Annotated in this window: 37 protein-coding genes and 1 other annotated feature; of the genes, 26 read left to right on the top strand and 11 right to left on the bottom strand. The window is 36.7% G+C overall.

Annotation, left to right across the window (positions count from 1 at the left end; genetic code table 11):
• The first annotated feature begins 1,934 nt into the window (after window positions 1–1,934).
• From ACFFIX_RS24710 to ACFFIX_RS24650, 13 genes are all read left to right on the top strand, one after another.
• Complete coding sequence (locus tag ACFFIX_RS24710; RefSeq protein WP_378938844.1) at window positions 1,935–2,981, top strand: bifunctional transcriptional activator/DNA repair enzyme AdaA; 1,047 nt, start codon at window positions 1,935–1,937, stop codon at window positions 2,979–2,981.
• Between the two features lie 238 nt (window positions 2,982–3,219).
• Window positions 3,220–4,044 (top strand): GNAT family N-acetyltransferase, encoded by an 825-nt coding sequence (locus tag ACFFIX_RS24705; protein WP_378938842.1) that lies wholly within the window; start codon window positions 3,220–3,222, stop codon window positions 4,042–4,044.
• Window positions 4,045–4,234: 190 nt separating this feature from the next.
• Window positions 4,235–5,602: a sigma-54 interaction domain-containing protein gene (locus ACFFIX_RS24700; protein WP_378938840.1), complete on the top strand. Its 1,368-nt coding sequence runs from the start codon at window positions 4,235–4,237 to the stop codon at window positions 5,600–5,602.
• Window positions 5,603–5,816: 214 nt separating this feature from the next.
• The gene (locus tag ACFFIX_RS24695) at window positions 5,817–6,518 is read left to right on the top strand and encodes a CoA transferase subunit A (RefSeq protein ID WP_378938838.1); all 702 of its coding nucleotides are present in this window, start codon (window positions 5,817–5,819) and stop codon (window positions 6,516–6,518) included.
• Window positions 6,515–7,168: a 3-oxoacid CoA-transferase subunit B gene (locus ACFFIX_RS24690; RefSeq protein ID WP_378938836.1), complete on the top strand. Its 654-nt coding sequence runs from the start codon at window positions 6,515–6,517 to the stop codon at window positions 7,166–7,168. The genes ACFFIX_RS24695 and ACFFIX_RS24690 overlap by 4 nt, the downstream gene beginning before the upstream one ends.
• Before the next feature lie 43 nt (window positions 7,169–7,211).
• On the top strand, window positions 7,212–8,531 hold the full coding sequence (locus ACFFIX_RS24685) for a GntP family permease (RefSeq protein ID WP_378938834.1): 1,320 nt from the start codon (window positions 7,212–7,214) through the stop codon (window positions 8,529–8,531).
• A 15-nt stretch (window positions 8,532–8,546) separates the two neighbouring features.
• On the top strand, window positions 8,547–9,323 hold the full coding sequence (locus ACFFIX_RS24680; protein ID WP_378938832.1) for a 3-hydroxybutyrate dehydrogenase: 777 nt from the start codon (window positions 8,547–8,549) through the stop codon (window positions 9,321–9,323).
• Between the two features lie 306 nt (window positions 9,324–9,629).
• Window positions 9,630–9,953 carry a DUF4257 domain-containing protein gene (locus tag ACFFIX_RS24675; RefSeq protein WP_378938830.1) on the top strand — a complete coding sequence of 108 codons (324 nt, stop codon included), beginning with the start codon at window positions 9,630–9,632 and terminating at the stop codon, window positions 9,951–9,953.
• 207 nt (window positions 9,954–10,160) lie between these two features.
• Window positions 10,161–10,387, top strand: a binding site (T-box leader).
• Window positions 10,388–10,511: 124 nt separating this feature from the next.
• Window positions 10,512–12,926, top strand: coding sequence for a leucine--tRNA ligase (leuS, locus tag ACFFIX_RS24670; protein WP_378938827.1), 2,415 nt, complete (start codon window positions 10,512–10,514; stop codon window positions 12,924–12,926).
• 103 nt (window positions 12,927–13,029) lie between these two features.
• Window positions 13,030–13,344, top strand: a complete 315-nt coding sequence (locus tag ACFFIX_RS24665) for a rhodanese-like domain-containing protein (RefSeq protein ID WP_378938825.1) — start codon at window positions 13,030–13,032, stop codon at window positions 13,342–13,344.
• 705 nt (window positions 13,345–14,049) lie between these two features.
• Complete coding sequence (locus ACFFIX_RS24660) at window positions 14,050–15,180, top strand: MFS transporter (protein ID WP_378938823.1); 1,131 nt, start codon at window positions 14,050–14,052, stop codon at window positions 15,178–15,180.
• Window positions 15,181–15,789: 609 nt separating this feature from the next.
• The gene (locus ACFFIX_RS24655) at window positions 15,790–16,026 is read left to right on the top strand and encodes a DUF2553 family protein (RefSeq protein WP_378938821.1); all 237 of its coding nucleotides are present in this window, start codon (window positions 15,790–15,792) and stop codon (window positions 16,024–16,026) included.
• 1 nt (window position 16,027) lies between these two features.
• Entirely contained in the window at window positions 16,028–16,210 is a 183-nt protein-coding gene (locus ACFFIX_RS24650; RefSeq protein WP_378938819.1) for a sporulation protein Cse60, read from the top strand.
• 175 nt (window positions 16,211–16,385) lie between these two features.
• On the opposite strand, the gene ACFFIX_RS24645 is transcribed toward ACFFIX_RS24650, so the two are convergent.
• Window positions 16,386–17,657, bottom strand: a complete 1,272-nt coding sequence (locus ACFFIX_RS24645) for a BaiN/RdsA family NAD(P)/FAD-dependent oxidoreductase (RefSeq protein WP_378938817.1) — start codon at window positions 17,655–17,657, stop codon at window positions 16,386–16,388.
• 195 nt (window positions 17,658–17,852) lie between these two features.
• Between ACFFIX_RS24645 and ACFFIX_RS24640 the strand changes: the two genes are divergently transcribed.
• A complete protein-coding gene (locus ACFFIX_RS24640; RefSeq protein ID WP_378938815.1) occupies window positions 17,853–19,484 on the top strand; it encodes a putative polysaccharide biosynthesis protein in 1,632 nt (543 codons plus the stop codon).
• Between the two features lie 44 nt (window positions 19,485–19,528).
• Window positions 19,529–20,263 (top strand): pseudouridine synthase, encoded by a 735-nt coding sequence (locus ACFFIX_RS24635; protein WP_378938813.1) that lies wholly within the window; start codon window positions 19,529–19,531, stop codon window positions 20,261–20,263.
• 81 nt (window positions 20,264–20,344) lie between these two features.
• On the opposite strand, the gene ACFFIX_RS24630 is transcribed toward ACFFIX_RS24635, so the two are convergent.
• Window positions 20,345–20,566: a DeoR family transcriptional regulator gene (locus ACFFIX_RS24630; RefSeq protein WP_378938811.1), complete on the bottom strand. Its 222-nt coding sequence runs from the start codon at window positions 20,564–20,566 to the stop codon at window positions 20,345–20,347.
• 792 nt (window positions 20,567–21,358) lie between these two features.
• Between ACFFIX_RS24630 and ACFFIX_RS24625 the strand changes: the two genes are divergently transcribed.
• The 3 genes from ACFFIX_RS24625 to ACFFIX_RS24615 all read left to right on the top strand — a co-directional run bounded on the left by ACFFIX_RS24625 (window position 21,359) and on the right by ACFFIX_RS24615 (window position 25,278).
• Window positions 21,359–21,556 (top strand): IDEAL domain-containing protein, encoded by a 198-nt coding sequence (locus ACFFIX_RS24625; protein ID WP_378938809.1) that lies wholly within the window; start codon window positions 21,359–21,361, stop codon window positions 21,554–21,556.
• Window positions 21,557–22,140: 584 nt separating this feature from the next.
• Window positions 22,141–23,100: a nucleoside hydrolase gene (locus tag ACFFIX_RS24620; RefSeq protein ID WP_378938807.1), complete on the top strand. Its 960-nt coding sequence runs from the start codon at window positions 22,141–22,143 to the stop codon at window positions 23,098–23,100.
• Between the two features lie 1,740 nt (window positions 23,101–24,840).
• Window positions 24,841–25,278, top strand: coding sequence for an SRPBCC family protein (locus ACFFIX_RS24615; protein WP_378938805.1), 438 nt, complete (start codon window positions 24,841–24,843; stop codon window positions 25,276–25,278).
• 114 nt (window positions 25,279–25,392) lie between these two features.
• On the opposite strand, the gene ACFFIX_RS24610 is transcribed toward ACFFIX_RS24615, so the two are convergent.
• From ACFFIX_RS24610 to ACFFIX_RS24595, 4 genes are all read right to left on the bottom strand, one after another.
• Window positions 25,393–25,665 (bottom strand): DUF3986 family protein, encoded by a 273-nt coding sequence (locus tag ACFFIX_RS24610; RefSeq protein ID WP_378938803.1) that lies wholly within the window; start codon window positions 25,663–25,665, stop codon window positions 25,393–25,395.
• A 217-nt stretch (window positions 25,666–25,882) separates the two neighbouring features.
• A complete protein-coding gene (locus tag ACFFIX_RS24605; protein WP_378938801.1) occupies window positions 25,883–26,014 on the bottom strand; it encodes a hypothetical protein in 132 nt (43 codons plus the stop codon).
• Window positions 26,015–26,156: 142 nt separating this feature from the next.
• On the bottom strand, window positions 26,157–27,155 hold the full coding sequence (locus ACFFIX_RS24600) for an inorganic phosphate transporter (RefSeq protein WP_378938799.1): 999 nt from the start codon (window positions 27,153–27,155) through the stop codon (window positions 26,157–26,159).
• A 12-nt stretch (window positions 27,156–27,167) separates the two neighbouring features.
• The gene (locus ACFFIX_RS24595; protein WP_378938797.1) at window positions 27,168–27,785 is read right to left on the bottom strand and encodes a DUF47 domain-containing protein; all 618 of its coding nucleotides are present in this window, start codon (window positions 27,783–27,785) and stop codon (window positions 27,168–27,170) included.
• A gap of 796 nt (window positions 27,786–28,581) precedes the next feature.
• Here ACFFIX_RS24595 and ACFFIX_RS24590 point away from each other — a divergent pair.
• The gene (locus ACFFIX_RS24590) at window positions 28,582–29,544 is read left to right on the top strand and encodes a LacI family DNA-binding transcriptional regulator (RefSeq protein WP_378938795.1); all 963 of its coding nucleotides are present in this window, start codon (window positions 28,582–28,584) and stop codon (window positions 29,542–29,544) included.
• Window positions 29,545–29,615: 71 nt separating this feature from the next.
• Here the strand turns inward: ACFFIX_RS24590 and spoVB are convergent, their stop codons facing one another.
• Window positions 29,616–31,154, bottom strand: a complete 1,539-nt coding sequence (gene spoVB / locus ACFFIX_RS24585) for a stage V sporulation protein B (RefSeq protein WP_378938793.1) — start codon at window positions 31,152–31,154, stop codon at window positions 29,616–29,618.
• 171 nt (window positions 31,155–31,325) lie between these two features.
• The gene (locus ACFFIX_RS24580; protein WP_378938791.1) at window positions 31,326–32,630 is read right to left on the bottom strand and encodes an NCS2 family permease; all 1,305 of its coding nucleotides are present in this window, start codon (window positions 32,628–32,630) and stop codon (window positions 31,326–31,328) included.
• A gap of 181 nt (window positions 32,631–32,811) precedes the next feature.
• Here ACFFIX_RS24580 and pepV point away from each other — a divergent pair, with 181 nt between their 5' ends.
• The 5 genes from pepV to ACFFIX_RS24555 all read left to right on the top strand — a co-directional run bounded on the left by pepV (window position 32,812) and on the right by ACFFIX_RS24555 (window position 37,628).
• The gene (gene pepV / locus ACFFIX_RS24575; RefSeq protein ID WP_378938850.1) at window positions 32,812–34,218 is read left to right on the top strand and encodes a dipeptidase PepV; all 1,407 of its coding nucleotides are present in this window, start codon (window positions 32,812–32,814) and stop codon (window positions 34,216–34,218) included.
• Between the two features lie 131 nt (window positions 34,219–34,349).
• Window positions 34,350–35,531: an MFS transporter gene (locus ACFFIX_RS24570; RefSeq protein ID WP_378938789.1), complete on the top strand. Its 1,182-nt coding sequence runs from the start codon at window positions 34,350–34,352 to the stop codon at window positions 35,529–35,531.
• Entirely contained in the window at window positions 35,528–35,917 is a 390-nt protein-coding gene (locus ACFFIX_RS24565; protein ID WP_378938787.1) for a ribosomal maturation YjgA family protein, read from the top strand. The genes ACFFIX_RS24570 and ACFFIX_RS24565 overlap by 4 nt, the downstream gene beginning before the upstream one ends.
• A gap of 65 nt (window positions 35,918–35,982) precedes the next feature.
• Window positions 35,983–36,705 (top strand): cytochrome c biogenesis CcdA family protein, encoded by a 723-nt coding sequence (locus tag ACFFIX_RS24560; RefSeq protein WP_378938785.1) that lies wholly within the window; start codon window positions 35,983–35,985, stop codon window positions 36,703–36,705.
• A 206-nt stretch (window positions 36,706–36,911) separates the two neighbouring features.
• Window positions 36,912–37,628, top strand: coding sequence for a class I SAM-dependent methyltransferase (locus tag ACFFIX_RS24555; RefSeq protein ID WP_378938848.1), 717 nt, complete (start codon window positions 36,912–36,914; stop codon window positions 37,626–37,628).
• Between the two features lie 270 nt (window positions 37,629–37,898).
• Here ACFFIX_RS24555 and ACFFIX_RS24550 read toward each other — a convergent pair whose 3' ends face one another.
• Window positions 37,899–38,672, bottom strand: coding sequence for a YibE/F family protein (locus tag ACFFIX_RS24550; RefSeq protein WP_378938784.1), 774 nt, complete (start codon window positions 38,670–38,672; stop codon window positions 37,899–37,901).
• Window positions 38,669–39,805, bottom strand: coding sequence for a YibE/F family protein (locus ACFFIX_RS24545; RefSeq protein ID WP_378938782.1), 1,137 nt, complete (start codon window positions 39,803–39,805; stop codon window positions 38,669–38,671). Before ACFFIX_RS24545 ends, ACFFIX_RS24550 begins: the two co-directional genes overlap by 4 nt.
• A gap of 758 nt (window positions 39,806–40,563) precedes the next feature.
• Here ACFFIX_RS24545 and ACFFIX_RS24540 point away from each other — a divergent pair.
• Both ACFFIX_RS24540 and ACFFIX_RS24535 read left to right on the top strand, forming a co-directional pair.
• Window positions 40,564–41,481 carry a TolB-like translocation protein gene (locus ACFFIX_RS24540; protein ID WP_378938780.1) on the top strand — a complete coding sequence of 306 codons (918 nt, stop codon included), beginning with the start codon at window positions 40,564–40,566 and terminating at the stop codon, window positions 41,479–41,481.
• 60 nt (window positions 41,482–41,541) lie between these two features.
• Entirely contained in the window at window positions 41,542–41,955 is a 414-nt protein-coding gene (locus tag ACFFIX_RS24535; protein ID WP_378938846.1) for a group II intron maturase-specific domain-containing protein, read from the top strand.
• 190 nt (window positions 41,956–42,145) lie between these two features.
• Here the strand turns inward: ACFFIX_RS24535 and ACFFIX_RS24530 are convergent, their stop codons facing one another.
• Window positions 42,146–42,523, bottom strand: coding sequence for a transposase (locus ACFFIX_RS24530; RefSeq protein ID WP_378938778.1), 378 nt, complete (start codon window positions 42,521–42,523; stop codon window positions 42,146–42,148).
• Window positions 42,524–42,740: the final 217 nt, after the last annotated feature.

Here is a 42,740-nt window from a genome sequence, read left to right as displayed (position 1 = left end):
GGCAAAGAGGAAAAAGAGTTAGCAGAGATGCTGGCTTTTTTTTGTGTTTAAAAACTGAAGGTTCTTGGTGTTGAATAAGAATAATTTGTAAGAATCTCAATTGATAACCATATACAACTACTATCCCCGAGGCTTGGGAGAAGCGAAAAGATCAAGGAAGCGAAGAGAACGAAGACCGGAGTGTGCGGTATTGGCACATGAGGATCTGAGTGAACAAGCTGACGCAGAGATTTGAAGCTTATCGCAATCCGACGTCCGAACACGGAAGTTAAGCTCTCAGCGCCGATGGTAGTTGGGGGTCTCCCCCTGTGAGAGTAGGACATTGCCGGGCAAAGAGGAAAAAGAGTTAGCAGAGATGCTAGCTCTTTTTTGTGGTTTAAAACCGAAGGTTCATGTTGAAGAACTTAATTGATAACCATATACAACTACTAGCCCCGAGGCTTGGGAGAAGCGAAAAGATCAAGGAAGCGAAGAGAAAAGAAGACCGGAGTGTGCGGGTTTGGCACATGAGGATCTGAGTGAACGAGCTGACGCAGAGATTTGAAGCTTATCGCAAGCCGAAATCCGAGCACGGAAGTTAAGCTCTCAGCGCCGATGGTAGTTGGGGGTCTCCCCCTGTGAGAGTAGGACATTGCCGGGCAAAGAGGAAAAAGAGTTAGCAGAGATGCTGGCTCTTTTTTGTGGTTTAAAACCGAAGGTTCATGTTGAAGAACTTAATTGATAACCATATACAACTACTAGCCCCGAGGCTTGGGAGAAGCGAATTAAGGAACTTCTACTAAGAGCGCCACGTCCTGTGGCAACGTAGAAGTCAGCACATCCATGTGCAAGTAAGGAAGCGAAGAGAACGAAGACCGGAGTGTGCGGGTTTGGCACATGAGGATCTGAGTGAACGAGCTGACGCAGAGATTTGAAGCTTATCGCAAGCCGAAATCCGAGCACGGAAGTTAAGCTCTCAGCGCCGATGGTAGTTGGGGGTCTCCCCCTGTGAGAGTAGGACATTGCCGGGCAAAGAGGAAAAAGAGTTAGCAGAAATGCTGGCTCTTTTTTGTGTTTAAAAACCGAAAGGCTTATGGTCCTCAACAAGTACTATTTGAAAGAACGTAAATTGAAAACCATATACAATTACTAGCCCCGAGGCTTGGGAGAAGCGAATTAAGGAACTTCTACTAAGAGCGCCACGTCCTGTGGCAACGTAGAAGTCAGCACATCCATGTGCAAGTAAGGAAGCGAAGAGAACGAAGACCGGAGTGTGCGGTATTGGCACATGAGGATCTGAGTGAACAAGCTGACGCAGAGATTTGAAGCTTATCGCAAGCCGACGTCCGAACACGGAAGTTAAGCTCTCAGCGCCGATGGTAGTTGGGGGTCTCCCCCTGTGAGAGTAGGACATTGCCGGGCAAAGAGGAAAAAGAGTTAGCAGAGATGCTGGCTTTTTTTTGTGGTTTAAAACCGAAGGTACATGGTGATGAAAGAACTTAATTGATAACCAAATACAACTACTAGCCCCGAGGCTTTTAGAGAAGCGGATTAAGGAACTTCTACTTCTACCAAGAGGGAAACGTCCGGTGGCTGCTTAACAATAGGGATACTATTCGTTTTTGTTAAAAGAGGTCATTAGTTGCTGCCAGAATATTTTCTCCATTCATTTTTCATTTGCTATTATAGGTATAAAAGTACTTAAAATTCTATATGATCAACAATTGCACGAGCGTTTGTCTTAATGCCATTCTTTTTAAGAGAATGTTGTAAATAGCTATCTTTATCTTTATTTAGACTAGGTTTATTATCAGTTAGGATCACTTAGAATTAATTAACAAAAAAACTCTGGTTGAATTTCTTTCTGAAAAATCAATGCCTTAAATTCGGCTACGGCTCTCATATTAATAGAATATAATAAGATCAAAACTATAAGGTTTTTCTGGAGGTAAAAAATGATATCAAGCGAAAGGAAAGTCGAATTTTACAAAGCATTGGTTGAGAAAAAGACAGAATATGAGGGGGTTTTTTATGTAGGAGTGAAGACAACCGGTGTGTTTTGCCGTCCTACATGTCCTGCAAGAAAGCCAAAAGAAGAGAACTGTGAGTTTTTCGAAACGGCAAAACAAGCATTGTTAGCATCTTTTCGACCTTGTAAACGTTGCCGTCCACTCTCACACCCGAATCAGGTTACTGAAATTGTCCAAAAACTTGTAGAAGCTGTTGAAAAAAACCCCGAGAAAAGATGGAAAGATTATGACTTTAAAGAATTATCAATGGATGCTTCAACAGCTCGTCGACAGTTCAAAAAGCGGTTTGGTATGACGTTCGTTGAGTACGCTCGAGCTAGAAGAATGGGAATCGCAATGAAACAGATAAGATCCGGCGAGGCTGTAATTGAGGCACAACTTTCCACTGGTTACGAATCTAGTAGTGGTTTTCGAGATGCCTTTTCTCGTATCATGGGGAGCGCTCCTACATTGCTGAACCAGACGAACGTACTGAAAGCATCATGGATAGATACAAGACTGGGACCAATGATTGCGATTGCTGATGATAGGTTTCTTTATCTGTTAGAGTTTGTTGACCGTCGGGGTCTCGAAAAAGAAGTTGAAAGACTTAGAGATAAAAAAAAGTCAGCGATTATCCCGGGACATTCCTGGCCCATTAGCTCAATTGAAAATGAGCTTAATCAGTATTTTGATGGACAGTTAACAGAGTTTAAAACACCCGTTTTCTATTTAGGATCCGATTTTCAGAAGAGTGTCTGGGAAGAGCTAAAGAAAATTCCAGCTGGTGAAACACGGAAATATTCGGAAATTGCCAATGCAGTCGGGAAACCAACTGCCTATCGGGCTGTTGCTAGAGCAAATGGAGCAAATCAACTTGCTATCGTGGTTCCCTGTCATCGAGTCATCAATTCTAATGGTGATCTTGCGGGGTATGGTGGTGGGTTAACAAGAAAAAAATGGCTAATAGATCATGAAAACCATGGTGGATAACAAGAGATTAGCTAGAAAAGAGCAGAGCTATTACAAACGGGAATTCAGTGGTAAAAATGGGTGGAATCTAGAAGTATGGCTCTGCAAAGCAATGTCTTAATAGGGATGTAGCTTGCTTAGCTTATCAGTCACTTTACAGTTGTTTTCTGTCATTCTGCCTAGAATTCAAACCACTTTAACCCACTGAAGTATTCTCAGAACTAATTTTACACCACATCGATATCCACAGGAGGATGCTATGCTAACCCAAAACCAATTAAACGAAATCAAACAACTTCAGCAAATATGTGAAAAAGAAGACAATATCGGATTAAAACTAAATTGGGACATGCTGCAGATCCGAGATGAGGAAATCAATGATTTCTTTCATTATGAAGAAAATGAGCTCGTCGGATTTCTAGCCATTTATGGATTTGGAAAAAAGGTCGAAGTTTGTGGAATGGTCAGCCCTACTCACCGGAAAAAAGGAATTTTCACTAACCTTCTTAGTCTTGCGCTACTAATATGTGAAGAACGTGAATACACTGAAATCCTCTTGAATTCCCCATCAACCTCCACTTCAGCAAAAGAATTGTTACAGAAAATTCCGTGTAAACTAGTCTTTTCTGAATACCAAATGATGTGGTCAGAGGTTAAGTTAGCTCTTGATGACAATGTGTTGGTCAGACTTGCTACACCTGAGGATCTAAAAGCTGAAATCCAAATAGATGTTTTGAGTTTTGGATTTCAAGAGGAACAAGCAATTGAATATAACAATCAAGTTAAACTTGATAGCACACAACAATTTTGCATTATTGAACATAATGAAAAAACAGTAGGAAAGCTGCGTGTTTCTCGTCTAGAAGATGAAGCATGGATCTATGGATTTGCTGTATTACCTGCGCACCAAGGAAAAGGAATAGGTAGAAGAGCTCTACAAAAAATCATCAAACAAGAACATGAAGCAGGCTTTAAGATTTTCCTTGAAGTTGAAGCAAAAAACATACATGCTCTTAAACTCTATGAGTCTTGTGGTTTTAAGGTATTTCAAGCACAGGATTATTATCAGTATACAATAAAATAAAAAAGCATCTATGAGGTGCTTTTTTGTTGAAACTTATGGTAACTATACTAGCTTGACTCTTTTAATTTCCCTCAATTCGTAGGTTCATTCATCCATTCATTAATTCACTTAGACTACTTTTTTAAAAGAGAAACAAACAATCGTCAGAAAACTTATGATAAGATTAAGAAAAAACGCAGGAGACCACAACATGTTTAATAAAATCTTCCCATACTCACAGGAAATTTTCGAAACAGTAATTGAAAACGCTTTCGCTTGGATCGTAATCGTAGATTCTGAGTCTAAGATTATTTATATGAATGAGAATTATTGCCGGTTTTTAGAGGTGTCGAGAGAAGCCGTGATTGGCATGTATGTATATGATGTGATTGAAAATAGTCGCATGCATCATGTCGTCAAAACGGGAGAAGAAGAAATTGCCGATCTTCAGTACATCAGAGGAAATTATATGATTGCGAATCGGATTCCGATCTTTGCGGGTGGTAAGGTTGTCGGCGCATTCGGTACAGTTATGTTTCGTGATACGAAAGAATGGCATGATATGAACTCCCATGTTAGGCACCATCTTTCAACGATTCAATCGTTTTTAGATCAACAGGAAGTCACTGGGGCTAAGTATACACTTAATGATATTAAAACGAGTTCACCTCTTATGTTGGCATTGAAGGAAAAAGTAAAGTCAATTGCTGCAACCGATAGTTCCGTTCTAATCAGAGGTGAAAGTGGAACAGGTAAGGAGTTGTTTGCTCACAGCATTCATTTGATAAGCCATAGGAATGAAAGACCTTTTATTAAAGTGAATTGTGGTGCAATCCCTGAACACTTGTTAGAATCAGAACTTTTTGGTTATGAAGAAGGTGCATTTACAGGGGCGAAAAAGGGAGGCAAACAAGGGAAATTTCAGCTTGCGAACGGTGGGACGATTTTTTTAGATGAAATTGGGGATATGTCTCTACATATGCAAGTGAAGTTATTACGTGTCCTTCAAGAAAAAGAAGTGGAGCCAGTTGGATCGGTTCGAACCATTCCATTAGATGTACGTGTGATTGCTGCTACGAATCGACCACTCGAAAAGCTAATGCAGGATCATCATTTTCGTGATGATCTCTATTATCGTATTAGTGTGATTCCTTTAGTGATTCCGCCTTTACGTGACCGATTGGAGGACATTGAACCACTTGTCCGTCACTTTATTCAGAAGGTATCACTACGAACTGGAAAACGTGTTGCAAAAATCAATGAAGACGTGATGAGCACCTTTCGCAGGTATCACTGGCAAGGCAATATTCGTGAGCTAGAAAATATTGTTGAAGCAGCTATTCACTTGGCAAAATCGGATGTCATTACAATTGAAGCGATTCCAGATTACATTAAGCAAGGATCCCTTTATCATACAAAAGAAGCTTCGTTGAAAGAGATGCTAGAGGATGCAGAAAAAACAATTCTAATAACGACGTTAATACAATGTGAAGGCGATAAGCGAAAGGCAGCGAAACTACTCGGCATTAGTAAATCAAGCATGTATGAAAAAGTTCAAAAATATGAAATTGAAAAGTAGTCCAGAAATTCGGAATAGCGTCCAGAATTCTGGACTTTTTTTCATTGCTTTAAAATAAGCTTGTAAACCGTTTTTAAGCTTGTCCAGATGAATATTGAGTTCCAGAATTCCGGAATTAAAACACAAATATGTTTATTTTTCAAACATTTCATTAATTTTTATGAGTTGGCACACAACTTGCATTATATAAAGGAGTAATGAAAGGAGGACAAAGATGAAACCTGTATATGATTCATTTGTTGAAGCTGTAAAGGACATTCATGATGGAGCAACGATAATGGTAGGTGGATTTGGACTTTGCGGCATTCCAGAAAATCTACTTCTTGCGCTAGTTGAAACAGGTGTAAAGAATTTGACGGTTATTTCAAATAACTGTGGGGTTGACGGATGGGGACTAGGCTTGCTGCTCCGAAATAAACAGATTAAGAAAGTGATTGCCTCATATGTTGGTGAAAATAAAGAATTTGAACGTCAGGTTCTCACTGGTGAAGTAGACGTTGAACTGATTCCACAAGGAACGTTGGCTGAACGTATCCGTGCAGGTGGAGCGGGAATACCAGCATTCTATACACCTGCTGGAGTGGGGACGCCTCTTGCAGAGGATAGAGAAGTACGAATATTTGAAGGAAAAGAATATCTACTTGAAACAGCTTTAAAAGCTGATTTTAGTTTAGTTCGAGCGAGTTTAGCAGATAAAATGGGAAACCTGATTTATAACAAGACCGCTCAAAACTTTAACCCGATGATCGCAACAGCAGGAAATGTAACGATTGCGGAAGTAGAAGAGCTAGTTGAAATAGGTCAATTAAATCCTCAGCACATTCATACACCGAGTATTTATGTGCAAAAACTAATTGTCGGTGTTCAAGAAAAGAAGATTGAAAGATTAACAGTAAGTAAGGAGGGAGTGAAATGACAACGAGCGTTGGGGTAAGAGAAAGAATTGCAATCCGAGCTGAACAGGAAATTGAAAGCGGTTACTATGTGAATTTAGGAATTGGAATGCCGACTTTAGTTGCGAATTATATTCAGTCGGACAAACAAGTTGTCCTTCAATCTGAGAATGGGCTGCTAGGAATTGGTCCCTATCCTACTGAAAATAAAGTCGATCCAGACTTAATTAATGCAGGGAAAGAAACAGTTACAGCCATTCCAGGTTCAAGTTATTTTAACAGTGCCGAGTCGTTTGCAATGATTCGTGGCGGACATATTGATCTAGCCATTTTAGGTGGAATGGAAGTCTCTGAAACTGGTGATCTAGCAAACTGGATGATACCTGGGAAAATGATTAAAGGCATGGGCGGCGCGATGGATCTCGTTCATGGTGCTAAAAAGATTGTCGTGATTATGGAGCATGTTTCGAAAAATGGAGAACCGAAAATTGTGAAATCGTGCAGCCTTCCTTTAACAGGAAAAGCAGTTGTTAACCGAATTATTACAGATCGAGCGGTTATTGATGTAACGAAGGAAGGACTTCTATTAGTCGAGGTGTTAGAAGGATTTACTGTGGAAGACATTATAAGTTCAACAGGAGCTAAACTCATTGTATCAGAAAATTTAGTTTAACCATGTTTATCGAAAGCAGAGCGCAACCAAAGGGGGAAAAAAGATGTTAAGTATGATTGGTTTAATCGGGGGATTAGCACTTTTAATTTATTTAACAATGAAAGGAATGAACTTGCTTGTCGCAGGTCCATTATGTGCATTATTTGTAGCGATTTTAAGTGGACTACCTCTGTTTCCACAGTTAGTTGCAGAAGGCGATGCCAACTTTGTTGGAAATTATATGTCCGGCTTTTCAAGTTTCGTAACAGCATGGTATTTAATGTTCTTATTAGGTGCTATTTTTGGTAAAGTAATGGAAGATAGCGGCGCTGCGGATAGCGTTTCACAATGGGTTGTTGGCAAGCTAGGTATGAAGCGTGCAGTACTAGCCATTGTCATTGCTTGTGCAGTTTTAACATATGGAGGCGTGAGCTTATTCGTTGTTGCGTTTTCTGTTTATCCTATGGCGATTAGCTTATTCCGCCAAGCAGATTTACCAAGAAGGTTCATTCCGGCTGCACTAGCATTTGGTTCTGTCACATTTACAATGACATCAGCTGGTTCCCCTGAAATTCAAAACTGGATTCCAATTGACTACTTAGGAACGACGCCGTATGCAGGCTGGGAAGTTAGTTTAATTGTTGCCGTATTTATGATGGTGTTTGGTTATTGGTGGTTAAAACGTATGATCTCTAAAGCGATTGCTAAAGGGGAAAAATTTGAGGCACGTGAAAATGATCCACAAGCAGATGACCGTGCACTTCCAAATCCCTTTTTAGGTCTTGTCCCTTTGATTGTTGTGCTATTAATTTCATTCTTTTTCCATGACTCATTAAAACAGTCTGCGTTAATTATCGCTTTACTTGGTGGGGTTATCGCAACTTATTTACTACATCGTACCTATTTCAAATCGTTTTGGAGTGCTGTGTCTGAAGGAACAATGGGTGCCTTAATTGCGATTGGTAATACAGCAGCAGTTGTCGGGTTTGGTGGTGTTGCAAAAGCGGTTCCAGCATTTGAAGTAGCTGTTAACACAATGACGAGCATTCCAGGAAGTCCATTAATTGGTGGAGCAATTGCAGTTAGTGTCATTGCAGGAATGACTGGTTCTGCTTCAGGAGGTCAAGCCATCGCATTACCAGTTCTCGCGCCACATTATATGGATATGGGCGTTAATCCAGAAGCACTTCACCGTGTTGTCGCCATTTCATCTGGTGCACTAGATTCCTTGCCGCACAACGGATATGTTGTAACAACGGTTCGAGCCATTTGTGGTGAATCACATAAAGATGCCTATCTTCCTGTAGGGGCCTTAACAGTTATTGTTCCTGCAATTGGAGTGGTCATTGCAATCATCCTATTTTCATTTGGATTAGGAATTTAAGGAGGGATTTTCAGCGTGGTACAGTCTCAAGTCGTTTTACTAACAGGAGCTGCACAAGGAATCGGTTTAGAGCTTGCTCGAGCATTTGCTAGAGAAGGTGCAAAGGTCGCATTAACCGATTTAAACGAAGAACAAGTCTTAAACAGTGCGAACAATCTTAAAGAAGAAGGCTTTGAGGTAATCGGGCTTAAATGTGATGTTACAAAAGAAGAAGATATTCAGAATGCGATTAAAATGACGCACGAAAACTTTGGGCGAATTGATACATTGATCAATAACGCGGGTCTACAGCATGTTTCCTTGATTGAAGACTTCCCAACAGAAAAATTCGAACTGCTAATTAAAATCATGTTAGTGGCACCTTTTATGGCAACCAAGCATGTATTTCCAATTATGAAAGAGCAGAAGTTCGGTCGTATTTTAAACATCGCTTCCATCAATGGACTCGTCGGCTTCGCTGGGAAGTCCGCCTATAATAGCGCAAAGCACGGTGTGATTGGCTTAACGAAAGTTGCAGCACTCGAAGGAGCAGAGCACGGAATCACAGTAAACGCGCTCTGCCCTGGTTATGTCGACACACCTCTTGTCAAAAATCAATTACAAGACCTAGCAACAACGCGGAATGTTGCGCTTGAAAAAGTACTCGAAGAAGTTCTCTATCCACTTATTCCACAAAAAAGGTTGCTAGACGTTTCGGAAATTGCTGATTACGCTATATTTTTAGCGAGTGAAAAGGCTAAAGGTGTCACAGGGCAGGCGGTTGTGCTAGATGGTGGGTATACGGTTCAGTAAGTGATAGCAGACTTTCCTCATGAAAAGAAGATTTAACAAAAGAGATTACTAATCCATTTGTCTTGTTTTCTAGGGAAAAAGAATCACTTAAAATAATCTGAAAATTAAACATATTGAATCAAGCTTGTTTTGCCTTCATTCACATATAATGGAAGTAAAACAAGCTTCATTTTTTTTCCTGTGATACCGATGTTTGGAAAGAAGATTGCCCTAACCAATACCAGGGCTTAGTGAAGAGCAAACGTGCACTTCGCAACCCTAGAGTCGCTGACCTTTGGTAAATTCGACTTTGGGAAGGTGAAAAAAATGCTACAAAATGTGATTGTGGCGTCATTGATAGGGGGCATGATGGGGTTATTAGGACATGTTAAAAAGAAAGGTCGTCTAGAAAAACCTAAGATGACAAAAAGGTACATTTATCTAGGATATTTTGAAGACATCACTGTCGGTATTATTGCAGCCATTCTGCTCGTATTATCCTCGGAACCAAAATCATCTGTACAACTGGTTGTTCTGTCTATTATTGCTGGTTACAGTGGTGAAGCGGTTCTCAGAAGTTTTGATTTTGTCAGACAGTACCATTCAATTGATCCGACAAAACATAATGATAATCAACCTCCCCAACAATGATCTCTTCAGACACTCATTGCCTCTTGAATGTGACGATTCCATTTGAAAAGACGAAAAACATGCCGCCATTATACGAAATTCTCAACTTCATTAATCTAAAAAAGTTTAATGAAGTTGAGAGGTAAGGTAATGTTAAATTGAATAGTTTTCAGCATAACTTGCATCTTACTCCAATCTTTAATAAACTAATATGTATAACAGTATACGAAATGAACGGTGATAAGGAATAGTAGTGAACAAGGTATTGTCTTAGAGAGTTGACGGTAGGTGCAAGTCAATCATTTCTTGTTTATGAACTCGCCTTTGAGTACAAATGTGAAAGCTTCATTTGCATAGTAATATTTGTCGCATAATCCACGTTACGGATTTCAAAGCGGGCATACTTCATGCCAAACTGGGTGGTACCACGGGAACTTTAACCTCTCGTCCCTTATATAGAGTAATCTATTAAGGGATGAGTGGTTATTTTTTTATGGGAAAATTCACTACGCTTTGATCCGTTCAAATGGTTACTAAATATTACTTATAGATGCAACATCATTCTAAGGAGGAAGTAAAATGAGCTTCAACCATCAACAAATTGAAAAAAAGTGGCAAAATTATTGGTTAGAAAACCATACATTCAAAACAACGGAAGATCAAGAAAAGCAAAACTTCTACGCACTTGATATGTTTCCGTATCCATCAGGAGCTGGACTTCACGTTGGTCATCCTGAAGGCTACACAGCAACAGATATTCTTGCGAGAATGAAACGTATGCAAGGTTTTAATGTTCTTCATCCAATGGGTTGGGATGCATTTGGACTGCCAGCAGAACAGTATGCATTAGATACGGGAAATGATCCAGCCGAATTTACAAAACATAATATCGATACGTTCCGCAGACAAATTCAAGATCTTGGATTTTCTTATGACTGGGAGCGTGAAGTAAATACAACGGATCCCTCTTATTACAAATGGACACAATGGATTTTTACAAAGCTATTTGAAAAAAACTTAGCCTACATTGATGAAGTTGCCGTAAACTGGTGTCCAGCACTAGGAACAGTTCTTGCAAATGAAGAAGTCATTGACGGAAAAAGTGAGCGTGGCGGACATCCTGTTGAAAGACGTCCAATGAAACAGTGGATGCTTAAAATTACCGCATACGCAGATCGCTTACTAGAAGATCTAGAAGAGCTTGACTGGCCTGAAAGCCTTAAAGACATGCAACGTAATTGGATTGGTCGTTCAGAAGGAGCTCATGTGCACTTTGAAATTGACGGACACGAGGATACATTTACCGTTTTCACAACTCGTCCTGATACTCTTTTTGGGGCAACTTATGCAGTACTTGCACCAGAGCACCCATTTGTTGAAAAAATTACAACAAGTGAACAAAAAGAAGCGGTAGTAGCATACCTAGACGAAGTAAAACACAAAAGTGACCTAGAGCGTACCGATCTTGCTAAAGACAAATCAGGCGTGTTCACAGGCGCATATGCAATTAATCCTGTAAACGGTGCAAGAATGCCAATCTGGATTGCGGACTATGTGTTAGCAAGCTACGGAACTGGTGCAATAATGGCGGTACCTGCACATGATGAACGAGATTATGAATTTGCGAAAAAATTCGACCTCGAAATTATTGAAGTTGTACAGGGTGGAGACGTTTCTGCTGAAGCATATACAGGCGACGGTGAGCATGTAAACTCTGACTTCTTAAACGGTTTAGGCAAGCAAGCAGCGATCGACAATAGTATCGGGTGGCTTCAAACAAACAGCAAAGGTGAGAAAAAAGTGACCTACCGTCTTCGCGACTGGTTATTCAGCCGTCAACGTTATTGGGGCGAGCCAATTCCAGTTATTCATTGGGAAGATGGAACAATGACAAGCGTCCCTGTAGAGGAGCTGCCGTTAGTACTCCCTCAAACAACGGAAATTAAGCCATCAGGTACAGGGGAATCGCCACTTGCCAATATTGAAGAGTGGGTAGCTGTAGTTGATCCGGCAACTGGTAAAAAAGGTCGCAGAGAAACAAATACAATGCCACAGTGGGCAGGAAGCTGTTGGTATTACTTACGTTATATTGATCCGAAAAACGAAGAATACCTTGCTGACGAGCAAAAGCTAAAGGAATGGCTTCCAGTAGACATTTACATTGGTGGAGCAGAGCACGCAGTTTTACATTTACTTTATGCTCGTTTCTGGCACAAATTTTTATACGACATCGGCGTTGTTCCAACAAAAGAACCATTCCAAAAGCTGTTCAATCAAGGAATGATTCTTGGTGAAAACAACGAGAAAATGAGTAAATCAAAAGGAAATGTTGTTAATCCAGATCAGATCGTTGAAAGCCACGGAGCTGACACATTAAGAATGTACGAAATGTTTATGGGTCCTCTTGAGTCGTCCATAGCCTGGTCAACAACAGGTCTTGATGGAGCAAGACGTTTCTTGGATCGAATCTGGCGTTTATTCATAGAAGATAACAGCGAGCTTAGTCCAAAAATCGTTGAAGACAGCTCGGAAACCCTTGAGCGCGTTTACCATCAAACAGTGAAAAAAGTAACAGAGGACTTCGAAGGATTACGCTTTAACACGGCAATTTCTCAGTTAATGGTGTTTATTAATGAAGCGTATAAAGCAACGGTTATTCCTAAAGATTATGTCGTTGGTTTTGTCAAACTAATCTCACCACTTGCACCACATCTTGCGGAAGAATTATGGGCTAAACTAGGGAATGAAAATTCGATTTCCTATGAAGCATGGCCAGCATATGATGAAGCAAAATTAGTTGAAAACGAAGTTGAAATCGTTGTTCAAGTCAACGGAAAAGTGCGTGCAAAACTAAACGTAGCAAAAGACGTAACAAAGGACCAATTAGAAGAAATCGCTCTTTCTGATGATCGTGTAAAAGAACAAGTCGACGGAAAAACAATCCGCAAAGTAATTGCTGTTCCAGGCAAGCTTGTGAATATAGTAGCGAATTAAATGCTGATTGGGAGGGAGACAATGTTCCAGGTCGTCTCCCATTCTTTATGAGGTGAGTTCTGTTTGATATAATATGGTTATGAACCTAGAAAGGGTGTAGATCATGAACGAAATCAAAGAAATCACAACCGCTGAGCTCCAAAAAAAGCTAGAAGCTGGTGAGAAATTAGAACTTATCGATGTCCGCGAAAACGAAGAAGTCGCTGAAGGAATGATTCCTAACGCAAAGCACATCCGCATGGGCGACATTCCTGACAATCTTGAAGCGATCGACAAAGAAAAGGAAGTTATCTTCATTTGCCGCTCTGGTGGCCGTAGCGGAAATGTATGTGCTTATTTGCAGGATCAAGGCTATAAGGTGAGAAATATGGTTGGCGGGATGCTTGAGTGGGAAGGGCAGACTGAGGCGAAGAAATAAAATTGAGAGAAATGGGCTGTGGTGCAATGAGGCTGCAGTCTTCTTTTTGTATTCATAACTAGAAAACGTTAACTATTTACTAGTGAATCACTTAACTTAAGGAGAATTTTGTCTTTTTTTGTCGATTGGCCTATAGAAAGTGAAAATTGGCTTATAGAATGCTCAAATTGGCTTATCGAAAGTCGAAATCGGCTTATAGTAACTTGAGATTTACATATTGAAACATCAAATTTATATAATAGAGTGGATTATAAGCAGATTATGGGAGCGTTTAACTAAAAATTAGTTGAATTATTACACATTCTAAGATTCATTGAACAATAACGATCATTAACAACGTTTTACTTTTAATTTTGCATTCCCAGTAAATAGTTTAAGCTTAGAATGGATAATCATAAGATTTTTTTTTCTACTGTATAAAATCTATATCATCTCTATTTTGAATTTTATAATTCAAAGGAATCCACCGCATCCTTATCGAATACCATGTAAAATAAATCTAAAATCAAAATCTCAATCCCCCAGAGATTTTATCTTTAATCCAAAAAAGGAGCACACCATGACAATTCGTCCAATTTAAGCACCCCATTTTAATTGAACATTTCAATAAAATGGGGGATAACATTGAAACTATGTAAAAACTTTATCTTGTTAATGTTAGGTCAATCACTAGCAAATATGGGTGACATCCTGTAAATCGTGAGTGTGATTAGTGTTGTATATAAAGAAACGGAATCTGCTTCCGTCACCGCGTTCATTCCGTTTACAATTACATCGGCTATGTTTATATCAAGCTTACTGACACCGATTGTCATTGGTAAATGGAATCTCAAAATGCTCCTTTTCGGATCGCAAGTAGGGAAAACAATTTTACTATTCGTGCTAGCAATTAATTTAATGAGTACGGCTAGCTACCTTTGGCTGTTCCCAATCATTGCGACAATTGCTTTTCTTGATGGTTGTGCTAATCCATTCCGGCAGACGTTAATTCCTCATTATGTGGAAAAAGAACACTTACTCCGCGCAAATGGCATAGCTGAGACAGTTACTCAAACCATCCAACTTCTAATGTGGTTTATAGCTAGTTTATTATTACTTGTATTGACCGCAACACAACTCATCTGGATCGTTTTTGTCGTATTTATGATAGCGAGCATACTACTAAGTTTGCTTACTTCAGTTGAACAAAAACGTAAAAATCAACCGAAAATATCACAACAGTTGAGTATAGGGTGGAAGACAATTGCTTCTTTACCATTGTTAACAGCAATTGCACGAATTAACTTTCTTGAATATATCGCTGAAGCCGTCTGGGTTTCGACGATTATCTATGTATTCGTTGATCAAGCTCTGAATAAGGGTGAAGCATGGTGGGGCTTTATAAATGGTTCATTTTTCGGTGGGGTCATTCTTGGGAGCCTAATTTGTATTAGATATTCTTCTTATTTAGAGAAAAATCTGAGCAAAGTTATGCTCATCAGTTCACTGATGAGTTGCATATCGACGTTCCTATTTGGTTTAACAACTTTGCCAGTCATCGCACTGGCTCTATCAGCTTTCATCGGAATTACCGGACAATTAGAAAGCATTCCGAAGCAAACGGTTATCCAAAAAAGTGTTTCAAAAGACGAGTTAGCTACTGTCTATACCTCACTTAATACGATTGGAACCGGAACGTTTGGATTTGCAGCCCTCATAATGGGCGTCATTTCAGACTTATTTGGGATTCGAAGTGTATTTATTTTAGCGAGTCTTATTTTACTATTGGTGACAGTGATAATCTATAAAAAGCAGCACCTGTTTACTATTATTGGAAATAGCGAGGTCGGTAATTAAAGGACGATTGTATGTAAATGAAGCGAATTAAACCTTAGAAACACATCTAATCAAAGGTAGGGTTGCAAATTAGAGTGTTAAATTGATAGCAAATTCGGATACAAAAAATAGTGTTTTTTGTATCCGAATTTTTTTGAGCCAAAATTATTCATATTAATGGCTGAAGGATCCCTTAAAGGGTATGAATTTGTATTCTTTGCGGTCAGCATCATGGCATTTTGTAACGCTTATATTTATCCTCAATTTAAAGAAAATGACGAACGATCGAAAAGAATAAAAGAGAAAGGGATGTTTTATAGTTATTTCTTTATACTAGGTTATTCAATCATACTAATGGTCCTTTTCCAGTTTAATATTATTCATCTAGATGGTTACCAAACTCTCTGTTTATTAACTTCACTCATTATCATGACTGTTTTTTTATCTTTTGTTGTACTTTCAAACCGTTATTAAGTAAAAATTAATCTTCATTTATCGGTCCCACTGTTTGAAAATAGCATCGTTTCTGTTTTCCACAAGTAAAATAAAACTATCTCGAAAAAATCATTGTAAACGCTATCATAAAGGATGAACCCCTCAAATAAACTGTGATAAGGAGGGATGTGCGAAATGAGTGAATTTCATAAATTTGATGTAACCGATCGAATCTTGGCAAAGCTTCAAGCTGATTTCATGGAGTTGTACATCGGAAAGGAGTGTATCGGTAAGCTTGTCATAAATTCGGATGGAAAACAATATGAATTAGTGAGCGGATATTTATATGAAGAAGAGCGTGTGTTTCGCTTGTACGAGAGGTGTACGGAGCAAATACAATACGCTGAAGGCTGTGATTTAGGGTGGTGTTAGCGTGTATAAAGTGGCCGTGTTTGACGAAGAACACGAAAAGGACCTTGAAAACGAGGTTAACAACTTTTTAGAAAAAATAGTGGATGAGCAGTTTGTTGATATCAAGTATTCCGTTTCAACGAGTACGGATGATGAAGGAGAACAGATTTACTGTTTTTCTGCGTTGGTATTGTATCGAAATTAGAAAACGCTGACCAATTAGTCAGCGTTTATTTCTTCTAGACCAATAAATTCATGTTAGACCGAGGAAATGGAATCTTTGATCGATAAGTGCTAAGTAAGACCGATAAAACGATGACTTAGACTGATAAAAGACTCTTTTAGACTGATAAAAAACTCTTCTAGACTGATAAAAAAATTTACGAGCTTTCCCGTACAAACTTTGCTGCGTTCAAGCCAGCCAATCGCCCGGTTACAAGGGCAGAGGTGATATTGTAACCACCGGTATAACCATGAATATCTAAAATCTCTCCACAAAAGTAAAGCCCAGCTTTCCACTTTGAACTCATTTCCTTCGGGTGAATCTCCTTAACTGAGACGCCGCCCCCTGTTACAAACGCTTTATCCAATGATAACGTTCCATGTACTGAGAAGGTGAATTGCTTGCAATCCTTTACAAATGCTCGTAGCTTTTCTGATGAGAGATTTGCATAGGTGACGAGAGGGTCAATTTCATTTTTCTCGAGTAAAAAAAGCAAATAGCGCTCAGGAAGTAATCCCTTTAAAACGTTTTTTACGGCTTTTTTTGCATCGTTTTTTAGTTCTTTAACAATGGTTTGAAAAAGCTGTTCTTCGTTTTGGTCGGGTAAGGCATCAATGCTCATCGGAATCGATGTTGTGCTAAACTTCTTCATTGCTTTCACAACATATTGACTGCACCGCAACACTGCTGGCCCAGAAATACCGAAGTGAGTGAAAATCATATCCATTCTATGTGTTTTAATTATTTTTCCTTTTGGATTTAATACGCTTAATGCCACATCACGCAAAGACAAGCCCTGTAAAGATTTGTTTTGAATAAACGACTCGTTTGAGGTAACAGGAACCTCTGTTGGAAATAACTCAGTGATGGTGTGACCAGCTTTCTCAGCCCAAGCATAACCATCTCCCGTGCTTCCTGTATGTGGCACACTTTTCCCGCCAACAGCGATGACCACTGCATCTGTATCAATCTTTTCTCCGTTTAAAAGTTCAACACTAACGACTTTTTCAGCATCATAATGAACAGTTTTCACAGGTTCATTTGTGCGAACGTCGACACGGAGCTTTTGTAATTGCTGAATTAACACATCGACAACCGTTTGAGCCTTATCTGTAACTGGGAACATTCGGCCGTGATCTTCTTCTTTTAATTGAATTCCTAGCTTTTCAAAAAAGACAATAATGTCTTCATTACTAAATTCAGAAAAAGCACTATATAAAAAACGTCCGTTTCCTGGGATGTGCTTAATAATTTCTTCAACTGGCAGTCGATTTGTTACATTACAACGACCACCTCCAGAGATGGCAAGTTTTCTTCCTAATTTATTTCCTTTATCAAGTAGGAGGACACGTGCTCCCTTTTCGCCTGCTGCGATTGCAGCCATGAGTCCAGATGGACCTCCACCGATGATTATCACATCATACTTCACAATTGCTCACTACCTTTGATTTTTTCGCTTCATTTATTATAGCCCAAGATGAGCAAAAGCAAAATAAATACACGAATTTCGACATAATCTCCCTCTAAAAAACGAATTCCTAGTAGAGAAACTTATATTTTGACAACAGTTTGTGGTAAAATAGAGCAGTTGAATCTTCATAGAGAAGAATGGTGAGTACTAAAAATGTCGAATAAATTTCTAAGAGGAACGTTAGTCTTAACGTTAGGTACATATATATCAAGGTTGCTAGGGATGATTTATATTATACCGTTTGTGGCGATTGTGGGAACTACAGGTTCTGGCCTTTATCAAACAGGGTATGCACAATATACAATCTTCTTAAGTATCGCTACAGCCGGATTCCCTGCGGCAGTATCGAAGTTTGTATCAAAGTATAATTCAATTGGTGATTACGAGACCAGTAGAAGAATGTTTAAAGCGGGTTTAACAGTCATGTTGTTAACAGGCTTTTTAGCCTTTATCGTTTTATATTCTCTGGCTCCAATTTTTTCTGGAAAAGCGCTAGCAGACAGCGAAATGGGCGGTATCACACTTGATGATGCAACCCTTGTTATTCGAATGGTTAGTATTGCATTAATTGTTGTTCCAATTATGAGTTTGATTCGAGGTTTTTTCCAAGGGCATCAATCAATGGGTCCTACAGCTGTATCCCAAGTTATTGAACAGATTGTGCGTATTGTATTTTTACTAGGTGCTGTGTACATTATCATAGAAGTTTTAAATGGAAGTTTAGTATTAGCAGTGGGGTATGCTACTTTTGCAGCATTTGTAGGTGCACTAGGTGGACTGGTTGTTCTTTTTATATATTGGGTAAGAAGAAAGCATACTTTACTTGCCATGCAGGAAAATACCATCCCAACTAAAAATATGTCTTATCGTACAATGTTTAAAGAGGTTTTTCAATATGCAGGTCCCTTTGTATTTGTAGGATTGGCGATTCCGATCTATCAATACATTGATACAAATATGTTTAATAAAGCAATGATTGCATCAGGCGTTGAAAAAAATTACACTTGGGATGTTTATGCGGTTGTATTACTATTAGTTCCTAAACTCGTGATGATTCCAGTTTCACTAGCAACAGCTTTTGGGTTAACTCTTATTCCTTCTGTTACTGAGTCATTTACAACAAATAACCGACCATTACTAAAAAAACAAATTGATCAAACACTGCAACTCATCATGTTTTTCGTCTTGCCAGCAGTGGTCGGCTTATCTTTACTTGCAGGACCTGCTTACACATTGTTCTATGCGGGTGAATCAGAAGAAATCGGTCGAACCATCTTGTTGTGGTATGCACCTGTTGCTCTCTTATTCTCACTCTTCACAGTCAATGCTGCAATTCTACAAGGAATTAACAAGCAAAAATTAGCGGTAATCAGCTTGGTGATCGGTATCATCGTGAAATTAGCTGTAAATGCTCCACTTATTCATTTATTCCAAGGAGTTGGCTCTATTTTAGCAACGGCTCTAGGTTATATCGTTTCGCTGATTTACGGGTTTGCAATGATTAAACGTCACGCTGGTTACTCGTTTAAAGTCTTTTTAAAGCGTTCGACGTTTATCGCTATTCTCGTCATAGTTATGGGATTGGTTGTTTCAGTACTAAATTCGATTGTCGGTTCATTTGTCGATTATTCAGATGGACGATTACAATCTATGATCTTATTAGCGGTCTCAATCAGTGGTGGAGTTGCCGTCTACATCTATTTGGCATATCGCTCACATTTACTAGAAAGATTAATTGGAAACCGTTTTGCTAGGTTTTTACCTAAAAGAAAGATGGAGTCATAAACTCGGCATAAAGCCGGGTTTTTCTTCTCTAAAAAAAGGAGTGCATGACGTTGCGTATTGATAAGTTACTTGCAAATATCGGCTTTGGAAGTCGAAAAGAAGTTAAAAAAATGTTGAAAACTGGTGTTGTGATTGCAGACGGAGTGGTCATCAAGGACTCAAAAACACATGTTGATCCGAATTCACAACAAATTACCGTAAACGGTGATGTTGTCGAATATAAAGAATTTGTCTACCTCTTAATGAACAAACCAGCTGGATATTTATCTGCAACAGAGGATGAACATCAAGAAACCGTGCTTGATATTCTACAACCAGAAGATGCAGCGCATAAGCCATTTCCTGTTGGACGTCTAGATAAGGATACAGAAGGATTACTTCTTTTAACCAATGATGGACATCTCTCCCATCAATTGCTCTCACCGAAAAAACATGTTCCAAAAACCTATTTTGCAAACATTTTAGGAGAAGTAACAGAAGCAGATAGAGAAGCTTTTCGAAACGGAGTGGAGCTAGACGGTGGATATGTCACGAAGCCTGCGATCCTAAACATCTTAAAATCTGGTCCACAATCAGAAATCGAGTTAACCATTACAGAAGGAAAATTTCATCAAGTAAAAAGAATGTTTGAAGCCGTTGAAAAGAAGGTAGTTTATTTAAAACGAATCTCGATGGGGCCTATTAAGCTAGATGAAGAAGAGTTGAAAATTGGGGAGTACCGTGAGCTTACAGAGGAAGAATTAGAAGAATTAAGAGCAGCAAAGCCAAATCAACTCTAAACAAAGAGGAACCTCATTAAACTAGTAGGTTCCTTTTATGTATATAAAAATAACGTTATGTTTTTTATCCGTGTTTTTTTCCTAAGAGGACAACTTCACCTTTTTCTTTGTAGGAGTCCACTTTCCTCTACAGGGACTGTGTATCAAATCGTTATATGCTAATACATTTAAATCTCGCTGTATCGTTCTAGGTGTAATACCAAACTCGTCAACTAGTTGCTGTGTGGTCACAGTTCCTCTTTCGTAAATAAACATGTAGACAGATTTAATTCTGGTTAGCATACGGTTTGTTGAAGGTTTCAAAAAACCACTCCTTATCGGTTTGATCGCACGGCAATGCCTACTACAACCCTTCGATGTCTGCAACTACAGATGTCACTACATAAGTATTATTTATTTGGCTCTAAAACGTTACAACAATATTTTACACGATTTCGACATCAGCATACTAGTGAAAAGCTTAAATTTACACAATATTTACATATCTTAGACTAAATTTACAAAGATGCGTGCGCTGTGTACACTTATCTATATGTTCTTAATTCTGAATAGTATGACATTTATTTCTAGATTTTTCAATGGTTTTTGAAACTTTTAAACAGTTAACTCGTTATAGTATGAAGGTGTGACGGAAATGGCTGTTATCAATGTTGATATTCAAAGAGCAGGTTATGAACAAAATCAATCCACTATAAAGAATAGTAAACTTTTAATTTCTGTTGTTCTGTAATCCCTTGCCATGCAACAAGTTATAAAGCCATTCATTCGTAGATTGGTTTTGATTGTGCATTTGTTCTTTTTATTTATTTATTAAACCTAACAATCAATTAATCTTTACAAATGTAAGCGTTTTCAATTATAATGATTATGGGTTGGATGGCACGTGTGGCCGTCAGGGTATTTGGCGTAGGTGGGGCCTATACCAGGAAAAGGGCAGATATATATTTCCCTTTTTTATGGAGCTGTCATGCTTCTTTTGAAATAATAAGGTTTAAGATTAGTTTGTTTAATTTTGCAGCAAGATTTACATAAACTACTATTTACATAGTCTGATATCTTAGTGTGATAGAAAAAAGATTGAGGAGTTGATTTTTCATGGAAAGGTTTTTACTTAATACACCAAAACAACCTGATATAAAAATCCTGAATTCTATATATGCTAAAATGGTGTTAGACAAAGCCCTACGTGATTTCCGAATAGAGAAAATCCACAAGGAAATCGACCAGTCGTTACAGGTAAGAGACAAGGGGAAATTTCAACGATTAACAGATGAATTAAAGATTCTTTCTTAAATGGTTATATCACTAGTGGAATGATTTTGAAGATAAAATTAACAGAACCAAATCAAAAAGGGAAGAGGTTAACACTTCTTCCCTTTTTGATATTATCAGAATTTATATAATTCTAAGACTAAGTAAGCGTTTCTGAATCCAGCTACAGCGCCTAGCCCCTCGAGGTCATAAGTCAATTCTAAATTGAAGGCAAAGAACGCCTTCTATTTAGAATCGTCTTATGCTTGTCGGGGCTGAACAAGGCGCTTGCGCTTTTTTTATTTGGTTTATGGAACTGCAGCTGAACAAGATATTTTAGAGAGGGATATATTTATGGCAGATGATTTTCAAAAAACATGTTCCGAAAAAATGGTTTAAATGACATAGAGGAAGTTACTAAAAATCTAAGTTCAACGTAAGTTAAGTATGATTGGGAGGGGGAAATTACAATCAAATAAGGTGCTGTGACCCCCTAAAAAAGAAGCTAATAAACATTCATCTGTGCTAAATTTGCTAATAAATAAATAACAATATGTATATAGGTATGGATAAAAATGGTATTTTAATACTTTAAGAAGTTTCTATTCATCTTAAGGAGTGAGAAAATGAAGGTCCTTTTGTTTACCGATTCCGGGATTGATGATACATTCGCTCTACTTTATGCATTACTTCACCCTCAAATAAACGTTATTGGGGTGGTCGCGGACTATGGGAATGTTTCCCGAGACCGTGCAATTCGAAACACACAATATATATTATCATTGGTTGGACAGGAGGACATACCTATTATTAGTGGAGCAAGTCGCCCGATCTTAGGGGATGAACCTGTCTATTATCCCTATGTTCATGGAGTTGAAGGATTTGGTAGCATAATCCCTCAACAACAGCCTAAAGTATTATATAACTTTAATAGTATTTTCACTCTAATTACAGAATCAAGTGAACCTGTTACCATTATTAATATTGGAAGGTTAACCTCATTATCCGTAGCTTTTCTCTTACATCCTGAAATATTAAATTTAGTTCAGAACATTTATATCATGGGAGGTGCCTTTTTAGTACCTGGCAATGTTACTCCTTATGCTGAAGCAAACATTTTTGCTGATCCAACAGCTGCAAGTATTGTTTTTAACAACGCAAGCCCTTTATCTATCCGCCTTTTCCCTTTAAACGTCACCGAAAAAGCTCTTTTTTCACCTGAAATTGTACAGTCTATTAGTCAACATACAACGGAACCAATCGGTCAATTTTTAATGAACTCTTTCCAATATTATTACACCTATTATCAAAGACAGCGCCCTAACCTCAACGGGGCTCCACTTCATGATTTAGTAGCTGTTAATGCTGTGGTAAATCCACAATTCTATAAATATATTCAGCGCAATGTTCAAATCATTGATAGTTCTCCATTGGGAAAAGGAATAACAATAGCGGATTTAAGAGATCGTCCAAATATTGTTCCAACCCAAAATGACTTTTCATTTATTGTCCTTGATATGGACTATCAAAAATTTATTCAGGATGTTCATTTAACTTTTAGTAGCTACTTTCAGAGTATAAATTAACTAATTTTCTTTGGACTCGCCCAATTCCCATTTTAGTAATTTATATGTATAAAAGAATGATAGTTTGGTAATCATGAAGATAAGAAAGTTTAAGTAGACTGTTTGACAAGAAAAGCCCTTGAATTTCATACAATTTAAGGGCTTTTTTATTTCAGATAATCAGTATTATTCAAAACACTGATTAGGCAATGAAACTGATGTGGATTTTTGTTTTATTCTATAAGCCTTGCTATTCTACCACCCTCGTTTTCCCATTCATCCAGACTGTTTGGATTAGGTGATTTTTCGCTGTCTTCTGATAGGAACAACCATTTTCTCATCACACTTTAACCTCCTGTGTATAAGTTGACTAAAAAAGTGTTTTCCTTCCGTGATAGTGTATATATAATGTGTCTTATTCTGTTTTATGCTGGTGATACTTAAGTATTTTGTTTAACGGGTACAGGAATAATTAGAGAATGTTATAGTTTAAGAGGTCAAAACATAAGAAGTTAAAATTAATTAAATACTTACAACATTAAAAATTAGAATAGTTTTAAAGAGGAAAAAATGCTCTGGACAGTTAAAAGATCAGCATTAGATGTTTTAAAAGGTAATTGGATTAGGGTTGTTTTTATGTTTTCTCATCGGTGTAATAACAGGAACCAGTAGATCTATACTCTCTTTTAATAATGGAGATTTTAATTTTAGTCTTTTAACATTTTCCACTTCGGACAGTATATTGGTGGTGATTATGGGAGGATTTATTGGTAGTATTTGTTACTTTGCAATAGTTGATTTAATTCATAACATCAAATTTCAAATAAGAAAAAAGTTTCTGTTTACATTTTTATATATTATCAAATGCTCAAAAGAAAAGAAAAACAAAAAGAAGGGCATAGTGCTTCTGAGTCGTGAAATCTAACAAGTAGTTTAAATTGTAAAAGCAGTAAAAAGAGTAAAAGAATCTTCACTTTTCGTAAAGGGTTCCGTTTTGAGGTGCATTTTCAAAAAGTACACCTCAAATGACAATAAAATTGACCAATAAAATGGCAGATAAAACTCATCTAAATATAGACATGTTCTGATTAGCACCAAAAAGTGTAGAAAACACCCAATTGCCGATAGGTGTATAGGCAATTGTTCCAGAAACCACCATTAAAGCCGTTAAAACATAAGCACAAACGATCGTCATCGCCTTAAACGAGACCTTGTCACGCACTAAAGCAGAACAGGCATTACGCAGTAAGACCTCAATAATAATTCCCTTCTCCCTTGTTTATTTTTAAAAAAGGGCTAATACCTCTGATAATGTTAATGGTTTTATAGATGCCATTATAACTTTAAAGCTTTGAAACAATGATTTTACCACATATACCGTTGCTCTAGGCACACCAGTAAGTGTCACAATCAATGTCCGTCATCAGTGGTATGGGTTGTCGTTGCGGGAGTAACTAGTTTAATTTGATATGTTATAATAAAAACACAAGGCATTTCAATTGACTAAATGAAGGGCGGTGGCTTTCAATGACAAAACGTGTTAAGAATCGAAAAAGAAAACGTGACATTCTTAAAGATTATGTGAAAAACAAGTTGAAGAATTGGAAACCCAAGTCCAGTAAATCTCCAGTAACTAATAGTAAAATAGCATCTTGAAAAATGTAGTCCCTGTTCGCTTGAGTGGGGGCTACTCTTGTATAAATCAATTTCTCTTTTTCCCCAATAACAAACATTAGCTTAATAATTCGGAGGTACTAAGCAATGGTAGACGTCAATACAAAGATAAAAATTCGGTGCTCAATTGACAAAGTTTCAGAGTATGCAACAAATCCAGATCATGCACCTGAATGGTATGCAAATATTTCTTCTGTAGAATGGCAAACGATAACACCTTTGACAATTGGTTCTCTTATCGCATTTAAAGCACAATTCCTAGGACGAAAACTTGCATATGTTTACGAAATAGTAGAATTTTTACCAAGTCAAAAACTTGTCATGAGAACTGCAAACGGACCATTTCCAATGGAGACAATCTATACATGGGAGTCTATTGAGGACGAAATTACACAAATGACTTTACGAAACAAGGGTAACCCAACAGGTTTTTCAAAATTACTTACACCATTTATGACTTCAATGATGAAAAGAGCAAACATGAAAGATCTAAAAAAAATTAAGAATATACTTGAAAAAGAATAACATATTATTGTTACTATCTGGGTTGTCAATAAGGCAGCCTTTTTCTTGTATAGAAGAATTACATACGATTAGGAGAACAAAGAATGATACCCTGTCGTCCTAAAATAACTCAAATTAAATGACATTATTATCTGATAACCATTTTTCAAATCTATTAGCTCCAGAGTCGTAGTCTAAATCTTTACACTTTATAGAAAAAATGTTGATTCCTAAATTTTCAATATAAATTTCTTCTTTATTCGTACTCTCAATATTGTACTGTTTGAAGTCAAAGAAAATATCCCATACATCTTCTAATTCACTTTTATATGCGATTGATTCATAGTCATAGTTTTCTTCGTAGTAACCTATATGTAGGTGATATTTTGAATCGTAAACTACATTCATATAATACCTCTTTCTTATGGTAATGATTTTTCTTCATATCAGAACTTCTATAATACTACTACAATTTCCTTGTTTAACTTCCTGCTGTTAATTCACTAAGAAAAGAAGCTGCCAAAAAGCAGCTCCAAATTTTAATTATTATGTCATAGTGACTGTGTTGGTACCGTTTTGAATTAATAAATGAAGTTCTTGTTATAACAAGAACTTCATTTATTAATTATTCTCGGTCTCTTTGTTCTTCCCTCTTCGTAATTGTTTTCGGTTTTTTTGATACTGCTATTAATGAAAAGATAAATGTAATCCCTAAAATCACAATCATAATCCATCCGAAAACTTCAATGAAGGCCATTATTTATAACCTCCTTTACTATCCTGGTGGAGTCAGCAGATTAAATATATATATGTTGATTAAAAGGATTTCATTACTTTTATAGGAAATTTAAGTCCTTAAACAAACGAAAAGAGCTGGGTTTGGAAACCAGCTCTTTTCGTTAAAAGAAGGTATTAAGAATGAAATAGAAAATTCCTGCTAAAGTAGCAGAGATAGGCAAAGTAATTACCCAGGTAATTAACATTGTTTTGGCTGTACCCCACTTGACACCTTTTAAACGGTGGGAAGCTCCTACACCAAGAATCGACGAAGAGATTACGTGTGTTGTACTAACAGGTAGATGAATATAAGTAGCTCCGAATATGATTGCAGCTCCTGTAAGGTCGGCAGCTACCCCATTTACAGGTCTGATTTTCATGATTTTACCACCGACGGTTTTTATAATTTTCCACCCACCGACTGATGTACCTAGACCCATAGCAATTGCGCAGGAAACTTGAACCCATGTCTGAATGTCATCGGAAGTTTGATAATTATTAACGATCAAAGCCATAGTGATGATTCCCATTGCTTTTTGAGCATCATTCGTACCATGTGTGAATGATTGCAGAGCAGCTGTTGCAATTTGGATCGATCGAAAATTCTTGTTTGTTTTTGAAAGATTATTGTTTTTGAATACTACTTTGAAAATACCATAAACTAAAAATCCTACAACAAAGGCTAGAATTGGTGAAATAATGAGTGCTTGAAGGATTGTTAAGAACCCAGTGTAATTTAATGATCCAAACCCTGCAGCAGCGATGGCCGCACCGGCAATAGAACCGATAAGTGCATGTGAAGAACTACTTGGGATTCCGTAATACCAGGTAATCAAGTTCCATGTGATAGCTGCTAATAAGGCAGCTAGAATAACTACCGTGCCATTTTCGAGTGTAAAGGGATCGACAATGTCTTTAGTAATCGTTTTAGCTACTCCTGTGAAAGCCATAGCACCAACAAAGTTCATAATAGCTGCTAAAATAATTGCATGTCTTGGCTTCAATGCCTTAGTCGAAACGGAAGTGGCAATGGAATTGGCTGTGTCATGGAATCCATTAATAAAGTCGAACGCCAAGGCAACAATGACAATTAAGATTGTTAGAATAAGTACTGTATCCATTGATAAGGCTCCTTAAGCGTTTTTCATAATGATTGTTTCTAATGTGTTTGCAACCTTTTGACAGTAGTCAGCGATTTCCTCGAGCTCTTCATATATTTCTTTAAATTGGATAATACGAATTGGATCTTTTTCAACATGAAATAAATGCTTAATAGATTGTCGCAAAATCCCGTCACATTTTGATTCATAATCCTTAATCTTAATTGCATGTTCTCTAATTTGAAGCAATTTCTTTGATGATAGCAATACGACTGCTAATTCAATTTCAGCAGCACAACTACGAATAGCATCAACAAACCTAAGCATGTATTCGTCAGCGGTGGTAATAGAATACATTTCAAATAAAGCGGCAGTATGTTCCAAGCCGTCTAGAACATCATCCATACTCATCGCAAGAGATAATATGTCCTCACGTTCAATTGGAGTGATGAATGCGTTATTTAGATCTTTAATAACACTATGAACGAATGTATCCCCTTTTGTTTCATAATCCTTCATTTTTTCAGAGAAGATTTTTAGATCGCTGGCATTAGCAAGCTTATAATCAGCGAAATAGTTTGCACTTTCTTTTAAATTTGAAGAAATATTACCCAGATGTATTGCAAACTTGTCCTTTTTTTTGAAAACCATATTTATACCTCCACTATTTTTCCAAAGAATCGATTTACCAAACTTAATAATAATAGCGTAAATTGTCGAATCCGGATAGAGTTTGTAAAGTAAATTTACAAAAACTTAACATAAAGAGTGTTTTTTGTTTTACAAACTTTACAATTCAGAAATATTTTAACTAGAGCTGGAAAGTGAATTCAGATAGAAGAATATGAAATTAACCAGTAATAATGCAAGAGTTTGAATATATTTTAGCGCATAGAATATGAGAGATTGTTAAAACGTTGATGTTCCTCCCTTTATTGGTGAATTATATATTTAGAATATCCCCAAAAATTTATCTTATAGGTATTATCAATAGTAGCTTATTAAGCAATGTGGTTCGTTGCAGAAGAAGAGATTAAAGTAGTAAAGTTTTTGTGGTTGAATCGTTAAAATTCTTATTTAAACTGGTAGCGTTTCTTAGTAGAATATTTTAAAATGAGAAAAGATTGTGTGCTACGTTTTTAAAAAAAATAGAGACAATAGTATCTTTTACATAATGTCTCTATTAGCTGATAGTTATCATAATTACTTTTCATCGTAGACGTCGAATAAAAAGCCGTACGGATCTTGTTTCTTTTTTATAAGTAACTTTTTTTGATGTAGTGAAACTGGTATTGATGACAAGAGTATGATAGAACTACACAACAAAAATAAATACATGATACCCATCAAAATGACCATGTAACATGCCTCCTTTAGATTCACGCTAAGCTTAAATTATGAAACGCGTTTCATAGCAAGTTAAAGTTTTTTAAAAAGAGGTGAACATATGGCAAATATTAAAGATATAGCAAAGATGGCAGGAGTATCAGTAACTACTGTCTCGCGCGTACTAAATAATCAACCATATGTAAGTGCTGAAAAAAAAGATGCTGTTAGGAGAGCAATCGAAAACTCCAATTATCAACCGAATATAAATGCCGTTCATTTAAGTAGGGGAAAAACTTTCCTAATAGGTGTTGTTGTCCCTTTCTCAAATCATCCTTATTTCGGATTGTTGATAGAAGGAATAGCTAATGAAGCATTAAAAAATAATTACAAGTTAGTTTTGTTCCAAACTAATTACGAGGAAAGTAGAGAGATTGAAGCTTTAACGATGTTAAAGTATAAGCAAATAGATGCTTTAATCATATGTTCTAGAATTTGTGAGTGGGACATTATCAATGATCATGTGTCGTATGGCCCAATTATTCTATGTGAAGATGCAAGAGGTAGAAAGGTATCTTCAACGTTTATCGATCATTACAAAAGTTTCTCCAAAGCTTTAGAGTATTTGTATCAAAGAGGACACAAAAAAATTGGTTATTGTATTGGAAGAAGAACTGGAGCCAACAGTCAACAAAGAGAGACTGCGTACAAAGATTTTTTGATGAAATTCAATGAGCGGTTGGAAGAAAACTTTATCTTCCTGGAGTGTTTTAATTTTGAAGACGGTGAACGGGTAGTGGAACGTTTAATAAATATGAGTAACCCACCATCGGCACTATTAGTTTCTAGTGATCAAGTAGCTGCTGGAATTTTGACCTGCTGTAAGGAACTAAATATTTTAGTACCAGATGAACTTGCATTAATGGGATTTGACAATCAACCTATAGCAAAAATTATGAACATAACGACTCTTGAGGTCCCTTTAATTGAAATTGGTAGAAGGCTATATATTCAAGCAATGGACAACACAACCATTTCTCACGATGAGATCCAAGTTAAATTAATTGAGCGACTAACGGTATAGACTTTTTTGTAAATTAGATGTGTAACTTTGCTTAGATAGCGATTCATGTAACTGCTGAATGTTGTTGGTTGTTAAAGTCTTTTTATTTTTTTTAGGCTTATGATTTTGAAATTGACTAGAAGGATTAGATAAATAAACAGAGATAGAGTAATAGAAGTTCCTATTAGAAGTAATTGGTTAGTGATTTCATTACCAAGATATCTATACGCAATTAGCCCACCATAACCCATACTAACACCGGACAAAATTACTTTAAAAATTTCAGAGAGGATTAAATTAAATCCAATTAGCTTAGAGATTGTTAAAAAGTGCAAGGTTGTTCCTAAGACTATACCTATGTTCATAGCAAGGCATACTCCATATATACCTAACTCTGAATTTGATGCGAAAAGAAAGATAAAAACAAGCTTAGCAGTAGAAGCCACTAAGTCATTCATCATCACACTACTTGCTTTACCTAATCCGATAATGACAGATTGTAAAGGGTTTCGGAAATAGTGTAGAAGGTAAAAAGGTGCCAATATTTTTAATAATGTACCTGCTTCTGGTGACTTATAGATCAGGGTCGTAAGCTGCTCAGCAAAAACATACAAAATGATAGAGGAAGGAACACCTACAATTAAAGCAATTCTAATAGCCTGATGAATTCTTCTATGAATAAGTTGGACTTCATTTTTCTCTTTCGCTTCACTAATGGCTGGAACTAAAGGGACAGACATCGAATTTGTGACAAAACCAGGTAGCATCAATAGAGGTAAAGCAAATCCCATCAGCAACCCATATTGTTTCGTGGCAACAGCCGTTCCTATCCCAGCAAGAGCCAAACTTTGAGTTATCAGAATGGGTTGTATGACCCCTATAATGGAATGTATTAAACCATTCCCAGTAGTAGGCAGACCCGTATGAAGTAGATCGTAGAAAATCTCTTTTCCTTTGCTGAGTTGCTTAATGAATGAATGGTGTAACTTAAACTGTTTTTGTTTTGTCAACTTAAACATTGAGAATAAGTATAGCAGCGAGATCCCTTCGCCAACTATGCCACATAGAACGACTCCGGCAGCGGCATATTCAATCCCATAAGGAAGAAGCCATCCAACTAGAATAAAGATCAAGCCAATTCGAACAACTTGTTCTAAAACTTGAGAAAATGCAATTGGCGTCATATTCTGCTTTCCACGGAAATACCCTTTAATGACTGAAGATACTGCAATAATAGGTACTATTGGTATAACCGCAATTAGAGAATAATAAGCTCTTTGGTCTGTTAGTAGAACGGAAGATAATAGTTTAGCTCCCATAAATGTCCCAATCATCAATACGAATCCTAAAATACTCGTTGTTGTTAACGAGACTATCAGTATTTTTTTTATCCGTTGATGGTCTTTCCTTGCTTCGGCTTCGGCTACAAGTTTTGATATAGCTACTGGCAGACCTAAAGTAGTAAAAGTGATCAAGAGACCTGTAACTGGCATTGCCATCATAATAAGACCAATACCCTCAGGACCAATTACGTTTGCCAGCACAATTCCGTTGGCGAAACCCAGTATCCTTGTTATGAATGCTGCTATCATTAGAACGATTGTACCCTTTATGAGACTTTGTTTAGTCAATTCAATCTCCCTTTACCTTGTCCATAGTTGATGTATATGAAGGTAAAAGGATATTTTGCCAATTAATTTGTATTTTTCAGTACAAACCTAATGAAATAAACGATTATAAACAAAGAAGACTGTTCAAAAAAAAAACGAGTGGCTAAGTTTCCTTAGTCACTCGTTTTGTCGTTAATGCCCACCAATAAACGCTAGCTGGTAGAAAAATAAAATAGCGAAGATGTACACAAATGGATGAACTTCTTTCCATTTACCCTTTGCAACCTTCATCAATGGATAGGAGATAAATCCTAATGCAATTCCTGTTGCAATACTAGATGTAAGAGGCATGCTTAAAATAACTAAGAACGCAGGGAATGCCTCGTCAATTTCGTTCCATTTTATGTGTGCGATGGATCCCATCATTAAACTACCAACAATAATTAAGGCAGGAGCTGTAATTGCTGAGATTCCTGAAACAGCGCTAACGACTGGACTGAATAGAATCGTTAAGCCGAATAGACCTGCCACGGTTAAAGAAGTTAACCCTGTTCTTCCCCCAGCGGCAACACCTGCAGAAGATTCAATATAAGCAGATGTTGGACTTGTACCGAACATTGCTCCAACCGTTGTCGCCACTGAATCAGCAAGTAATGCCTTGCGAGCCCTTGGTAATTCATTGCCTTTCATAAGCCCCGCTTGTTGAGCAACGCCAATCATTGTGCCGGTTGTATCAAAAATTGTAACTAATAAAAACGAAAATACAACTGTATAAAGTCCATATTGAATCACATCACCAAAGGCAGCAAACGGATTTGTAATAATTAAGCCTTCAGGCAATGATGGTAAAGACATAACCCCTTGAGTAAAGGATAACTGTCCTGTTAGATAAGCGATAAGTCCTGTTACAATCATTCCGATAAAAAGAGCACCATGAACATTTAAGCTCATTAATACTAATGTTACAGCAAGACCAATGAGAGCCAAAATAACTTGGGGAGAATGTAAATCTCCTAGCGCTACTAAGTTCGTCGGATGATCGGTTACAATCCCAGTCAAACGTAAACCAATAAATGCGATGAACAAACCAATTCCAGCTGTAATTCCATGCTTTAAATTTGAGGGAATTGCTTCAATTAGTTTTTTACGAAACGGAGTAAGTGATAAAATTACGAATAAAATACCAGCCACAAAAACGGCTGAAAAGGCAACTGAAAAGGTAATGTCTTCATTGGCCCCTACAACTGAGTAGGCAAAGTAAGCATTCATTCCCATTCCAGGTGCAATCGCAATTGGGTAGTTTGCAGAAAGCGCCATCCATAATGTACCCACAATTGCAGCAATGACGGTTGCAGTAAATACTTGATCAAATGGTACACCTGCATCAGCTAAAATAATTGGGTTTACAACCACGATATAAACCATCGTTAAAAAGGTCGTCAAACCTGCAATCAATTCTGTCTTCACATTTGTTCCATGTTCTTTTAACTTAAACAATAATAAAACCTCCGATTAACGAACAATATATCAAAACCTTAATAATAATATTCGTTTTTCAATGATAATGCAAGTACTATTTATCAAAAAGTAAGGAAGATAAGCTATGCGAAACTTTTATCTTCTACTAGCGTCTGTTATCTTTAATGAGAACATACATAATCTCAGGAAAAGTTGAGGGATTGCCCATATGAATTGGATAGAAGAAGTAGAAAAACGTAAAGATGATCTACTAAAAGATACTCAAGCCTTTTTGCAAATCAAAAGTGTTCTAGATGAAGAATCGAGAAGTGAATTTGCACCATTTGGTGAAGGAATTAACGAAGCGTTTACACATCTTTTAAGTAAAGGTGAGGAAGAAGGCTTTACAATTAAAAATTTGGACGGATATGCAGGTTATCTTGAAATTGGGGATGGCGAGGAAATTGTTGGTGTCCTCTGCCATGTCGATGTTGTCCCTGAAGGAGATGGATGGAGCAGTGATCCGTATGCTGCAGAAATTCGAGAAGGTAGCATTTATGCTCGCGGTGCAATGGATGATAAAGGCCCAACAATGGCGGCATTTTATGCGATGAAAATCGTCAAAGAACTAGGCCTTCCTTTAAGTAAACGAGTCCGCATGATCATTGGTACTGATGAAGAGAGTGAATGGCGCTGTGTGGAGCATTATTTTAAACACGAAGAAATGCCAGCCCTCGGATTTGCACCAGATGCAGATTTTCCGATTATCTTTGCTGAAAAAGGAATTATTGATGCGAAACTCACTCAACAGCTAAACGAGACAGAAGAAAAGGAAACTGCTGTCTTGATATCCTTCCAATCTGGACGTCGTTTTAATATGGTTCCTGACTTTGCAACTGCGACAATTAAAGCAGGCACTGAGTTAGAAGGAATCACTCAGACATTTAATGAATATCTTGCTAAGTTAGCATTAACTGGAGAAGTAATAAGTGAAGGAGAGCACACTTCTTTTTCATTAAAAGGCGTTTCTGCACATGCGATGGAACCGAATAATGGTAAAAATGCAGGTATCTTATTGGCGACTTTTTTAAAGTCTGTGACAACATTTGATTCTAATGGTGGCAAATTTATCCGCACAATCAATGAGTTTTTCACAGAGGACACAAGAGGTGAAAAGCTAGGCATCTCATATAAAGATGAGATTAGTGGAGAATTAACCGTTAATTTAGGAGTTATGTCTTACTCAAGTGAAGAAGGCGGAGAGCTTGGTGTTAATTTACGATATCCTGTTACAGGAGAGGCGAATAAAGTAAAAGCGAGCTTAGAGAGTATTCCGGGCTTTTCACTTACTTCATTTAATGATTCAAAACCGCATCATGTTGACGCGAACACGCCACTCATCAAAACGCTTCAAAAAGTATATGAAGAACAAACCGGTGAAAAGGCAGAGCTTCTTTCAATCGGCGGTGGTACTTATGCACGTTCATTAGAAGCGGGTGTTGCGTTTGGTCCTCTATTTCCAGGTAGACCAGATGTGGCACACCAAAAAGATGAGTATATTGCGATTGATGATTTAGTTAAAGCAACGGCGATTTATGCACAAGCGATTTATGAGCTTGCGAAATAAACCCTTGGTAGGTACTTCCATTTATATGGTAGGATGGATGAGGAAACTAAAAGGAGGCTGGCTGATGTGTGAAAACATGTCTGTCAGCCCTGTTCTTTAGATCTACATATATAGAAAGAAGGCAACTCATTATGGACTATTCACTTTCACATCAACGAACAGATCGACAAGTTAAAGGAAACTTTTATTTGTTTTATTTTTTGATCTTTTTTGGTTTTGGTTCTCTTTTTCCACTGTTATCTGTTTATTTAAAAGATGTCATCGGTCTATCTGGTTCTCAAATTGGAATGCTGATGTCAATCAGTCCGGTTGTGATGATTTTAATTCAACCAATCTGGGGTATTTTTAGCGATGCCACACAAAAACCTACTTTTCTATTAACTGGAGCCATCGTTTTTGCAGCGATTTTTGGATTTATCTACTCCTTTATCGAAAGCTATCAATTGTTACTTTTTGCAGCAACGTTACTGGCAATTATGCAAAGTGCTGTTGTTCCATTATCTGATAGTATTGCAATTAATTACGTCCAGAAAACAAAGGCACAATATGGCTCAATCCGTTTATGGGGGGCAGTTGGCTTTGCCATTTCTGTTTTAGTTGTCGGTCAATTAGCCGAATCATTTAGTCTGAGCATTATTTTTTATACCTTCACGATTATGCTCTTAATTTCTGCAATTTTTGCTTTTCAGCTGCCCAGAGAAAGTCAACCGATGCAAGCAAGTATTCGTGAAGGCTTAAAAGAATTAACGAACGTACCAAAGTATTTTGTTTTTCTATTTGTTGCATTTCTTGTCCTAGGTCCAATTCTAGCAAACAATATTTATTTTGGTATTTTCATAACCGAACTTGGTGGCGGTCTAACGGGTATTGGAATTGCCTTTCTTTTAGCTGCTGGTAGTGAGGCTCCGTTTATGAGAGTAGCAAGTGGTTGGATTAATAAATTAGGTATGATTAATATTCTACTCATGGCAACGTTCATTTCAGCAGCTCGCTGGATTCTTTATTTCATAGAGCCACCACTAGCCGTTGTGTATATTACCACAATTGCACAAGGATTCTCAGTCGGACTATTCATCCCAGCTGCCCTTCAATATGTGCGAGATCTTTCCCCTTCAACTGTTGGAGCAACTGCAATCTCATTATACTCAGCCGTAGGAAATGGTCTTGGTAATTGGTTTTGTACCTTTGTTGGCGGTATTATTTTGGAGGCATTTTCCATTTTGTATGTGTATTTATTTTATAGCATTTTGACCTTTATGGGGCTGTTTGTTTTGCTGTATTTGAAGGTGCGAGAGAATAGGCTGCTTTCGTGAGAGAATTAAAAGCTATGGGTAAATATCTTTTACTTGTCTTATCATGCATATTCCTAGGCCTAGCATCAAGATTCACAAATGCTTTCCAGGCGGGTATTGCCGTACACTTAGGGGATGTGCTTTGGGCAAGTATGATTTATTTTTTGTTTAGACTATCTTTTTACCGGAAATCTCTTCATATAACCGTAGGAATGAGTTTTGTGTTTTGCTTTGGAATTGAAGCTAGCCAGCTGTATCAGTCAGAATGGATTACCTCTATAAGAAATACGATGATTGGTGGGCTTATTCTTGGAAGAGGATTTCTATGGATTGATTTACTTCGTTATTCGGTTGGAATCTTACTGGCATTCATGATTGACCGTTATTCAGTTAATAAGAAGTTATAAAACGTTCATACTTCTTTTAAATCCCACCAACCTTTTACTATATAATTCTCTTAGGGAGTGATTATATGGAAAACGTTACCTTTATACTTGCTTTTTTAGGTGGATTATTGGCTTTTCTATCACCTTGTTGTTTGCCTTTGTATCCATCATTTATTTCTTATATCACGGGGTTGTCTATAAGTGAATTAAACGGCGAGAAGAATCGATTACATCGAAGAAAAATTTTGCTACATTCAATCTTTTTTTCAATTGGCTTTTCAGTTATTTATTACATTTTAGGTTTCTCATTTAGTGGAATAGGTTCGATATTCAGGGATTATCAGGATCTCATTCGAATGCTTGGTGGCATTTTCATTGTGCTCATGGGTCTGTTTATGTTGGAGGTTTTTCAGCCGAAATTCATGCTTAAAGATACTCGAGTTCAAAAAAAGAGAAATGTAGGCTATCTAAACTCGTTTCTGATTGGACTGGGTTTTGCTGCAGGATGGACTCCATGTATCGGACCAATTTTTGGTGTCATCATGTCTGCTAGTGCACTAAATCCCTCACAGGCATTTATTAACATCACGGGTTATTCTCTAGGCTTTTGTGTACCTTTCATAGTCATGGCCTTTTTTATTAGTAAAACTAAATTCATACTAAGGCATTCAAGAGCTTTGATGAAAATTGGCGGAGTGATCATGATTGTGATTGGGATCTTGCTTTACTTTGATCAGATGACTTACTTTAATGTCTGGTTCTCAGACGTACAATATCGATTGTACGATTTGTTTAATATTGAATTATGAAACAATAAATCTATTAAAATTCACGAATGGTAGCAGGACTTAAAGTCATGTTGCCATTTTTTATTTGGATTAACATATAAAAAGTGTGTAAATTGAAGGAATTGTATGTAATGAACGCGAACCTTAGTTATTCTAAACGCTCAGGATAGGTGGGAAATACGGTGAAGAAAAAATTGAGTACAGATGAAGCCATAAAAAGATGGGATATGCATGCAGAACAATTTACCGCTAGCTACACTGAGCAAGGAGACATACATAAGGAAGTGTTTCTCAATCCGACAATCCTCAAGATGATTGAAACAATTGATAATAAGAAAATCTTAGATGCTGGGTGTGGTGAAGGGTATCTAAGTAGAATACTTGCACAATCTGGAGCTTCCGTAGTTGCAGTAGATTACTCTAAAAAAATGCTAGAAATTGCTGAGCAGAAGACTTCGGATAACTTAAAAATCACCTATCACCATGGTAACTGTGAAAATCTCGATTTCTTGGAGGAACAAAGTTTTAATCTTATCATCTCAAATATGGTGATTCAGGATCTTGAAAATTATCAAGAGGCCATTCAAGAGATGCATCGTCTTTTAGTGGATGGAGGATGTTTTATTTTCTCCATTCTTCACCCTTGCTTCGTAACCCCAGAGAGTGGTTGGGTTAAAAATGATGACGGTGAAAAAATTCACTGGAAGGTCGACAAGTATTTCTATGAAGGTGTATATGAACAAGTTTTCCCTCAAGGACATAAAGAAAAATTGCTATTATTTCATCGAACACTAACAAGCTACTTTAACGCGATTACTGAAGCAGGCTTCACATTAGAAGGCCTTGTCGAACCAAAACCATCAGAAGAAATGCTTAAAAAGTATCCTTCGTTTGAAGAAGATTTTAGATGTAGTGATTTTATTGTGTTTAAGGTTAGGAAGTGAGTGAATTCCCTACATTCATAGACCATGAGTTTTAATGCAAAAAGTAGAGTGGTTCTACAATTTTAATTTTAATAACTAAGTGCACTCTCGTCATCCAATCTCGATTATTTTGAGTGTAGTTATTAACACTGGATGGATTTATTAGTTAAGTACTGGGACTAGAATTCTAATACATATGCGTTGCTTAAGTAACACTGAAACCCCGAATAATTATTTAGTCTAAATCAAAAATGTAAACAAAATTGTTTAGCTTGCCTGTCTAAAGCCTATTTAAAATATCTTGTTATTTTCTCTTGTTTTCACCAAAAAATAGGCAGTAATCCACGAAGTAATTGGAATAATTAGTGCTATACCAATTCCGGCACAAAGTATAGTTATCATTTCAGCACTAAATACTTTTGAATTTACGATTTCTCCAACAGAATAAGATAAATCTTTAAACCATATAAGCAATGCCATATAGCCTCCAAAGAAGGCAAAAAATAACGTATTCGTATTTGTTCCTAAGATATCCTTTCCAATACTTAATCCAGATGTGAATAAATCTTTCCTACTAATTAAGGGATTATGATAATATATTTCACGCATAGGTGATGCAATGGAAATGGCAACATCAGTAATCGCGCCTATTGTACTCATGATAATCATGGCAGCTCCAACTTTAACAAAATCTACTCCAATATAAATGGAAAACATGCTTAGCTCCGCTATTTCTTCTTCACTAAATCCTTGAATCATCGCGTTTTCTGTCACGATGACAATAAAAAAGAGTAAGATAACAATGGTGATAATAGTAGAAACGAATGCAGAAGTTGTTTTACGGTTCACTTCATTAATATAAAATAGAGTAATACAGCTGATCACTGTGGATGCAATCAGTGTTAAAATAATCGGATCAACATTTGGATCTGTCATAAAAAGTATGGTAAGAAAGAGCACACCAAAATTTAAGAATAAAGCAATAAAAGACCGTGCTCCTTTTTTTCCACCAATAAGGATCATCAATATAAATAAAATGGCTGCCAGACACATTAATACATTCATAATCTTGCCCTCTTTCGATTAACAAAAAAAATAGACGTATATAAACCGATAGGAATAGTTAAAACGATTCCAATACCACCCGCTAAGGCTCGAGCTAATTCCAATGAAAGGTTCATGGATAAAGTAAACGCCAATGGAGATGCATTCTTAAAATACAAAATAAGCATCGGAATGGACCCGCTTATGTATGCAAAAAACAAAATATTTGTCATAGTTCCCATAATATCTTTTCCTATATCCATTCCTGACGTTTTCAATGCCTTTATTGATATATTATGATTCTTTTCATACAACCCAAAGATAGAAGAGGACATTGTAATGGCTACATCCATTACGCCTCCTAAAGATCCAATTAATACCCCAGCCATAAACACTAATTGAGGAGGACGAGTTAAAAATTGCATTTCTTCATATCGAAGGCCATTTTCGTCAGTTAACCACATAACAAGAAAGGTGATTAACAGCGAAATAAAAGTTCCTAACAGGGTCGCAACAATCGCTGCAAATGTTTTTTCATTAAAACCGTTCACAAGTAACAAAGAAATGATCGTAAATAAAATAACACTTATACCGCATATCAATAACAAACTCATGTTTGATGTATTCATATAAATATCTAATGCATATGATAACAACACGGCATTGACTGCCAAACTTATAATAGAAAACAACCCTTGCTTTTTCCCAACGATAAGTAAAGTGAAGATAAAGACCCATGCTATAATCAAAACGTTTTTATCACGTTTTACGTCTTTTATGGTTCCAGTTAACGTATCTTCTTCTGTGTTCGTGTCAATCGAAACAAACAATTCATTACCAACATGATATTCTTGATCATAAGCACCGGACGCTGAATACTCATTAGTTAAATGGATAAGTTGTCCTTTGTCTTCTCCATTTTTTAATTCGGCTATTAAACGCTGAGTGAATAGCTGGTCTTTATTATTATGTAAATCGATCAATTCATTTGTATCTTCCAAAGTGGCATTGATGACTTTGGCTATTGGGCGTTCATAGAATGAATAATTGTGATTAACGAAAAAAAGAGAGGCGGCAAAACAAAGTCCTAATAGGGTGTACAAAATAATTTGTTTGTAAGCCATTTTTTTAAATTTCTTTACTCTACCATTCATATAAAAACCTCCAACTTTCGGGATGGAATCCAGTTTATAAAAAATTATAGGGAACATCTGAAATTTTTTTTTCAAAAAGTGTATTGTTCAGGGCAGCAGTTTATCTCCAGCACAGGAGCCTCATCTAACGATGGTATCCAGTTAACAATGGATCTTAGAATAACAGGAATGTTTTTTAACCGTCAAGAGAATCTTTCCCAATTCGTTTCTAATTGTTTGAGACTACTACTGATATAATGATAAGTTGGTTAACCTCTACCTTTTACTTCATTATTAGACCAATAGCTTCCAAGCTACTCCTAAGCCTTGAAAATTCTCTCATTTTATATGTATTATGTTAATTTGTATCTTTAGCATGTCTTTTTCATTAAAAGATAGCCAAAATCATATTATTGGACTTTGAATAAAGAGAGAGAAGGGATTTCCATCTAATTTCCTTCAACTAAAAAGTATAAATGAGATTAAAAACTTGTTTTATTAACGGTTACCTTCCTTAAAAATCGCTTTTCAACAAACGGGCGCGTTTCTTCCATAACGAGGAACGCTTTTTAGATTTTTTCTTTAAAGATCTTACACATGAAATTTATTTCGAGAATTTTTAGGAAGCATAACCTTTGATGCAATATCAAAGGAGTATGATTTAATAGAAGAAAGTTCCAGTAATTATCTTTTTGTTGATCTCTGTTTTCTATTATACAAACATATTAGTTTATGCTGAACAAACAAAAAGTGTAGGTATTAAAGGGAATTATCTATATGTGAATTTTGTAGATAGGAAATTGAATCAAAATTTTTTTCAATATGATTTAAACACAAAAACGAATAAAATACTCTTAAAAAAAGAGATAACAGAGTATCCTACTGCAACATATTCTAAATCAAATAATGAAGTATATTTTACATATAAAACAAAAAATAAAACATCTCAACTCTTTAAAACGAATCTTAATAATAGTCAAACTGCACAACTTACCAATGAATTTAACCATGTTGATTTCTTAGAATTAGATGAGGAAAATCAACTTCTTTTTATGAGGGTTTTGATGAGTGGAAGTGATCGTAACTTTCAATTAGCTATTTATGATTTAAAGAACAAAGAAATTCATAAATGGGATAATCAAGATAAAGACACATCAGTAAAGATGATTGATTACAATCCTGATAAGGAACAGTTATTAGTAGTAACAAATTCAGTAAAAAAAGAGTACGAAAAAATTGATCAAGCGAATAAGAAAGGGATACCTCCTGAACCACCAGTTTATATTCTATCTATCTATAACAAAGATGGAAAAAAAGTAAAAGATATAACAACTTTGGAAACTTTCTTAACAGGTGCATCGTTATCTTCAGATGGGAAAGATGTTTTAATTAGTTACTTTAATAATCTAGAAGAACAAATTTACAATATAGCTACAATTGATATTGAGAGCCAGAACAAAACCTTACTATTACAAGATCCAAAAATAAGTATGCGGGAACCTGAGTATAGCAAAGATAAAAGTGGATTTTATTTTTTAGCTAACAAAAATAAACAAATAGAAATAAATGATAAGAACGATAATACAGTAACTATAAACTTCTACGATATAAAAGAAAAGAAAATTACAGAAATCTGGTCTCAAGTAGATGGAGAAGTTGTAAACTTCTTCGTTGGGAAGTGGATTTTTAATGAATAATAACTTAAACAGAATGGTGATTTATAAACTTACGCGGTAACTGAGGAGCCATTTTTCAATATTCCGCAATCGGGCGCAATTCTGCAGCAAGAACCGTTCACCTTCTTAGGTTACGAATTCTATCGGAATATCCGAAGAGTAGATCCAAAGAAACTCCGGAAGTTCAAGGATAAAGTAAAGTGGAAAACACGGAAAAACAAGACGGTGAATATTCAGGTTCTCATCCAAGAAGAACTTAATCCTCTTATCAGGGGTTGGGGCAACTATTTTGGTAAAGGGAATGTGAAAACTTTATTCAAATCTCTAGATGGATGGATTCGAAGAAGGTTAAGGATGGTACAGCTGAGAAGTTGGAGATATGTAAGAAATCTGCATCGGGCACTGAGGAAAAGGGGCTGGGGGAACATAGCCTTAGAGGAATGCGAATGTTCGCATGGAGAAGTGCGAAGAGCCCCATGGCACATGGAGCTCTAGACAACGAATTCTTTTCAAATCTCGGTTTGGTCCGTCTTGAATCTGTTTTTAATGCCTAATGTCTTCAAAGGGGATTAGTGTGGGAAGAGCGTATGCGAAGATCCGCACGTGAGTCTGTCTAACAAATAGTATTAAATCCTTTGAAACTTCCAAATAGAAGGAAGATTTTTGATAAAACCATTAAAATTGTTTAATTTAGGTGAAAAACCTCCCTTATCTTCCGTATTAACTCCTTACCTCCAATTATATTTATTAGTCTTTTAAAATTGTAAGCAAGACAAATAAAGCTTACCTCAGTGTTTACTGATTCAAGCCCTCTTGTTAAAAAATATGTATAACCGAAATGTCGCTTGATAGTTCCAAAAGGATGCTCCACAATAGAACCTCTTTTTTGATAAATATCCTTTTTCTTAATCGTATTTTGAGTTACCACCTCAATAATTTCTTCTTCTTTAATCCTTGTTACAGCTCTCCCACCTTTAGACGATGTACACAAATCCTTTTTCCCACAGACATTGTAATCTTCACAAGTATAGCGCTTATAATCTTTCCCATTTTTGTTTCCCATTCCATTTAAAGTTTAAAACATAGCCCAATGTACACGTATAAATATCATTAGTACTATCATATTGAAAGTTTGTTTTATCAAAACCATTTTCAAGCTTTTCCTTTTTTTCCTTTTTGACCTTTCACCAGAATTTCTGTACGTTCATCAAATGCATCTATGATTTCAGACATATTATAATATCCTGTATCCGCCAATACCGTAATTTCTTCTTCCTTTA

The sequence above is a fragment of the Metabacillus herbersteinensis genome (genome assembly GCF_042433335.1).
In the GTDB taxonomy this organism is placed as follows: Bacteria; Bacillota; Bacilli; order Bacillales; family Bacillaceae; genus Metabacillus; species Metabacillus herbersteinensis.
The sequence above is the reverse complement of the archived record's forward strand: the minus strand, read 5'-3'. Positions and strand labels throughout refer to the sequence as shown.

Coding starts and splice junctions, on each gene's coding strand:
- ACFFIX_RS24710 (WP_378938844.1), top strand. CDS start 1,935: ATGATATCAAGCGAAAGGAAAGTCGAATTTTACAAAGCATTGGTTGAG.
- ACFFIX_RS24705 (WP_378938842.1), top strand. CDS start 3,220: ATGCTAACCCAAAACCAATTAAACGAAATCAAACAACTTCAGCAAATA.
- ACFFIX_RS24700 (WP_378938840.1), top strand. CDS start 4,235: ATGTTTAATAAAATCTTCCCATACTCACAGGAAATTTTCGAAACAGTA.
- ACFFIX_RS24695 (WP_378938838.1), top strand. CDS start 5,817: ATGAAACCTGTATATGATTCATTTGTTGAAGCTGTAAAGGACATTCAT.
- ACFFIX_RS24690 (WP_378938836.1), top strand. CDS start 6,515: ATGACAACGAGCGTTGGGGTAAGAGAAAGAATTGCAATCCGAGCTGAA.
- ACFFIX_RS24685 (WP_378938834.1), top strand. CDS start 7,212: ATGTTAAGTATGATTGGTTTAATCGGGGGATTAGCACTTTTAATTTAT.
- ACFFIX_RS24675 (WP_378938830.1), top strand. CDS start 9,630: ATGCTACAAAATGTGATTGTGGCGTCATTGATAGGGGGCATGATGGGG.
- leuS (WP_378938827.1), top strand. CDS start 10,512: ATGAGCTTCAACCATCAACAAATTGAAAAAAAGTGGCAAAATTATTGG.
- ACFFIX_RS24665 (WP_378938825.1), top strand. CDS start 13,030: ATGAACGAAATCAAAGAAATCACAACCGCTGAGCTCCAAAAAAAGCTA.
- ACFFIX_RS24655 (WP_378938821.1), top strand. CDS start 15,790: ATGAGTGAATTTCATAAATTTGATGTAACCGATCGAATCTTGGCAAAG.
- ACFFIX_RS24640 (WP_378938815.1), top strand. CDS start 17,853: ATGTCGAATAAATTTCTAAGAGGAACGTTAGTCTTAACGTTAGGTACA.
- ACFFIX_RS24635 (WP_378938813.1), top strand. CDS start 19,529: ATGACGTTGCGTATTGATAAGTTACTTGCAAATATCGGCTTTGGAAGT.
- ACFFIX_RS24625 (WP_378938809.1), top strand. CDS start 21,359: ATGGAAAGGTTTTTACTTAATACACCAAAACAACCTGATATAAAAATC.
- ACFFIX_RS24620 (WP_378938807.1), top strand. CDS start 22,141: ATGAAGGTCCTTTTGTTTACCGATTCCGGGATTGATGATACATTCGCT.
- ACFFIX_RS24615 (WP_378938805.1), top strand. CDS start 24,841: ATGGTAGACGTCAATACAAAGATAAAAATTCGGTGCTCAATTGACAAA.
- ACFFIX_RS24610 (WP_378938803.1), bottom strand. CDS start 25,665: ATGAATGTAGTTTACGATTCAAAATATCACCTACATATAGGTTACTAC.
- ACFFIX_RS24605 (WP_378938801.1), bottom strand. CDS start 26,014: ATGGCCTTCATTGAAGTTTTCGGATGGATTATGATTGTGATTTTAGGG.
- ACFFIX_RS24600 (WP_378938799.1), bottom strand. CDS start 27,155: ATGGATACAGTACTTATTCTAACAATCTTAATTGTCATTGTTGCCTTG.
- ACFFIX_RS24595 (WP_378938797.1), bottom strand. CDS start 27,785: ATGGTTTTCAAAAAAAAGGACAAGTTTGCAATACATCTGGGTAATATT.
- ACFFIX_RS24590 (WP_378938795.1), top strand. CDS start 28,582: ATGGCAAATATTAAAGATATAGCAAAGATGGCAGGAGTATCAGTAACT.
- ACFFIX_RS24570 (WP_378938789.1), top strand. CDS start 34,350: ATGGACTATTCACTTTCACATCAACGAACAGATCGACAAGTTAAAGGA.
- ACFFIX_RS24560 (WP_378938785.1), top strand. CDS start 35,983: ATGGAAAACGTTACCTTTATACTTGCTTTTTTAGGTGGATTATTGGCT.
- ACFFIX_RS24555 (WP_378938848.1), top strand. CDS start 36,912: ATGCATGCAGAACAATTTACCGCTAGCTACACTGAGCAAGGAGACATA.
- ACFFIX_RS24550 (WP_378938784.1), bottom strand. CDS start 38,672: ATGAATGTATTAATGTGTCTGGCAGCCATTTTATTTATATTGATGATC.
- ACFFIX_RS24545 (WP_378938782.1), bottom strand. CDS start 39,805: ATGAATGGTAGAGTAAAGAAATTTAAAAAAATGGCTTACAAACAAATT.
- ACFFIX_RS24530 (WP_378938778.1), bottom strand. CDS start 42,523: ATGGGAAACAAAAATGGGAAAGATTATAAGCGCTATACTTGTGAAGAT.